Below are 57671 nucleotides of genomic sequence, written 5' to 3'. Positions count from 1 at the left end.
GCTTCGGCTGTGCTTCGATCATCAATGCCACAGACCTAGGTGTAAGCGGAACAGTCCAAGCGACTTCTGACACGACGGCCGAGTTCACGCTCGCTGAGCCGGGTACCTACACCTATCACTGCGCGATGGGTATGTACCAAGGATCGTTCGTGGCGATTGACCGCGTGAATGGCTAAAGACGCAGTGGCGGAATCGTTGAGATTCCGCCACCCTTTGGTAGGCCCACTGGGATTCGAACCCAGAACCAGCGGATTAAAAGTCCGATGCTCTAACCGTTGAGCTATAGGCCCATTGCAACGTGCACGGTGTGCACAACTAGCGATTATAGCCAATCAAGCGCGCGAACACCTATTCGGGAAGCCACTGGCAAACTGCCCATGTCAATACTGCCAAAGTGGGCAGCACATGGGCCACAATTGAGTAACGCACCGGTGCGCTCGGAAGGGAAGCCGAAGTGCTCCGGGTACAGACCAGGAGGTACATCCCATGAGCACTACGCCGCGGCGTCCAGCACAGTTGGACGCAGAACAGATCGAGTCGATTGAGGGCGAATCCGACGTTGCCTACAACTCGGAGTTGGCGCACACCTCGGCTCAGGCATTGATTCCAATGGGTCGTAACCACCTTGCTGAGGATTTAGAGGCCGTCAAGCGCATTATCGCTTTGGTCGACGACGAAGGTGTGGACGTCCTTGCTGAGGCATGGGTGAAGTCTCCGGAGAACACGCTCCCTGGCATTCTGTGGCGTGGCTACCTGCTTCGTGAGTGGATTCGCCGCGAAGGCAATGAGGTTCGCTCTCGCTACCTAGCTGCCGACTCCGCGTTGCGCGCCAAAGGTGAAGATGGGGTATTGAAGGCAAACATGACACCCAAGCCGGGAACTGTGCGTCAGGAATGGGATGCAGTACTCGCCGGCACATTCGAAGGTGACTTCACTGACGTGTTGGTGGATTCCGCGCGTCTGATGGACGTCCTTGCATCGGAACAATCGGGTTGGATTCTGAACGATTCACATCCCCTGGCACACGAAGTGACTCGTCGCAGCAAAGCACTGGCCCAAACCTCGGTCGAGTTCCGGGATGCAGCAGCGCTCGCGGCCGAAGGACTTCTCGAATAACCCGGGTGAGTGATTCTGGCAGTAATCCGGGTGAGTGATTCTGGCAGAAGGTGAACTTCTGGTGTATTCCACGAGGCTCACGAATGTCTGGAAACCAAACAAATCTCCACATGTGTCCGCGGCGGTTCGTGTGCGTGCAAACGGCACTCCTGAGTGCGAAAATCGACTTATGAATGAGGAGCCGGTAATGACCGAATCTACGTCTAAACACCAGTTTGTGGGCATAAGTGCTGAGGTCGGCTCTGAGGCATATAGTGGTGCCGCCTCCGAGGCACTGAGTGGTGCCAGCGTTGAAGCTCGCCATGACGCCAGCACCGAGGCAAACGACGGTGCCAGCGTTGAAGCTGGCCATGACGCCAGCACCGAGGCAAACGACGGTGCCAGCGTTGAAGAGCAAACGGCCCCTACAGAAGTTTCTGTTGTGCCTGAACAAGGATTCTTTGAAACGCTGGGTGAAGCGGGCGATTCGGTGGAGGAAGACGATCCGGGATTGGGCCTGACTCGTGTGGAGGACCCGGAGTTCTTCGACGAAGACCAGCGCGATTCGGCAGTTGATGAGGAAGAGCTGCTGGCTGAACGTGCCCGCAAGCGTGCGCGTATGCGACTCGGTTCGCCCATTTCCACTACGTCCCTCGTGGAAATGGCCAAGCGTGCAAACGAGGAGGCCAAGCGATCCCGCAAGGCGCTGGATGAATCGCCGTTGCCTGAGGGCCGGTTTGCCGACCGCGAGCTCTCATGGCTCTCATTCAATGAAAGAGTCCTCGAGCAAGCTGAGGACCAATCGCTTCCAATCTTGGAACGTGCGTGGTTTCTTGCGATCTTTGCATCGAATCTCGATGAGTTCGTAATGGTCCGGGTTGCGGGCCTCAAGCGCCGCATCGCTACCGGGATGGCCGTCACCTCGCCCTCTGGTTTGACGCCACGCCAAACACTGGACGGAATCGCAGATCGCGCTCAGGAACTGATGGCACGCCACGCTCGCGTGTTCGCTGAAGATGTGCAGCCCAAGCTGGCTGATGAAGGGATCGACATCCTACATTGGGAGGGCTTGAAGGAACCGGAGAAGGAACGGCTGCGCAAGTTCTTTAAGAAGCAGATCTTCCCAGTCCTCACCCCGCTAGCTGTGGATCCTGCCCACCCATTCCCGTATATCTCCGGCCTTTCCCTCAACCTCGCTGTGGTGCTGCGCAACCCCACTACCGGCAAGGATCTCTTTGCGCGAGTCAAGGTTCCGCCGCTTCTCCCACGCTTCATTGCCGTTGATTCTGAAGGCCGGGCCTATCGCCCAGAGGATGTCCCAACGGACCGCGAGGGCCGCACGAAGTACGTTCCGCTTGAAGAGCTCATCGGTGCACACTTGGACCAGTTGTTCCCCGGCATGGAGATTATTGAGCATTACACCTTCAGGGTCACCCGAAATGAGGACCTTGAGGTTGAAGAAGATGATGCTGAAAACCTCCTAACGGCAATGGAGAAGGAACTGCTGCGCAGGCGCTTCGGCCCAGCTGTTCGCCTCGAGGTGGAGTCCGGGATTGCTGAACATGTTCTCAAACTGTTGGTGCGCGAACTTGGTGTTCGCGATGAAGACGTCTTCCGGCTTCCTGCGCCGCTCGATCTGACGGGCCTGAACGTCATTCACGATCTGGATCGGCCCAACCTCAAGTACTCGAACTACGTTCCGGTCACGCCATACGGTTTGGCTGAGGTGGAGTCCGCCAAGCCGCGCAACTTCTTTGAGGCGATTCGGCGTCATGACATTCTCTTGCACCATCCCTATGATTCGTTCTCAACTTCGGTTCAGCAGTTCGTGGCGCAAGCTGCCGCGGACCCGCGCGTTCTTGCGATCAAACAGACTCTGTACCGGACGTCGTCGGACTCACCGATCATTGACTCCCTCATTAGAGCGGCTCAATCAGGCAAGCAGGTCTTGGCCGTTGTTGAGATCAAGGCCCGTTTCGACGAAGAGGCTAACATTGAATGGGCGGGCAAGCTCGAACAGGCTGGCGTACACGTGGTGTACGGAATTGTGGGCTTGAAGACGCACTGCAAGCTCTGCCTCGTGGTGCGTCAAGAAGAGGACGGCTTGCGCCGTTACTGCCACGTCGGAACGGGAAACTACAACCCGAAGACGGCGCGAGGGTATGAGGATCTAGGAATCCTTACGTGTGACCGCGATGTAGGCCAGGACCTGACTCGGTTGTTCAATCAGCTTTCGGGTTACGCCCCGCAGGCCAAGTTCCATCGTCTTCTCGTGGCACCCACCGGAATTCGGACTGGGCTTATCGCTCGCATCGACCGCGAGGTGGCCAACAAAAAGGCCGGCAAGGACGCTTGGATCAAGATAAAGACGAACTCGCTGGTGGATGAGGCAACTATTGACGCACTCTATCGTGCCAGTCAGGCTGGAGTGCCAATCGATATTCAGGTGCGTGGCATCTGTGCGCTGCGTGCCGGTATCCCTGGCCTGTCCGATAAGATCAGGGTTCGTTCAATCTTGGGTAGATTCCTCGAGCACTCGCGGATATTTGCGTTCCGTAACGACGGCGACGTGGACGTGTTCATTGGGTCCGCGGACCTCATGCATCGCAACCTTGATCGGCGTATCGAAGCACTTATCAAGATCACCGACCCCGCGATGATCGACGATTTGGTAGAGCTCATTGACGTCTCGTGTGCGGATACCACTAGCTCGTGGCATTTGGAACCGGACGGTTGGGTGCGTCACGCTCTCAGCCCCAAGGGTCGTAAACTGCAGGATGTGCAGGACCTCCTGATGAGGCAAGCTCGGTCTAGAGTTGCAAGCAAGTGATCTTGGGCCGCGCGGCCAGCTGAGCACTCTTCACTAAGTCAACAGTTCGGGGACGAGCGCAAGGACACACCATGGCTTCTCTAATCAGCACCGGCGACGAAGTCTTCCTCATGAAGAAGGGCGGCGCGAGCGTGCGTAGGCGCTCATATTCACGCACTATCGATGTGCGGGCCGCCGGTGGAGTGATATGGCGGCGATCGAAGAAGAGCATTGAAGTAGTCCTGATTCACAGGCCTCGATACGACGATTGGTCATTCCCTAAAGGCAAGCTCAAGCAGGGGGAGGATCTGCGCTCCTGTGCCATTCGCGAGATCTTCGAGGAGACTCGGCTGCACGTGGCGCTTGGCCAACCGGCAGGTGTGATTCGTTATCGCTTGGGAAATGGTCAACGTAAGGAAGTTACGTACTGGATGGCCCAAGAGCTTCCGAGCGATCATCCTGCGATTGTGGCTCGTCCTTCATACAGCAAGGCGTCAAAGAACGAGATTGATGGGCTGGTGTGGCTCCCATTGGAGCAGGCCATTGAGAAGTTGACATCAGAGTTGGACCGGGCGATCCTTCGAAGATTGCGGTCGATGAAGGAATCCGGCACACTCGAGACCTCCGCCGTGCTATTGGTTCGTCATGCGAGGGCCGTTAAGCGATCCAATTGGAAAAAGGGCAACGGGAGTGAAGTTACCCGCCCGCTCACACCCCGCGGTGTCAAGCAGAGCAAGGTCATCGCCGCGCAATTGGCTAATTATGGGGTAACCCAGCTTCATTCCTCCCCATGGAAACGCTGCATGGATACGTTGCGACCATTCGAACAAGCGGCCCGCATCAGAATCGTTGAGCATCCCGAACTGACCGAACAGGCTTTCCGTGATTCGCCCGAGCCGCTCAAGCAAACTATGAGGCAACTTCTGTGCGGAAACACGCCATCCATCGCGGTGTGCCTTCACCGGCCCACACTGGAGAGCGTCTTCCGGAGGATTGCGCACCGGACCACTGCCGACGTCGTCGCCAAAATACCGCGAGAAGATCCATATTTGAAGCCGGGAGAGATCCTCGTGGCACATGTGGCACGGGTTGACTCCGACAGTGGAAAAACCCGCGTGGTAGCCGTGGAGAAGTTCCGGCCCACTACGCTGGCAGTGGTCTGAGAGCTTCTTGTTGCTTCAAGCTTCAAGCCTCAGGCTTCGCGGAAGAATGACCTTCTGCTTCAGAAGCCGGATTCTCGGCTTGTGGCGTTGGCTTCGAAAGAGCCCGAGCTTCAGTAAGGACACGCCGTGACCTGCGGATCTGACCAATCCAGTCCACGCTCAGTGCAACAAGAGCGAGCCAAATGACTGCGGTGCCCACCCATCGCACGGGTTCCATCTCCTCATGAAACACAAGAATGCCGATCGCCATTTGCATCACGGGCGTGACGTACTGGATGAGGCCCAACACGCCCAGAGGTAGTCCTTGTGCAGCTTTCGCAAAGAGCACGAGTGGAATAACTGTCAGGATGCCAGCACCCACGAGCAGGGCAGCATGCCAACCCCAGGCGATCGGATGTTCCCCGGCGGCTTGATGTGCAGCTAACGTGTTGAACGATGTTGTGCCCTGAATCGCCAGCCACACATAGTAGAAGATGAGGAAAGGCGTAACAGCGGCGGTTTCCACCACGAGGCCCTCGAGAGGTGGAACAGAACCGGAGATGGTCTTCTTCACCAAGCTGTACAAGCCAAATGACAACGCTAGGGCGAGCGAAATCCACGGTAGGCGGCCCATGCCAATCACCAGAATCACAACCGCCAAACATCCCAAGAAGATTGCTACCTTCTGGGCTCGGGTGAGCGCTTCATGGAGCACAAATCGTGCCAACGCCACAGTGACCAGTGGATTGATGAAGTACCCGAGTGCGGCATCAATTGTGTGCCCTGATTGGACCGCATACACGTACACCGTCCAGTTCACCACAATGAGCCACCCCGCAGCTGACAGGCGAAGGACGGCACCCCTGTCACGGATGGTTGCCTGGAGTTGACGTCCGCGCCGCATCACGAACACTGCGAGCAACGCCGTGAGAAGACCCCAGATTGCGCGGTGAACAATCACCTCAATTGAACCGGCTGGGGCAAGCGTATGAAAGTAGAGCGGAAAGAAGCCCCACATGAGGTAGCAGCTCAGGCCGAGGGACAAGGAGCGTAGATCGAGTGCACCGGAATCAGAAGTGGATGGCACCGCCGAGGCTCCCTTCGAGGAAAGTGGTGCACCGCAGTGGCGGTGCTAGAAGTCTCAAGCATAAGAAACCGGGTAAGTGAGCTAATTGGGTGCCCACGTAATCTCGAGAAGGCCGACCACCCAAAGGGCATTTTTCCTTGAAAACTAGCGGTTGATTCCCGGTATGTGATTCACCTCGCAGGACCGTTAACCCTCTGTTCACCACTCATAACCGCTGCGGTTACTGGGCGCTCCTAACGTAATGGTTGAACGCACGGTGCGTTCCAGAACTCTTTGAGTTTCCACCATCTGAAGGACGTAACGCAGTGAAGATTGCACGCACTCACACGGTCGCCACAGTTGCTCTCGCCGGCGCCTTGGCGTTGACCCTTTCCGCCTGCCAGTCAGGCGATTCCGAATCTGATAGCACTACTGACTCCGGCAGCGCGACCACATCCGAATCAGGAGCCTCCCAAGGTGACCTTTCGGGCACCATCAACGGCTCTGGCGCTTCTTCCCAGTCCAACGCGCAGCAGGCATGGCGCGACAACTTCGCATCGGTCCAGTCGGGCGTGACCATCAACTACGAAGCAACTGGTTCTGGCACCGGCCGCGAACAGTTCATCGGCGGTCAGGTTGACTTCGCTGGCTCCGATGCCGCTCTTTCGAGCGATGAGCTTACGTCGGCCACCAACACGTGTGGCGGCGTCGGGGTTGTGGAACTCCCTGTCTACATTTCCCCCATCGCGGTTGCTTACAACCTGCCCGGTGTTGATGACCTGAACCTCTCCGCTGAAAACGTTGCGGACATCTTCTCAGGTGCAGTCACCAACTGGAGCGACGATTCGATCGCCGCCAACAACCCTGATGCTGACCTTCCTGATCTGGCAATCATCCCAGTGAACCGCGCGGACAAGTCAGGTACAACTGAGAACTTCACGCAGTACCTTGCAGATGCCGCTGGCGATGCATGGAGCTACGATCCGGCAGAAGTGTGGCCCGTGGATGGCACGCAGTCGGCAGAGAAGACCTCTGGCGTTGTGCAGCTGACCCAGTCCGTTGAAGGAGCTGTGACGTATGCCGACGCTTCGCAGATCGGATCGCTCAGCCACGCCAACATTGAAGTCGATGGCTCATTCCTCGCCTACAGCCCCGAGGCTGCCGCTGCGATCGTTGACGGCTCCCCAGCCGCTGCGGACGCTTCGGATACTGTCCTCACCTTCGATCTAGTCCGCGATGGCTCTATTGCTGACGCTTACCCGATCGTCATGGTCTCCTACCTCATTGGCTGCCAGTCCTACGACGACGCCGCCACCGCCGCCAACGTCAAGGCCTACTTCAGCTACATTGCTTCTGCTGAAGGCCAGCAGGTTGCAACCGACGCCGGTGCAGGCAACGCCCCCATCTCAGACGACCTGCGCGCTAAGGTCGAAGCTGCGATCGAAACGATCGGCTGAGACCTCCGCTAGGTGATGCGGGTTGGTTCCTGTGCCAACCCGCATCACTGCGCTAGGAAAGGCTAACCGTGAGTGAGAAACGAATGAGCGACCGCAAGGAGGAATCTATGGCGATTGGTCTGGAAGAGGCCCCTGAGGCTGAACGCACGACGTCGTCGAAAACCGTTGCGCCGAAAGTGGTTTCACCGGAGATTGCACCGCGGAATCCTAAGAAGCGGCGCGGTGATTCCGTGTTCGCCGGATTCGCACAAGGTGCAGGAATCATCATTATTCTCCTGCTTGGAGCTGTTGCATTCTTTCTGGTATCGCAGTCATATCCGGCCTTCGTCGCTTCAAAGGAGACGATCCAGACCGAGATTGGCTTCTCAAAGGGCATGTCTTTCTGGCAGTTCGCTGGCGCGGCGCTCTTTGGCACAGTGCTTTCGGCAGTTATCGCACTTGTGGTAGCAGTTCCGTTTTCGATCGCTATTGCACTTTTCATCTCGCATTACGCTCCACGGAAGTTCGCGAGTGGACTCGGCTACGTGATCGACCTGCTCGCGGCCATTCCTTCTGTGGTGTTCGGCTTGTGGGGAATGAAGACCTTAGAGCCGATCATCCGGCCCATCTTTACCTGGATTTCAGACATTCTTACCCCCGCCCTCCAGTGGTGGGTCGATTCTGTTCCCGGCATGGGCTACATGGCCGAACATTTTGAATGGTGGCCTCTGACCCCTCAGCTGGTTCAGTTCGTGCCCCCGGCTAGGAACATCCTGATGGGTGGCCTAGTGCTTGCAATCATGATCCTGCCCATCATTACCTCTCTATGCCGCGAGGTATTCCTCCAGACTCCGCGCCTGCAAGAGGAAGCTGCGCTGGGATTGGGCGCCACGCGCTGGGAAATGATCAAGATGACCGTGCTTCCCATTGGGCGCTCTGGCATTGTTTCAGCCTCAATGCTTGGTTTGGGCCGCGCACTCGGGGAGACCATGGCCCTGCTGATGGTTCTTTCGGCCGGGCTGAAGGTCAACTTCTTCATCATGTCGCCGGGCCAGCATTCGACCATCGCATCGCAGATTGCTCTCAACTGGCCTGAAGCCCAGGCAGGCCTTGAACGTCAGTTCCTCGTGGGGCTCGGTTTGCTCTTGTTCGTGCTGACCTTCGTAGTCAACTTCATCGCCCGCCGCATCATAGCCCGGTACGCAGAGTTTTCAGGAGCCAACGGATGAGTATCAACGAAAGTGCTACCGACGCCGTCGCGCCAGTTGTTGCCACGCCAAAAGTAGTCTTCACCCATTCGGGGCGTCGCCTCCCAAATTGGGTTTCATGGACTGTACTGCTGGCAAGTGCTTTGGGTTCTGTGCTGGTATTCCGGCTCATGGATGCTGGTTCCATCTTTGTTGAACTCTCCGTGGCCTTGATCGTGTATGTAGCGGCAATGTTTGTGCTTTCACGCTACGTGGAAGGCGGCCGGGCTAGCACTGATCGCATGGCCACAACACTGATCTCAGGGTCATTCCTTCTGGCGCTTGTTCCTCTTGCTTCGCTCCTTGTGACTGTTGTGGTCAATGGCATGGAGCTCATGTCGCCCGCATTCTTCACGCACACTACGCAGGGCATGACCCTGACGGGTGCTGTTCCGGGTGCTGGCCATGCCATCATGGGCACGCTGCAGGTCACTCTCTCCACAGCCATCATCGCTATTCCACTGGGCATTCTCACTGCTATCTACTTAGTGGAGTACAACGGTGGCTGGCTCTCCCGCGTTATCACCTTCTTAGTGGACATCATGACGGGTATCCCGTCGATCGTCGCTGGCCTCTTTGCTGCGGCTGCTCTTCCAGTGATCGTGGGTAATCCGGGATACCGTTCCGGTTTCATGGGTGCCGTGGCGCTGGTGGTCCTTATGACGCCAATCGTTGTGCGCAACACAGAGGAGATGCTTCGGCTGGTCTCCAACGAACTGCGCGAAGCTGCCTATGCACTCGGCGTTACGAAATCGCGGACAATCGTTCATGTTGTGCTTCGCACCTCGTTGCCGGGCATTGTCTCTGGATGTGTGATCGCCACAGCGCGCATTATTGGCGAGTCGGCACCGCTACTCATTACGGCTGGCGCGACAGACTATTACAACTTCTCGATGTTCAATGATCGGGTGATGACCTTGCCGGTGTTCGTGTACAACCAGTACGTAGCAGGCAACTTCTCTATGGCTTGGGCAGGCGCTCTTGTCCTCGTTCTCATCGTTCTTCTGCTCAACCTCTTCGCGCGAATCATTGCGCGCGTCTTTGCCCCCAAGGGCCAATAGTTCGCATGCATACCGCGATTCAGCTGCTGCACACTTCCAAACGAAAGGATTCTCGTGATTCAGGGAATTGACGTCACTGGCGAGAACATCTATTACGGCGAGATGAAGGCTGTTGAGGACGTTAATGTTCACATCAAGCCACGCTCGGTCACCGCGCTTATTGGACCTTCCGGTTGTGGAAAGTCCACATTCCTACGCTCGCTCAATCGCATGCACGAGGTTATCCCTGGCGCACGTGTGGAGGGCGAAGTAATGATCGATGGTCAAAATATCTACGCTCCGGGCATTGATCCGGTGGACGTGCGCGGGCGAGTGGGAATGGTGTTCCAGCGGCCAAATCCTTTTCCCACGATGTCGATCGGGGATAACGTGCTGGCAGGCTTCCGCCTCAACAACCGCAAGGTAAAGAATGCTGAGGCCGAAGAGATCATCGAGGCTTCGTTGCGCGGTGCAAACCTGTGGGAAGAGGTCAAGGATCGCCTAGATCGTCCGGGTTCATCGCTCTCCGGCGGCCAGCAACAGCGTCTGTGTATTGCACGGGCCATCGCGGTGAAACCTGAGGTGTTGCTGATGGACGAACCTTGTTCAGCACTGGACCCGATCTCCACCTTGGCCATCGAAGACCTCATGAATGAGCTCAAGAGTGACTACACGATTGTGATCGTCACGCACAACATGCAGCAGGCCGCTCGTGTTTCTGAGATGACGGGTTTCTTCAATATTGAGGGCACGGGCAAGCCTGGCCACCTAGTTGAGTTCGACCAGACCGAAACAATTTTCTCGAATCCCGCCGAAAAGGCAACTGAGGATTACGTATCCGGGCGTTTTGGCTGATTTTTTCACCCTTTTCACAACTGAACGCATCTCTTCCTGCAATGGTGGCGTTTCCGACACGCGGAAACGCCACCATTTTTGCAACTATTTGCAACATTCTGTCATTGACTGCCCTAAGTGTGAGCGCTAACATCACAACTATGGCTCAGACCACCGTTTGATGCCAAGGAACACCGATTGCGCAGTGAAGCGCGCCATCTCTGCAGCGTTGCAGAAGAAGAAAACTGCATTTGAAAGCCCTAGACACGAGGACGTGTACATGGAGAACTCCCAACCCTCACTCTTGCCGGTACGGCAAGACCGCCATCATCGTGGAGGTCCGGCTCGTGGCGGAAGCCGGCGGATCAAGGCGACGGCAACCTTTGGAATCGGAGCACTCTGCCTTTCCCTGATGTCACCGATCGCGGCGATTGCAGCTGAATCGGACGTACAGACGGTTTCGGCCGAGTCGCCCTCGCCCACCGCCCACTACGACATGTCGCACAGTGGAACAACCCTCACAGATGTCTCAGGGAACTCGCGCAACGCGACTCTCGTGAACCTCAACGATTCCAGCTTTGGAACATATGGGGGCGACGACGTTCTCTCATTCAAGGCCAGTGGTTACGCCGCCTTGCCTCAAGGACTTGTGACGGCAGCTGACAATGACTTCACCGTTGAGATGACGCTTCAATCAACCACGGCTTCGGCCACCATGGGTTGGGTCATCGGCGACGGCGTCGGTTCGTGGAATACCACGCAACTTGGCAACCACGTATTCATGGCACCAGTCTCCAATCAGAGCGGCTACTCGAACGGAATCCTCACAGCGATTCGTGTGAAGTCTGGAACCGCCAACGGTGAGACGCGAGTACCTTCGGGAGGCGCAAAACTCAACTCGGGCTTCAGTACGGTGACGGTGACGTCGTCGGGAAACACAGTCTCTGTGTACGTGGACGGAGTCCTTGCCACGTCTGGTACACATACGTATTCGTTGAGCAGCATAATCCCGTCAGGGGACATCCTTGGTTACATCGGAAGGTCCCTCTACAGCGGTGATGCCTTGCTCACTGCAGATGTCACCGATATGAAGTTCTGGGACGAGGCGCTTACCAGTACCCAAGTCGCAGAATCGATGCCAACGAGCGCTGAAAAGGCGCAACTGACCACCGACTTCATTTCGGCTGGAATCCTTGCAAAGACTCTTGGGAAGAATGCTTCGGCGAATGCTGTGACAAGTGACCTCACTTTCCCAAGTTCCGTTAATGGCGTTGCGCTCACGTGGTCAGTTCCAACCGATCAGAATGCGCTAGCGGCAGATGGAACGGTTACCCGGCCCGCAGTTGGCCAATCTGACGCGACAGTGACAGTCACGGCGACAGACGCAAACAACAACAAGTATCCGTTGAACTACACGATCAAGGCCATCAAGGAGTCCGAGATTTCGGATGATGTTCAGGCCGACGTCGACGCAGCGATCGCGGCGTTGGGTACCAGCACCACCGAGAATCTTTCGATGGTTGCCACAGGCGAAAACGGATCGGCGATCACGTGGACCAGCTCAGATACATCCCTCGTCACCGAAACGGATGCCAACTATGCGGCTCCTTCCGTGGGTGCGGCAGATCCATACGAGGGTGCTGGTCAGGTCACCCGCAACGCATACGGCGATGGTGACCAGACAGTTACGGTGACTGCGACTGCATCTATCGGTAGCATCACTGCTCAGAAGTCTGTGGAGATCACAATCAAGGAGAAGACCCGCACAGCTCCGGATACCGGGTACGCTGCGGCGACCTTCGAGAGCGATGGTTCGACCGGTGAGCGCATTTGGATGGCTTCCACCACTGAGAACAACTTCTTCACGTTCGTAACTCGCAACAACGGCCAGCCGGCGATCACGTCAACTACTGACACCGGTGGTCTGCGCGATCCATACATTCTCAAGTCGCATGATGGCGATAAGTACTACATGATCGCAACAGATCTGAAGGTTGCCGACATGGGCTGGGGTGACAATCAGCGGATTGGATCCCTCAAGGTTGAGGTGTGGGAATCCACGGACCTCGTTAACTGGGAGCGAACCAACGATGAGAACACCGGCATCACGGTCAACTCTGATGATGCTGGGATGACCTGGGCGCCGGAGGCCTACTGGGACGATTCACTCGATGCCTACGTAGTCTTCTTCTCCTCGCGTATGTACACCGATTCCGACCATAACAACGCGGTCAAAGGTAAGAACGGCGGTGCGTACAACATTGTCCGTTACGTCATCACACGTGATTTCAAGACGTTCTCCGACCCTGTGGATTGGCAGGACACTGGCTACTCGCGTATCGATTCAACCGTGTTCAAGATTGGCGAGTACTACTACCGCCTGACCAAGAACGAGGAGTCCGGTGCGGCAGGCACATTCATTACCACAGGTAAGACGGGCTTCCTCGAGCGCTCTAAGGTCCTGACGGCAACCACAACGGAAGCCTCTCCAAGTAACGATCCAGAGACCTCATGGCAGCTCTTGGACCAGAATCTCCTTCCTTTTGAGGGCTTCGAGTCCATCAAGCTCAACGCGGACGATCCGAACAATAACGCGGCCGGCGACGGCTACCTACTTCTCGCAGATTCGGGCGGCTACAAGGTATTCATGACTAGCGAGAGCGCGTTGACTACGGCTTCGTGGACCAACCGTCTCTCTCTTACCTCCAACTGGTTCACCGAGAAGACTCCTGGTTCTGGAGTGACTGGCCGCGTGACCTCGAACGGCATGCCCAACAAGACGCGTCACGGTGCATTCGTCAACGTTCCACAGACGGTTCTAGACGCAATGGAATCTTGGACAACCATCGAGGCTGTTGATTCGACGACGACGGCGGACTATGACTCCGATTCGCGCGAAGTTCAGATCAGTGTTGCTGCAAGCGACAAGGGAACACTGGCAGGAAGCGTGGTGCTCACCTCCGGAACATGGACCAAGACTGTAAAACTTGCGGCTGACGGTACGGCAACAATCACGCTGCCTAACGACGTTGAGGGTGATGTCACTGTTGCCTACGACGGCTACACCGATGGACTCGTGAACCCTTCGAACACAACGGTCACTGGTGTTACCGCTGTTGATCCGGAGCCGACGCCGGAACCGACGACGGAGCCGACGACGGAGCCGACGACTGGGCCGTCTGGTGTGGTTCCTGTGGTGGATGGTTCTGTGGGTGTGAATGTGTTTTTCCAGGATTCGTTGGTTCGGACTGTGACGGAGTTTGCCGCGAAGATTGCTTCTGCTGATGAGGTGTTGTCGGGTGATTTTGATGGGGATGGGGTAGATACTCTGGTTCTTCGTACTGGTCGCACGTATACGTTCTTGGATGCGAACCGGTCGGGTGCGTCCAGTTATTCGATTGTGTATGGTCCGGCGGGCAGTATCCCTGTCGTGGGTGACTTTAATGGGGATGGGTCTGATGATGTGGCGGTCAAGGCTGCCTCATCGAACAGGTTTTATGTTCGCTATAGCGTGGATGGTCGTGTGCGTGGTGGGTCTGCTGATCTGAGTGTGGCCTACGGCAAGGCGTCTGATGTTCCTGTTGCGGGTGATTGGGATGGTGATGGTGTTGCGGGCCTGGGTGTGCAGCGTGGGTCGCGGTTCTTGGTGAAGCAGGTTGCTTCTGGTGGGTCTGCTGATGTGGTGTTTACGTTTGGTCGGGTATCGGATCGTGCGGTTGTGGGTGATTTTGATGGTGATGGGGCTGATTCGGTTTCGGTTGTTCGTGGGACGCGTGTGTTTGTGAATGATCGGTTGGCTGGTGGGTCTCGTCCAGGCTTTGTGTTTGGGCGTTCTTCTGACCAGCTTGTTGCTGGTGACTGGTTTGGTTCTGGTAGTGACACGTTAGCCGCCTACCGCAAGTAGGTATGCAGGTCAGGTGTGGTGCACTCAACGCACCACACCTGACCCCCTCCCTGTTACGGAAAAACCTGGAACCGCTGTTGGGTAGCGGTTCCTCTTTCAACGCATATGTGCGTCAAACCACGAGTACAAGGAGATCACGTGAGTCACACTTTGATTCGCAGGGTCACGAGCGTTCTTGCAGGATGCGCAACTGTGGCCGCTGGCCTAGTAGCACTTCCGGCAGCTTCGATGGCCGAAGATTCAACCACATTGGACGACTACAAGGCTGCCTCCACGGTGCTGGCAGACTTCGACTTCAACAATCTGGCTGCTAGCCAGACAGGCAGCCTGACCGATGCTACGGGTAATGCCAAGGCAACTATCAGCGGCACGGCCAAAGTTGGCACGGGAAGTGACGGCACCACCGCTGCCCAGATGGACGGCGGAACATCGAAGTTCTGGCTGGACCTCAAAAAGGCTGATGGATCGTCGATACTAGGGGAGAACCCTCATGCGATCACGATTTCCTACGATTCCAAAGCTGCCGGAACCACCTATCCCTGGGCCTTCTACGCTGCACCGAGCACAGCCACTCAGACGTACCAGTATGAGCATTACGTCGGCGCGCTTGACCTCACCAACAAGTTGACCATTGAGCGCTACAACAACTCAGGATCTCGCGTCTCAACGGCAAATGTGGCGGCGACGTCGTCGTCGAATTGGAAGCACGTGGACCTCGTACTAACCGATGAAGCCACGACTCTGTACATCGACGGAACGCAGGTTCAAACGAGTCCCGCAACGTCAGTACACTCTCTGTCTAAGATCATGGGTTCATCGAGTATCTTCCAGATTGGCAAGGCTAACTGGGGATCTGGCGAGTATTTCAGTGGTCTGATCGACAACTTTGAGATTTACGATAGTTCCGCTCCCGCTGCTGAGGCGGCATTTGAGGCGATTTCGGTGGCAAGCACCGCTACAGCAGACTTCGCACTTACTACTGCATCAAACGGAAAGACGATTGAGTGGACGTCGTCGAACTCCGATGTGATCAGGATCGATGCGGCGCAATCGACTGCCGTGGTCACTCAGCCTGGCGCCGGTGAATCCGATGCAGAAGTGACACTAACCGCCAAGCTTGACGGAGCAACACGAACATTCACTGTTACGGTAGCGCGGTTGCTCTCTGCTCAGGAACAGGTTGATGCGGATCTGGCAGCAATCGATGTGTGGAGCGCCGAAGATACGCGAAGCAACTTCATCGTGCCAGCGGTTGGCTCGGAGTACTCATCAGATATCGCGTGGACTGTGAAGTCAGATGGTGGAAGCAACGCTGAAATATCTGACGGCTATTCCGCCGACAATCAGAAGGTGAGCGTTTCGCGGCCCGCAGCGGGTACAGATGACGCCACGCTGGTGCTTACTGCCACGGTCACGAAGGACGGTGTTTCGGCCTCAAAGGACTTCAAGGTGACGATCGCAGCGATGCCATCTACTGAGAATGTCGGAGAAGCATATGTGTGGGCGTTCTTTACTGGTGAAGGCGTTGGCGGCGAGAAGATCAGCTTGGCCGCGTCGAAGGGAAATGACGCTTTAAGCTGGAACACGCTCAATAATGGAACACCGTTGTTTACCTCGACCGAAGGTGAAGAAGGTCTGCGCGATCCTTTCATCATTGAGTCGAAGGACGGCGATAAGTTCTACATGCTCGCCACAGACCTCAAGATCTCTGGCCGTTCGACAGTAAATGGCTTGTCTGGCTTTGCTGGAGCACAGGCCAATGGCTCCCTCTATATTGAGGTATGGGAATCTAACGATCTGGTCAACTGGTCCAACCAACGCCACATCAAGGTCAATACCGACTATGCAGGTAATACGTGGGCTCCCGAAGCATATTGGGACAGCGAGCTGAATACCTACGTGGTGTACTGGGCGTCGAACATCTACACGGACGATACGCCGCTTGCTCGCAAGGCGCTGACGTACAACCGGATGATGTACGTGACCACCGATGACTTCATTACGTTCACGGATCCTCAGGTCTGGATCGACGTCGATCGTCGCGGGCAGGCAGGCGCGGGCTCTATTGACGTCACGGTTCAAGAAGTCAACGGCGTGTACTACCGCATTTACAAGGACGAAAACTCGATGACATTGCGTCAGGAGGAGTCCACAAACCTGCTTTCTACCGTGACTACCGCCTACCCCACCACTGCGGGTGCGGAGGATGTGTGGACCACTGTTGGTGAGAAGATCGGTTACGGCCAGAGCAATGGCTATGGCGGATCTTTCACAGCGGGTGAAGGCCCGTCGCTCTTCAAAGCGAACGACGACGACGTAAACGGATACCAGTATTACCTCTTTGCGGATCAGCCGAACTATCATGGCGGACCCAACCACTATGTGCCTCTGGCAACTACAGATATCACCGATGCATCAAAGTGGAAGGTCATTGGCAACGAGATGCCTGCGGCCAACTTCCCGAAGAATTCGGATGGTGGACTGCCACGTCATGGCACGGTCATTTCGGTGACTCGGGCGCAGTACCAAGCAGTGCTTGAAGCTTATGCTCCAAATATCGCTGTCTCCTCCGTGGATGCGCTCAGCACTGAAACGAAGGTGGACGTTGCGCCAACCCTTCCGGAGACTGCCCATCTGACGATGGCCGACGGCACCGAGCAGGACGCCGAGGTTGTCTGGGACGAGGTTGCCGAGGATTCATACGCCACGGCAGGAACCTTCACAGTTCAGGGAACCGCTCAGAACGATTCTCGTGAGCCGGTCGAGATTGTGGTCACGGTCAAGTCGGATTCGCCTGAGCCGACGACTGAGCCGACGACTGAGCCAACAACTGAACCGACAACTGAACCGACAACTGAACCAACAACGGAGCCAACAGCGGAACCAACGACTGGGCCGTCTGGTGTGGTTCCTGTGGTGGATGGTTCTGTGGGTGTGAATGTGTTTTTCCAGGATTCGTTGGTTCGGACTGTGACGGAGTTTGCCGCGAAGATTGCCTCTGCTGATGAGGTGTTGTCGGGTGATTTTGATGGGGATGGGGTAGATACTCTGGTTCTTCGTACTGGTCGCACGTATACGTTTGTGGATGCGAACCGGTCGGGTGCGTCCAGTTATTCGATTGTGTATGGTCCGGCGGGCAGTATCCCTGTTGTGGGTGACTTTAATGGGGATGGGTCTGATGATGTGGCGGTCAAGGCTGCCTCATCGAACAGGTTCTATGTTCGCTTCAGCGTGGATGGTCGTGTGCGTGGTGGGTCTGCTGATCTGAGTGTGGCTTACGGCAAGGCGTCTGATGTTCCGCTTGCGGGTGATTGGGATGGTGATGGTGTTGCAGGCCTGGGTGTGCAGCGTGGGTCGCGGTTCTTGGTGAAGCAGGTTGCTTCTGGTGGGTCTGCTGATGTGGTGTTTACGTTTGGTCGGGTATCGGATCGTGCGGTTGTGGGTGATTTTGATGGTGATGGGGCTGATTCGGTTTCGGTTGTTCGTGGGACGCGTGTGTTTGTGAATGATCGGTTGGCTGGTGGGTCTCGTCCAGGCTTTGTGTTTGGGCGTTCTTCTGATCAGCTTGTTGCTGGTGATTGGTTTGGTTCTGGTAGTGACACGTTAGCCGCCTACCGCAAGTAGGTATGCAGGTCAGGTGTGGTGGGTGCACCCCCACCACACCTGACCCCCACCACACCTGACCCCCACCACACCTGACCCCCACCCACACCTGACCCCCCACCACACTGACCCTTCACATCTCATCTTTGAATGAACTCCGCCTGCACCGAACAGAGCGGGCTCTACGAAGTGTCGGAGCATCTTTCGCATCGATACCTACGGGGGCGTCCGAACACCCCGATTTACCCAAGCATTCACGACTAAGTACAACGACAACATCACAAGACAGGTTTTGGGCAGGCTAGGATCCTTGCGCCCGAAACCAACGATGCGCCCGCAAAGCGGCAGGCGCAGATCAGGATCTATCAGCTTTCATACATCGAAGCTGACTGGCCCATCGTAGGGCCACAGGTTTCAGATGCATGAGGGAATCACACATGGGAACGACGGTGTTACCTGCCCTATGAGGGCTGTGTGCCGAGTTCTGTTTGCGAGAACGGGAAAGAACATGAAGATCTGGAGACGGGCAACGGCCATTATGGCCGCATTGCCGGTGGCGTTGACGGGTATGGTTGCCGGTACAACGGCGGCCACCGCAGCAGAGGAATCAAGCGGCCTTGTGGCTGAATACCTCTTTACAAGCAAACCCACGGATGGGACGACCGTAGCGAACACGGCAGAAGGTTCAAGCCTTGGTAGCGCTGTGGTTCAGAATGCTTCAGACGGGCTGTGGGCTGACAGCGCTTTGACGCTTTCGGGTGGTGCAAAGACCTCCACAGGTGACTGGGTGAGGCTGCCAGATAACATCCTGAAAGGCAAAACGTCTGCCACCGTGCAGACCGAGGTCAAGATGGATTCCACAATGCTTTCGGCATTTCACTTCCTGTGGAACGTCGGAAACTCGTCATCCAACACTGAGTACATGTTTGCGGCACTCAAGTGTGCAGATAACCGCACACCTCTCGTCGGCATCAAGTCTTCGGGCAGCGAAACCTTGGTGCAGTCCGGGTCGTGCGGAGTAAGCGCCGGCCGTTGGATGTCAGTAACTGCCGTTATTGACGGTGGAACTTCACCTGCCACAGCAAAGCTATACATTGATGGCGTTGAAGTCTCCAGCGGATCGGTCAGTTCGACTCCGGCGGACATCGTTGATCAGTCGCTGAACACCATTGGTCGCTCACCATGGCCAGACGCGCTGTTCAAGGGCAATATCTCCACCTTCCGCGTGTATGACGAGGCCCTTTCCGGTCAGGAAATCGCGGACCTTTCAACTGCTGACGCCCAGATTCACGCCTCCGCGTTGACCACCACTGCTCAGGGCATTATCTCCGGCTTGAATGTGACGAGCCAAACCATAGACTCGAACTACGTTGCGTTGCCGACCGCTAACGGTGCGGTCACATGGACCTCATCCAATCCTGATGTAGTTGCCGTCAATGGCACAGTGAATCAGCCGGCCAAGGGATCCAGTCCAGCTATTGTCACGGTTACCGCCAAGGCTTCCGTGCGCGGTATCTCCGTGTCACAGGATTACACGTTTACGGTTAATCCCACTTCGCGTGAAAGTCAGGCGATAGTCGACGACGCCGCAGCCGCTTACGTTGTACCGCCAGTTGTCATGAACGGTAGCACCCTTCCTGAACCCGCCTCCGGAACGGCTGTAACTGTGACAGCCACAAGCGGTCTCACAGTGAAGGACAAGACGATCTCCGCTGAGGGTGGCAACACGAGCGGAACGATCACCGTTACTGTTAGCAAACCAACTTTGCCTGGCGTCACGGCTACGAAGACCTTTGACGTGAAGGTTCTATCTGCAGAGACCTCATCGTATGTTGCTTCGTACGATCGGGTCGCGACGTCGTCGTCGCAAGCGAACAATGGAGACATCTCGAACTCCATGCACCTCGCACTGGCTGGCGCGGATGCCTCAGCTTGGACCCCGCTTAATGAGAACTACGGTGTGTTCTTCGCTCGCAGTGCCACTCCTCAGCCAACGAACCTCAATATCAGTACCTCGATTCTGCGGAGCCTGAAGGACCCTGCGGCGTTCTACATGGCTGATGGCACCTTTGGAGTGGTTGCCGTTCGGACGGCCCGTGGTACGGCCACCGCAGACAGCACTGGAAAGTCTTCGATTCTTTTCGCAACGTCTACTGATCTTCTCTCATACAACGAAGCGGAGAACTCAAAGGGAATCATCAATGTTGGCGAAACGAATGGCGTCAACAACCCGCGCGCCGTTTACGATACGGCTTCGGATCAGTACCTCGTCTCATGGACTGATGACAATGGAACGGCCAAGTACACGACATTTGACGAACTAAAGGACTCTACGTCCACGCACGGTGACCTGATTGTCGGTACGGCACCAACGACCGGTGCGATGGCATCGACGGCGGGTATTGACAACTTCTCCTCGGGAACCATGATTCCAATCGACAAGGAGACTGCTGAAGCACTAACGGTACGGCTTGGAACCACCAAGAACACTGGATACACGGCATTCAATGACATTACGGTGAAAGCCGGTGACGATCTGGACGCTTCCAAGCTTCCGGATACCGTTGAGCTCACGTATTCCGATGGCTCAACTGGAACGCTGCCTATTTCCGAATGGGACACTTCGTCTATCGATACATCGAAGGCCGGAACCTACGAGATTATGGGTACCGTCAAGCAGACGGAGTACCCACTTCCATTCGCGGAAGAACGCGCCGATCCTTCGGTATACAAGTGGGAGTGGACCCATGGTGGCACCACCGAAACGAAGTACCTGATGATTGCCACCAACGATATCTACGGCGACAACGTGGGGCAGCATGGTACTCCGCACATGCCAGTGCGAATGGCAGATACCATCAAGGGCCTCGCCGATGTTGCCGGCGATTCCAACTTCCTTATCGATTCCAATGGCTACCAAGCACAAGAGAGCATATTGCTGACGAAGGGCGACAAGAACACCGATGGCCAAGCAATAACCGGTAGCTTCTGGGCGCCGGAGTTCCACGAGATTGATGGCAAACTGACAATCCTCTTCATGCCGAGCTACAACAATGTGTGGACAGACGGCGCCTCAGCATTCATGCAGCTCAAACAGGATGAAAACGGAGAAGATCTCGATCCGACCGTGGCCGCGAATTGGACCACACCTCAGACAGTGCTTCGCAAGGACGGCACCACGGCCTTGGCCAAGGATGCCAACGGAAACCGGGGAATGTCATTGGACATGACCTATTTCCAGGATGAGCAGGGTCAGTCCTACTACGCATGGCAGCAGCTCGGTGCTGTGTACATCGCCAAGATGGACCCATCGAATCCGGGTCTGCTCACAACGGATCCTGTACGGATCGTTGCTCCCGAATATGCGTGGGATAACGCGATTGCTGAGGGGCCGAATGTGGTGACACATAACGGAAAGCTCTACCTCATCTACTCCGGATCTGGTGTTGGAGTTACCTACACGACCGGTCTGGCTATGGCCGATGCTTCAGGTAACGCTGATCTGACAGATCCAACATCTTGGACCAAGCTCAATTACCCAATCCAGAAGTCTGGAATCTTCAACGGGCAGTGGCAGCTTGGAACGGGCCATGGCATGTGGTCTGAAGATGAGGATGGTAACCAGATTTACGTGTTCCATGCTTACGCCAACGCGACGAATGGTTACTCAAACTACTCCGGGCGCGACATGTTTGTTCGTCGCGTTCACTGGGCATCTGACGGTCTGCCGATCTTCGATATGGACTCCGATCAAGAGCTTGCTTCGGACACCGTTTCATTGAAGGTGACTGTTGAGCCGACGACGGAGCCGACGACGGAGCCGACAACGGAGCCGACAACGGAGCCGACAACGGAGCCGACGACGGAGCCGACTGCTGGGCCGTCTGGTGTGGTTCCTGTGGTGGATGGTTCTGTGGGTGTGAATGTGTTTTTCCAGGATTCGTTGGTTCGGACTGTGACGGAGTTTGCCGCGAAGATTGCTTCTGCTGATGAGGTGTTGTCGGGTGATTTTGATGGGGATGGGGTAGATACTCTGGTTCTTCGTACTGGTCGCACGTATACGTTTGTGGATGCGAACCGGTCGGGTGCGTCCAGTTATTCGATTGTGTATGGTCCGGCGGGCAGTGTCCCTGTTGTGGGTGACTTTAATGGGGATGGGTGTGATGATGTGGCGGTCAAGGCTGCCTCGTCGAACAGGTTTTATGTTCGCTTCAGCGTGGATGGTCGTGTGCGTGGTGGGTCTGCTGATCTGAGTGTGGCCTACGGCAAGGCGTCTGATGTTCCGCTTGCCGGTGATTGGGATGGTGATGGTGTTGCAGGCTTGGGTGTGCAGCGTGGGTCGCGGTTCTTGGTGAAGCAGGTTGCTTCTGGTGGGTCTGCTGATGTGGTGTTTACGTTTGGTCGGGTATCGGATCGTGCGGTTGTGGGTGATTTTGATGGTGATGGGGCTGATTCGGTTTCGGTTGTTCGTGGGACGCGTGTGTTTGTGAATGATCGGTTGGCTGGTGGGTCTCGTCCAGGCTTTGTGTTTGGGCGTTCTTCTGATCAGCTTGTTGCTGGTGATTGGTTTGGTTCTGGTAGTGACACGTTAGCCGCCTACCGCAAGTAGATGTGTAGGTCAGGTGTGGCGCACTCAACGCACCACACCTGACCCCCACCATACTGACCCCACCCGTGGTGCCAGTGCCAAGTATGACGGAAGAGGTTGCCGGCCACCCACAACCGACAACCTCCCACCACACCCACCAATGGCCACGTACCCAATGTGAATACGCAGTGCCCACCCATGAGTTATATGGGCCGCAATCTCAATGCTCCGCAACATTTGTACAAGAGGTATTGCATATGGGGGCTCAGCGCTGAGCCCCCACCGTCTGGGGCTATTTGTTCCGACATAGAACAAGAAAGCTCTGATCAGCCCTTGGCTTACAGCACTAATGAAGGGAAACATAGTGCACCGCTTCAGAAAGATCGCCGCATTAGCTGCGGCTTTACCCTTGGCTTTGACAATCACCTCCGGTGCTGTTGCTAATCCGGCGTCATCTGATGCCACGCAAGCAACCGCATCAACTCAGCGTGCCGATGCTGTTGGTGAGAATGGCTACTTCTGGCTCCACTTCGGGGCTACAGACTACGAGAAGATCTACTACGGATACTCAGATGATGGATTGAGCTGGGAGAAGCTCAATAACAACAATCCTGTGATCAGTTCAAACGCCGGTACGAAAGGCATTCGCGACCCGCACGTGGTGCGCCTGCAGCAACCCGACGCGAATGGAAACAAGTACGTCATGCTCGGAACCGATCTGCATGCCGAAGGCACGGCAGGTGGGCGTACGTGGGATCAGGTCAACGCAAGCCAGAACATCGTCGTCGCATATTCGAAAGATCTCGTAGAGTGGACGGAACCAACGCTCGTCCACTCCGGATTCTCTGACGCAGGTTGCGTATGGGCCCCTGAAGCAATCTGGGATCCGGAAACCAACGATTACCTTGTCTACTATTCGGCACGGGACAAGACGCAGAACGGCACGTCGGACTGGAATCTGCGCGTGTACAAGACCCACACCAGTGACTTCACAACCTTCAGTACGCCTGAAGTCTGGCTAGATGAAAGTGCACTGGGTACTGACACGGCCGGGAACATCATCGACACCACGATCGTCCAAGGCGACGACGGCGACTACTACCGTTTCTCAACTTCAGACTGGTACACGACCGTAGACGTTTCAGACTCGCTGGAGGGTGACTGGACTCGGCTGGTGGAGCGCGATTCAGGTGTGACTGCAAGCGGCACGTCGAAGATTCCTGAGTTCGCTGACGATCACGTCATCTCAACTTCGGCTTCTGGCCTGAGCACCCGAATCGAAGGTCTGACCGTATACCAAGCTCCCAACGGTCAATGGATCGCTATGGGAGACAACGGTGGATACTCCGCCTACACTATCGCGAACCTATCTGATCTAAAGACGGGCGGAACGTTCAAGGCGGCGACGTCGTCGTTCTCCGCACGATTCCGGCACGGAAGCGTCATTGAACTAACTGCGGCTGAGCGGGCCGCGATTCTCAAAGCTTATAGTGACGAAGCTGTGCCTGTAGACCCGGATCCGGTTGGTTCCGATCCGATCGCTTCGTATGACTTCTCCGATGGGACCGCGCGAGATACCTCCGGAAACGGAAACGATCTGACCCTCTACAATGGCGCTGCAATCGAAGCATATGGCGACCGCGACAACAACAAGGCACTTTCTGTGCGTGGAGGTTCGCAGTATGCGGCATTCCCACAGGGCTTGTTCGATGGTCGCAACGAACTTACGATCGAATACACGGCCAAATCTAGACTTAGTTCTGGGAACTTCTTTTCCTTTGCCATGGGTCAGAACGATCAAAAGTATCTCTTCACACGGCTTCGGGCAAACGACGTCAATACAGCAATGACAGCCTCATCGTGGCAGGGTGAACAGAAGACTGCCGCCTCAACCGATACCTTGGCGTGGCACACTTACACACTTGTTCTCAAGCCCGGCGTGATGACTATGTATATCGATGGGCAGAAGGCTGCAACGAATACAGCGGTGACTTTGACGGTAGCGGACCTAGGAAAGAACCTTCTCGGCTACCTTGGACGGTCCTTCTACTCAAGTGACGCCTACTTCAACGGAGCATTTGACGATATCTCAATTTGGAACTACGCGAAGTCAGAGGGAGAAATCGATCCTTCGGCAGCTCTGTCGGTCACTGATACTGAACAGATCCTCTCGCAGAAGTCCACACTCCAAAAGGATGGCTCCTACGTCAAGACAATCGTTCTGGACTACTGGGCTGATGCCAAAACGGGTGAGCTCTCAGATAAACGGGATGTTCAGTTCTCCTACGCTCTTGCAGAAGGAGCTCAGCTGTATCGCAATGGCGATCCGATAACCGTTTCGGATCTTAATGCCATCACAGACTACAGTCAGCCAGTTAAGGTAACCGTAGTTGTCGGTGGTCAGGAACTGACCTACACGATAGGTGCCGAAGTTCTGGTGACACCTCTCCGGATCTCCGCAGACGCCGCAGCTTCAACCATCGGATCAACCGATCAGACGGGTGAGACCGGGTGGAAGTACTTCGCAGATCCGCAGGTGGTAGCTGCCGATGGAAAGTACTATATTTTCCCAACTACGGACGGCTTTTCAGGATGGAGTGGATATCAGATCCATGCATTCGAATCAACAGATCTGGTTACGTGGTCAGACAAAGGTGTTGTAGTCGATCTGAAGGATCAGAATCTCGACGGCGTGGCTGACTCTGGCATTCTTCCCGGCCGCACCTCGCGGGCCTGGGCGCCAGGATTTGCTGAGCGAGACGGAAAGTATTATCTCTATTTCTCTGGAGATTCCCAAGTCAATGTGGCAATTTCGGACACCTCCAAGGGCGGTAATGTCTTTAGCGGATACCAACTCCAATCGGTGAAGGTTGAGTCGAGTATCGATCCAGCTGTGTTCGAAGATCCCCAGACGGGCAAGTGGTACCTAACGTGGGGACAAGGCCCAGGCAAGTATGCCGAGTTGAATGACGATATGGTCTCCATCAAACAGGGGACTACCGTCACAACAACAGCCACAAAGAACATTCGCGAAGGCTCATACATAACCGCGCGTGAATGGAACGGTGAGTGGACTTATTACTACAGCTACTCAATTGACGATACAAACGCTTCCACATATCGAGTCGCATACGCCACGGCCAGCTCGATGGAAGGCGACGGAACTCAGTGGACCTATCGCGGCGAGATTCTCACTAAGGATGATGGAAAGGGAGTTCTTGGCACGGGACATCACTCGCTGCTCCAAGTCCCGGGAACCGATGACTGGTACATGGTCTACCACGCATTCCTGACCGACGAAATGCGTCCGCGCGGCATCGACAAGACCACTGGAGCGCAGATCGCGACTGGCAACAAGCGAGAGACGCGAATTGCGCGCCTCACCTACACGGAGCCGACGCTTGAACAAACTCAAGCGGGTGAAGTGCCTCTGATGAATGTTGTTGATGTGACATATGAAGGGGTTGATCCTGAAACCACGCCCGAAGTGACGATCACAGCCGCAGCCAATGCCGAAGTCGGCACAGATCTGATCGCTGCTTTCAACGACGGTTGGACGGTTAGGGATGTCCAATGGTTGCGCGATGGAGAGCCGATCGAAGGCGCCACCGCCGCAACGTACACGTTGACGAAGGCAGACGCTGGCCACCAGATCTCAGCGAAGGCAGTTGGCGAGTCAACTACTGAAGTGTTGGACAATGCCGGAAGTGCTTTGACGCGTACGGACTCATTGGAGTCCAACAGCATTGAAGCGGTGCCGGGTAATCCTGAGCCGACGCCGGAACCAACAATTGAGCCGACGCCGGAACCAACAATTGAGCCGACGCCGGAGCCGACGCCGGAGCCGACGCCGGAACCAACAACTGAACCAACAACGGAGCCGACGACTGAGCCGACTGCTGGGCCGTCTGGTGTGGTTCCTGTGGTGGATGGTTCTGTGGGTGTGAATGTGTTTTTCCAGGATTCGTTGGTTCGGACTGTGACGGAGTTTGCCGCGAAGGTTGCTTCTGCTGATGAGGTGTTGTCGGGTGATTTTGATGGGGATGGGGTAGATACTCTGGTTCTTCGTACTGGTCGCACGTATACGTTTGTGGATGCGAACCGGTCGGGTGCGTCCAGTTATTCGATTGTGTATGGTCCGGCGGGCAGTGTCCCTGTTGTGGGTGACTTTGATGGGGATGGGTCTGATGATGTGGCGGTCAAGGCTGCCTCGTCGAACAGGTTTTATGTGCGCTTCAGCGTGGATGGTCGTGTGCGTGGTGGGTCTGCTGATCTGAGTGTGGCCTACGGCAAGGCGTCTGATGTTCCGCTTGCGGGTGATTGGGATGGTGATGGTGTTGCAGGCCTGGGTGTGCAGCGTGGGTCGCGGTTCTTGGTGAAGCAGGTTGCTTCTGGTGGGTCTGCTGATGTGGTGTTTACGTTTGGTCGGGTATCGGATCGTGCGGTTGTGGGTGATTTTGATGGTGATGGGGCTGATTCGGTTTCGGTTGTTCGTGGGACGCGTGTGTTTGTGAATGATCGGTTGGCTGGTGGGTCTCGTCCAGGCTTTGTGTTTGGGCGTTCTTCTGATCAGCTTGTTGCTGGTGATTGGTTTGGTTCTGGTAGTGACACGTTAGCCGCCTACCGCAAGTAGATGTGTAGGTCAGGTGTGGCGCACTCAACGCACCACACCTGACCCCCACCATACTGACCCCACCCGTGGTGCCAGTGCCAAGTATGACGGAAGAGGTTACCGGCCACATGAACTGGTCCTTGGAAGATGGGTTGGTGAGTTCAGCTCGGATTCTCAGGGGCAGCTCAAGGCCGACGGCTTTGACAATCTGAATGTGACTCCATCCGGTGCAGGGACGAAGGCGAGGTACTTCTAGATCGTGGTTCTAGAACTACCCACTTCCTGCCCGGTGGGCGATGGGAAGTTGCGGGCCGCGCCCGCAACCACCCACCGCACAATGGAATGCTCTCTACCTGTGTTTAGCCTTTGGCGGCTCTTCACTTTGCTAGCTGATTACTCCGGCTGCGGAATGGCGACCTAGGTAGATAGCGTGCCGCAGGCTCATCGTGATGTGTGTGGTCATCGAGTGAGCATATGAGAAAAGAGGGACCCTCGGACACCCGTCCGAGGGTCCCTTTCCGCACTAACGGAGAGGACACGCTAATCCTCGCTGCGTAGCCACCACCACGCCTTACCTCGTCGTCGTCAAAACCTTCGTAACCACCAAGCCCTCCGTAGCCGCACCAAGGACCCAAGGTGTGGGCCGGAACAGGGTTGTCGCTGCGCGTGGCCCGATGTCTGAAAAGGTGGACAATGGGCCATTGACTCCGTTTCTCCTTCAGCGAAGATTGTCCGCAACGCATGGACTGTTAGGAAGTTCGGCAGGAAAAGCGAAATGATGTTACGAAAGCGACAGTGGAGGTACCTGTGGAAACCGTTATTGCTCTCGGGCTTATCGCGATTTGCTTCAGTTCGGTTCTTGGACCTCGGCTCAACGTGGCTGCGCCGCTGATACTGGTGGTGGTTGGCGCCGCCGTCGGCTTCCTGCCGGGAGTACCCCTCATCCATATCGAACCCGAGCTGGTACTCGAAGTACTGCTTCCACCGCTCCTGTACGCCACCGCGGTATCGATGCCGGTCATGGACTTTCGGCGCGAATTCTCGCCGATTGCTGGTCTCTCCGTCGTGCTCGTTATCCTCAGCTCCGTGGCCTTGGGATTCTTGCTGTGGTGGCTGATTCCCGATCTGGACATCGCGTGGGCGATCGCGCTGGGCGCCGTGCTGAGTCCAACTGACGCCGTAGCCACGTCCATCGTGAAATCAACTGGCGTCTCTCCCCGAATCGTGGCGATTCTCGAAGGGGAGGGCCTTCTCAACGACGCCACCGCCCTGGTCATGCTCAGAACCTCTATCGCCGCTGCTGCGGCCTCGTTCAGCGTGATGGGGGTAGCAGGGTTGGTTCTCTACTCGGTCGCGATTGCCGCAATCATTGGTTTTGCCGTTGGAAAGCTCAATCTCTGGGTTCGTTCCAAGATTACGAACACAGTGGCGACGACGACGCTATCGCTCGCAGTTCCGTTTGTTGCGATGATTCCGGCGGAGGAACTGGGTGCTTCCGGTTTGGTGGCTGCGGTGGTGGCAGGCTTGGTAACCGGGCAGGGAGCCGCCAAACACTTCTCGCCGCAGCAACGCACATCCGATTACCAGACATGGCAGACAGTGGAGTTTGTGCTTGAGGGAATCGTATTCCTGACTATGGGTCTGCAGTTTCACACCCTCATCGACGATCTGCCTGATCACGCGGCGAGTGTTGTGGCTCAAGCCGCGGGAATAGCTGGCATTGCCCTAGTGGGAAGTGTGCTTGTGCGGGCGATTTTCGTGGCGCCGTTGCTTGGAGTCTTACATCGGCGTTCAGTTCGCCGTTCCAGGATGAAGCCACGACTAGAACGCTTCCAAGAGGTCCTTTCGGGAGATCATGTTGAAGCAATCTTTGAGGAAGTTAGGGAGACCGGCGAAGTTCCTGACCACATCGGAACGGAAGAGCAGCGCGCCCAGATCGAGGCACGCCTTGCAGATCCTCAGGTTCGGCGGCGCTGGTACAGGCGCACCCGGAGAGGCACGATGAGTCTCGCGGAGCTGCGCAGCAAACTGTCTCGGACCTTGGCGGATATCGACTATTTCGTGAGTTCCCCGCTCACGTGGCGTGACGGCACGGTGGTTGTGTGGGCGGGTATGCGCGGCGCCATCACTGTGGCGGCGGCACAGACCTTGCCTTTGGATGCCCCGCAGCGATCATATCTAGTACTCATCGCATTCTTTGTCGCAGGTTTCTCTTTGCTTATTCAGGGTGGAACTCTGCGGCGGTTTGTTGCGATCGTGAAGCCAACTCCTGGACCAACCGAGGAACAGATTCAGGCGGATGCGCAAGAACTGAGTAGGTTGCTCGATTCGGCGGCGGAAGAGTACCTTTCACAGTCAAAGCCGAACGACGACACTGAGCTTGGGGCGATTGTGGCACGGAGGGATGAGCTTCTCCGGGTGCGCGATGAGCACACTTTTGACGCGGCGTTGCTCTCCAGCGCGCTAGAGAGCCTCGATGTGGAGCAACTCCTCGTGGAGATGAGGAGGGCCAAGCCCTTCTGAGCGGGGTAGTGAAGGCCACCAAATCGAGCTCAGCTCGAACCAGATCTGTTGCTTCTGATCGGTTCAGTTACAGCGGCACAACTTGAAGGAGTAGCCACGTAGCCGCAGCAGAAACCAACGCTGAGGCTGGAAGAGTGAACACCCATGCCGTGACGATGTTGCCTGCAATGCCCCAACGGACTGCTGACTTGCGCTTGGTAGCACCCACACCCATGATGGCGCACGTGATGGTGTGCGTGGTGGAAATGGGAGCTGCCCATAGGTATGCAGTTGAATAGAGGACAGTAGCACCTACGGCTTCGGCCACGAATCCGCGGGCCGGATCGAGGTCGATGATCTTCTGACCCAAGGTCTTCATAATGCGGCCACCACCGGAGTAGGTTCCGAGTGAGATCGCCAAGGCCGCGCCGATCTTGACCCACAGTGGGATATCGGTGACATCTTCGTGGAATCCGCCGGCCACCAACGCTAGGGTAACCACGCCCATAGTCTTTTGAGCATCCTGCAGGCCGTGACCCAATGCGAGCGCCGCAGCTGAGACGGTTTGGGCGTGCCGGAATCTGCGCATCGTCGGCTTGTACGAAGCGTTGGCAAGAAGTCGCAGGACGATCTTCATAAGAACAAACGCAGCGATGAAGCCCACGGTTGGAGAGAGGATCATCGGGACGATGACCTTCTCTAGAATGACAGTCCAATGCACGGTGATGGATGCAGCGAGGCCCGCGCCGGCCAATCCACCGATCAGAGCGTGAGAAGAAGAAGAGGGCAGGCCGAAGTACCACGTAATGAGGTTCCACGTGATGGCACCGATTAGTGCGCCCAAAACGATAACTAAGCCCTCGTGGGCTGTGCCAGCATCCCCGATGTGGATGATTCCACCGCCAATGGTGGAAGCAACTTCGGTTCCGAGCATGGCGCCGACGAAGTTCATGCATGCAGCCATCGTCAGAGCGGCCTTGGGGCTCAATGCTCGAGTTGCTACCGAAGTAGCGATTGCGTTCGCGGCGTCATGGAAGCCATTCGTGAAGTCGAATATAAACGCGACTCCGACGATGAAGATGACGAGCAGGAGCGTTTCGCTCAAGGTCAGGACTCCTTGATCGCGATCGACTCGACAGTGCCGCTGAGGCGTTCGAAGCCATCGATCGCGTTCTCAATGGCATCTAGGACGAGTTTTACTCGGAGTACTTCAAGGGCATCTGTGGCGCCATCGAAGAGTTCGGAGACCATAGCGCGGTAGACCTGATCACCTTGATTCTCCAGCTGATTGATCTCAATCCAATAGTCCCGCGTGCCCGAATCGATGACAGCGAGGCGCCCCATGATGTCGTGGGTCAACTTGGCGCAGTTGCGCAGGATCTCCACTTGGGTCAGGACGCCGTCGGGAAGCGATCCCGGCTTGTACAGAACGATGTTGTCACCAGCTTCGTCCATGAAGTCCACACAGTCATCCATAACAATTGACAGCGTGTAGAGATCCTCACGATCAAAGGGAAGCACGAATGACTGATTGATCTTGTGAAGCACAGCGTGGCACGCTTCGTCTGCCCCGTGTTCAGCCTTATGTAGCTTGTCGTTGAGCTCTATCCGGCTCTGCGGATCGGCACCGATGACTTGACCAAGGAGGTCAGCGGACTTGATGAGGAACTGTGACTGAGTGGTCAACAGTTCGAAGAGCGAGTCAGATTTTTGGAACTTCTTGCGAGCCACATGATCTCCCAGAACGAAAGGTTGCCATCAGGTTAATGACACTCCACATAGCAGAATAAGGCATGAATCAAGCCTTGGTCCGCCACATGGTGTGATCTTTCCCTTAGTGCTGAACTGAAAGGGCGGGCAAATGCCGTTTTCTGGCAACGGTCACCCGTAAATGGAACTGTTCCGGATATCCGTCACAGGTTGGATGGCGCTCCTCGTGCGCAGCGCTGCGCACTGGTATGTAGGAGCTGGAGAACCGAGAGAACAATGATCGGAGGGTCACATCCTTGGATATGACCCTCCGAATGACACCGAACCCGATAGCGCCAGTCGGCGCGTAGGCCGCTCGTAGCGGCAATAGTTGGAGCCCGGGGCTTTCGCGATCCGATGTCGTACTAACAGCATAACAGCATCATGTGTGCGTGTGACATGGGATTGCGAATTATGCATCAAATCTGTAGCCGACGTTTCGAACCGTGGAGATGACGGAGTCGAACTCAGGACTCAGCTTCGCCCGCAGCCGGCGGATATGTACGTCCACAGTGCGTGAGCCGCCGTAGTAGTTGTAGCCCCACACCTCTTGGAGGAGGGTTTCGCGGGAGATGACCTGACCGGGATGCGCTGCCAAGAATCGCAACAACTCGAACTCCTTGTATGTCAGGTCTAGGAGCCGTCCGCCAGCCTTCACTGTGAAGGCGTTGGCATCGATAGAGATCCCTGCGGCTTCGACCACGACCTCGGACGTTTGTGAGACTTGCGCGTTGGCCCTGTCACACATCATGCGAATGCGGGCCTGAATCTCAGCGGGGGGAGCCGAGTGCAGAACGGTGTCTGCGGCACCCCACGATACAGCCACCACTGCGAAGCCACCTTCTTCCAAGACAAGGAGGATTGGGGGTGCTTCCATCGCGCCAGTTGCCGCCCGGCACAATGCGCGCGCGGAGACCAGATCGCGCCGCCCATCAAGGATGATCGCCTGCATCTCCAGATTTGCTGCCAGCGCAGAGGTTGTCAGTGGTGCCGTCTCAACATCAAGTGTGAGAAGTGTGAGGCCGGGCAATACGGCAGCAGCGCCGTCGTGCTCAGAAGTCATCAACACTAAGTCGGCCACAGGTTTCTCCTTCCCCAATGAAGCGAAGATCCTGTGAGACCTTGGCGACCATTGGTAGGTGCGTTGTTGATCATCCTAAATGTGTTGAGCCATCATGTCCGGCAAGTGAGACACGGTGAGACGGCCCTGTGTGAGAAGATTCGAATGTGACCACTTCGCATCCGTCCCACCACTTCTCGTTGGATAAGCCGTTGCTCTTAGCCGCAACCCTTCTAGGGGTGGTGCTGCTGGCAACGGGAATGTTCGCCGCTAGGGGTGCTCAGAGTGGGATAGATGCTCCCATCGTTCCCGCCGGTGAACTGCAACTGCTTGGCTTTGTGGAACTGGCACCCCTTGCCATTGGGATCTTGATGATAATGGTAGTCATTTCCTTGGGGTGGCCAACCTTGGTGGAGGTACCCAATGTACTGATCTCGAGGTTGGGGGTGCTATCCGCGGGAGTGGCGTCCGTCGTCGCCGGAGCTTTTGGGCAACCAATTCACCTGGCATACATAGCGGCGCTGATGATCCCGGTAACCTTCCTCTCCGAGATGCTGCGTAGGGATGGTAGATCACAACTCCTGCTGCAGATTTCGGGTACGTATTCTGGATCAATCGTGGTCTTAGCTTCCGCGATGTGGCTATTCGTGGCCCGCGCGCATGGCGGCCCGGACATTGCGCTTGTTGGAATCGCCGTGATTCTAGGCGGAGTATGTGCCCACTACGTCACGCCAAGTCGCATGCGTGGTTTGGGGTCACTCATTGGTACTGCGGTGACTGGGATAGTGGCCACGCTGGCTCTCGGAGCAACATGGTGGGCCACGGCTGCCTTCATCGTGGCATTCGCACTCTTGGGGTGGGCTCTTGACAAGGTAGCGCGCGTGACGCCCCAAGTTGTCTATGAATGGTCCGGGGCAACGTTTGTGCTCATCAACCATTGTGCTCTTGGCGTTGTGGGGTATGTTCTGGTGCTCCTCGTGCTTTAGCCTGTTCGTATGGTCTTCCAGATTCCAGAGAACATTGCGCCCGAATGCTATCCGATGGCGTGGCTCGTTGACACGTGGCAGGGCGCTGGAGTACTTGAATACGAGAGCATTCCAGCCGCTGGCTACCTCCACGAACTCATCATTGATAACGATCTTGGTGGTCCCTATTTGAGAGTCCGATCGGACATCTGGATTGCCGAGGAACCAGCCGGTGCCGTGGATAAAGAGATTCCAGGTGGCATCATGTTCGATCAACTGACAAAAGGCCAGCTCTGGAGCTCCATGTCAGGTTACTTGCGAGCGACTCCCGGATCGGAGGCACGTGACGGTGTCACAATGATTGAAGCCACCTCAGCATCACCCGCTGGTCACGCAATGACGTGGGCTGGCCTTATTAAGGGTCCTCAGCTTCAACTCCAAGCCGATGCCATCGCTGCCACACCCACCGCCAGCGACTTTGGCGGAGCCCGCATCATGGGCGGTTTAGTCAACTCTGACCTCTTCATGGCATATGACATGGCTGCTTTTGGTTTGGAGATGGCCAGCTACATGGCGGGAAGGCTTTCACGCGCATGAGCGATTCGCAGCCAACTCGCCGAGTGAGCCCGCTGCTCCAACTGGAGGGCGCTGTGGCGAACGAGGATGAGTCCAGCCCCGATTACGGCACGGCTCTGCACTACTCCAGCCCCTCACGTGAAGAACGGGCGCTGCTGGCGGGTCAGGCATTCACGGACCTCTCTCACTGTGAAGTCCTCCAGCTCACTGGTCCGGACAGGATCTCGTGGCTCAACTCTCTGACCACGCAAAAGATCGATCAGATTCACGCGGGCGAATCAACTGAACTGCTGCTGCTCGATCCCAACGGCCATCTCCAGAATGCCGTAGGAGTATTCGAGGATGGCGTTACCACCTGGCTTATTGCAGATTCGGGTTGGGGCCAGCCGATGGCGGACTTCCTCACGTCGATGAAGTTCATGATGCGGGTTGAGGTGAGTGTGCGAGAAGACCTCGCAATCCTTGGCGCGCTTGGAACGGCGGCAGATTCCCTGCATGACGTTGCGGCAACGGCACAGAGCCTCGGATCCGAAGGTGAACTCCCAGTATTGTGGCGCGATCCGTGGCCAGGCACAGGCCCGGGGAGTGCCACCTATGGCCCATCGGATGCCGAGCATCCGGCGCGTGAGCGCGCGGTGTATCTGGCCATCGTGGAGCGAAAGGAACTGCTGGCTGCAGCTGAGCAGCTCATCACCATGGGACTCCAACCTGCAGGAACGCAGGCATGGGAGGCAGTACGCGTGACGAGCTGGCGCCCGCGCCCCGCTATGGAGATCGTTGAACGCGCACTTCCTCATGAACTCGACTGGCTCCGCACGGCCGTCCACCTTGAGAAAGGCTGCTACCGCGGCCAAGAAACGGTGGCTAAGCTCATCAACCTTGGGCGCCCACCGCGGCGCCTAGTCATGTTGTACCTCGAAGGCCCGGTTGACGAACTCCCGAATCATGGCGACGACGTCGTCGTCGACGAACGCGTGGTTGGAACCATTACGAGCGCGGTTCGCGACAGCGAGGATGGTCCGGTGGCGTTGGCCTTGGTGCGGCGCAACGTTCCAGTGGATCGCGTGCTGGAGGTAGGCAACTTCCGCGGGGGGCAACAAGTGATCGTTGATCCGGGTGGCAAGTCAAGTGTTTCGCCTTCAAGCCGCCCGGGTGCGGAGTTTCGGGGAAGGCGATGATCATGACTCAGCTTTTATTGGGCTACATCGTGCCCTTAGCACTGTTGTTATTCGTTGGGTGGGCGTTCTTCGAATGCCTACGCAGGAACTCCGAGCAGTACACGCTGGCTCGGCTCAGCAAGAACTGGTGGATCGGGATTCTCCTGTTGGCATTGCTCGTGCAAGGCAACCGATTCGTGTGGTGGGTTCCGTTGCCATCCAGTTGGTTGCTTTCACTTGCTGCGCTCTTTGCTGCGGTGTACTTCTTGGGCCCCGAATGCCAGCGAATGGGACCACGTGGGCGGCGGCAAAGCCGCGGTCAACGCGGAGGATGGTGACATGCGGGCAGTAGTCCAACGCGTCAAACGCGCGAGTGTGACTGTTGGTGACGAAGTAGTTGGGAAGATCGACGCCGGATTGTGCGTGCTTCTGGGAGTGACCCACACAGATGGGGCTAACGAAGTTGCAAAGACCGCCCGCAAAATCGCCCAGCTGTGCCTTCTTCGAGATTCCGATGGGGTCGACGACGCAAGCAAGAGGATATCCGCTCAAGAGGCGGGCGCTCCTGTTCTTCTGGTTTCTCAGTTCACCCTCTATGCCGACGTTCGGAAGGGCCGCAAGCCCTCGTGGTCGCATGCCGCGCCGGGTGCGATGGCTGAGCCCGTGGTGGAGGCCGTGGCGGCGGAGCTCCGCGATGTGTGGGGATTGCGCGTCGAGCAAGGCATTTTCGGTGAGATGATGGACGTTGAACTGACTAACGATGGGCCGTTCACCATTCTGATTGAGGTCTAGCGAACGGGTAGAGGCGTCGCCGTCTTCGGCAAAGTGCATAGGCTACCAAACGAATCCTTAAGGAAAGCCAAGGACGGGTAAAGGCCTTGTTCTTCCTACTCACGCCTGTGGCGAACAGTTGGCTGTTTCAGGCGTCATTGTCGTTATTGTTGAGTGAACTCGTCAAGGGACGAGCTGTCCAATCAAGGAGTGCCCATGTTCGAAAGGTTTACCGACCGCGCTCGCCGAGTCATCGTGCTCGCGCAGGAGGAGGCCCGCAACCTCAAGCACAACTACCTCGGCACAGAACATATTCTTCTGGGACTCATTCGTGAGGGCGAGGGAGTAGCTGCCAAGGCGCTTGAAGCGCTGGGCATCACGCTTGACGATGTGCGGGCACAGGTCATTGACATTATTGGTGAAGGTCAGGAGCCCCCTTCGGGCCATATTCCCTTCACACCCCGGGCCAAGAAGGTCATCGAATACGCAATGCGCGAAGGGCTCCAGTTGGGCCACTCCTACATTGGTACCGAACACTTGCTCCTTGGCCTGACCCGCGAACCCGACGGTGTCGCGGCGCAGGTTCTGGTGAAACTCGGGGCGGATATGCCACGAGTCCGTAACCAGGTCAACCAGCTGATTTCCGGTTTCCAGGGCAAGGAGCCTGTGGGTGTTGGCAACGGCGCTCGCGAAGGCCAAAAGGCCGGCTCTACAGTGCTCGACCAGTTCGGCCGCAACCTGACGCAGTCGGCTCGTGAACACAAGCTCGATCCAGTCATTGGCCGTCACGTTGAGACCGAACGCGTCATGCAGGTTCTTTCGCGGCGCACCAAGAATAACCCTGTCCTCATTGGAGAACCTGGCGTGGGCAAGACTGCTGTGGTTGAGGGACTCGCGCAGGCCATCGCTTCGGGCGATGTCCCCGAGACCCTTAAGGACAAGCAGTTGTACTCGCTGGACATGGGATCACTGGTGGCCGGTTCGCGCTACCGCGGTGATTTCGAAGAGCGAATGAAGAAGATCCTCAAGGAGATCAACACTCGCGGCGACATCATCCTGTTCATTGATGAGATCCACACCTTGGTGGGAGCGGGAGCTGCGGAAGGCGCGCTGGACGCGGCGTCCTTGCTCAAGCCCATGATGGCTCGTGGTGAGCTTCAGGTAATTGGTGCGACCACCCTAGATGAGTACCGCAAGCACATTGAGAAGGATGCGGCCCTCGAACGCCGGTTCCAGCCGATTCAGGTGGACCAACCCACCATTGCGCAGGCAGTTGAGATCCTCAAGGGCCTTCGTGATCGGTACGAATCATTCCACCGTGTGACTATCACGGATGAGGCGCTTGAAGCTGCAGTGACCCTCTCGGATCGCTACGTCAATGATCGATTCCTGCCTGACAAGGCGATCGATCTGATTGACGAAGCCGGTGCACGCCTTGCCATTCGCAAGATGACTGCTCCTCCCGAACTGCGTGAACTGGATGAGAACATCGCTTCAGTTCGGCGGCAGAAGGAAGCTGCTATCGACGGCCAAGACTTCGAGAAAGCTGCGTCACTTCGTGACGAAGAACAGCGCTTGACTGGTCAGCGCGAAGAGCGTGAACAGGCTTGGAAAGATGGCGATATGGATGTGGTATCCGTGGTTGATGAGGACCTCATCAACGAGGTGCTCTCCATGTCTACCGGTATCCCTGTATTCCGCCTGACGGAAGCAGAATCCGCCAAGCTGCTGCGCATGGAAGACGAACTGCACAAGCGCGTCATTGGTCAGGACGAAGCCGTAACGGCTCTGTCTCAGGCTATTCGACGTACTCGTGCAGGCCTGAAGGACCCGAACCGGCCAGGTGGCTCGTTCATCTTTGCCGGTCCTACTGGCGTTGGTAAGACGGAGCTAGCCAAGGCTCTTGCCGAGTTCCTGTTCGGTGACGAATCAGCTCTGGTCACGCTCGACATGTCTGAATACTCTGAGAAGCACACGGTTTCACGCCTATTCGGTGCACCTCCTGGGTATGTGGGATACGAAGAGGGTGGCCAGCTAACTGAGAAGGTCCGCCGTAAGCCATTCTCGGTGGTGCTGTTCGATGAAATCGAAAAGGCTCATCCGGATCTGTTCAACTCGCTTCTCCAGATTCTGGAGGAGGGACGCCTAACCGATTCGCAGGGCCGGGTTGTTGACTTCAAGAACACGATCATCATCATGACCACCAACCTTGGAACAAAGGACATCGCCAAGGGTGTGAGCACTGGTTTCCAGTTCGATCAGGACACAACCACCTCATACGAGCGCATGAAGCGCCGCGTGACCGAGGAGCTGAAGGATCACTTCCGCCCCGAGTTCCTCAACCGTGTGGATGACACGATCGTGTTCCCGCAGCTCAAGCAGTCCGAGATCCTTGAGATCGTCGATCTGATGGTTGGCAAGCTGGACAAGCGCTTGGCGCAGCAGGAACTCCGCATCGTCGTTACCAGCGAGGCGAAGAACCTGCTGGCCGAACGCGGCTACGATCCGGTGTTGGGCGCACGCCCACTCCGCCGCGCGATTCAGCGCGACATCGAGGATGTGCTCTCCGAGAAGCTCCTGTTTGGCGAGTTCACTCGCGGGCAAGTGATTGTGGTGGACGTCGATAAGGACAACATCCCGATGAGCTTCACATTCAAGGGGCAGGACGCAGATGCGCCACTTCCTGATGATGTGGAGCAGATCCCGGCTCCTGCCGAGATCAACGGTTTGACTGCAGGTGTGGACTCGACCCGTGTTGGGGAAGGCGCTCAGCCAAGCGGACTTTCTGCAGCTAACTGACAAGTTGCTAAGGGTGTGCGGGGCGAGCCAAGATTTTGGCTCGCCCCGCACACCCTTGTTTACGCTGAGATTGGTGCATAGTCCGGGTGGGGACTTGGGCCGGTCACTTGGGTCAGGAGACTTGGGTCAGGGGCCGGGCTGGAGTCTGGTCCTAGAGTCTGGTTTGGTTACGGCCATGGGGATAGGTCAAGCTAGGGCACCGACCTTGCGATGTTCAGAGAAGCTGGTTCACAATGCGCGTGGCAACAGCGGACACGTGGTCAGCAGTGAAACCTGCATCGGCGAGTTGAACGGCGCCGTCGCCGGATTGCCCGAACTGCTCGACGCTAACACACGCGCCGTCGAGTCCCACGTATGCGCCCCACGGTGCACCAATTCCTGCTTCCACGCTGACTCGGGCGCGCAACAACGGAGGCAACACGGAATCCCGATACTTCTGATTCTGCGCCTCGAACCACTCCACGCAGGGCATGGAGACTACCCGGGCGCTGATACCACTGTGTGCGAGTCGCTCCCGAGCTTTCAGAGCAACGTGAACCTCTGAGCCCGTGGCTATGAGTATCACCTGTGGTTGTGAATCACTGGGGAAGTCCGCGAGCACGTAGCCTCCCCGCTGAGCTCCTTGGGCTACGATGTCCCGATACTCGTGGAGTACAGGAAGATTCTGACGTGAGAGAACTAGGCCAACGGGACCGTCCCTCCGAGAAACAATCCGCGTCCACACTGCTCGAGTTTCCCACGCGTCTCCCGGTCGTATGACACTGAATCCGGGAACGGCACGAAGAGTCGCAATCTGTTCCACAGGCTGATGAGTGGGGCCGTCTTCACCAACTGCAAGGGAGTCATGCGTCCAGATGAAGATCGATGGCAGCTTCATGATGCTGGCAAGCCGAATGGCTGGTTTCTGATAATCCGAGAAGGCGAGGTAAGTGGAACCGAACGGCCGGGTCAGTCCTGAGAGGCACATTCCAGAAAGCGTTGCGGCCTGAGCGTGCTCGCGAATCCCAAAGTAAACCGAACGCCCAGCGTGTACGCGTGTGAATGGTTCAAGTACGCCGCCACAATCGGTCGAAGTTGAGCCGCTGAGATCACATGAGCCTCCCCAGATCTCCGGAATTGCAGTGACAAGCGAGGTGAGCACCTGCCCGCTGGCGACCCGCGTGGCAAGGGTCTGCTCAGTGAAGTCAGGGAGTTCGGCATCCCACTCCTTAGGGAGCGCCTGAGATGCGAGGCGATCGAACAACTTGGCGCCAGCGGCGTTGTTCGATCGCCATGTGGCATACCCCTGCTCCCACTTCTTCTCTAACTCAGCCCCTCGGCGCCGCGCCCATTCGCGCGATGCCTCAAGAAGCGGTTGCGGCATAGAACACGACTCATGTGGATCAAGACCAAGGATCTGCTTAGTGGCTGCGATCTCATCGGCCCCTACTGCTCCTGCGTGTGCTTTGGACGTTCCGCCGACCGTGGGCATAGGGTTTCCGATTCGAGTGCGCACCCGAATGAAGGTCGGACGAGCCTGCGAGTCCGGCTCACAGGCGGCATCAAGCGCTTGGGAGATAGCCGCAGTGTTTTCGGCGTCGCCAATCTCCAACACGCGCCATCCGGCGCTCGCGAAGCGCCCTGCTACATCTTCTTGCGTTGAAATTGATGTTGGCCCGTCAATACTGATTCCGTTGTCGTCCCACAACACGATCAGCCCGGGTAGTCCCACGGTTCCCGCTAGTGCCGCGGCTTCAGAAGAAATGCCTTCGAACATGTCACCATCGGAGGCCAAACACCACGTCCGATATCCGAATGGGCTTTCGTCCAGCGACTGACCGGGGGTAAGCATCTCACGGACACGGCGCTCGGCCATGGCTACTCCAACGGCCGCGCAGAGTCCTTGCCCGAGCGGACCAGTGGACATCTCGACGCCTGCCGTGACTCCACGTTCAGGGTGGCCGGGCGTGATGGAGCCGAGTTTGCGGGCAGCTTGGAGATCACTCATCTCCAGTCCGTAGCCGGATAGGAAGAGTTGAAGGTAGAGCGAGAGCGATGTGTGGCCACACGAAAGGATGAACCGATCTCGCGCCACCCAGTCAGGATGGGCTGGGTTGTGCCGAAGGTGATGGTTGTACAGCGTGGTTGAGAGCGGAGTCAATCCAACTGCCGTTCCGGCATGTCCGTTTCCTTTTGCTTGCACCACGTCAAGAGGGATAACCCTAGCGTGGCGAATAATGTCTGATTCGACGCTCGCAGGCAGAGAGAATTGAACGGCTGTCATGGTCATGCTCCTTTGCACGAGGTGGAGGACACTGACTGTTCCCTTTTGTATAAGACTATGCGAAAGCCGCGAGTGATGTAACCACTCAGCGCACAGTGGCGTCGTTCTCCAGTGAAGCAGCGTCAGAATCTTCGGCATCGTCATCGGAACTGTCATCGCGCGTAGAACGGGAGCCGCGGGCGCCGTCGTCGGAACCACCATTGCCTGCGATAGCGGTTGCGAGACTATCGGAGGAAAGAACCGAATCCAGCGCAACAAGTGAGGCGCCAATCAAGCCGCCCTGCGTGCCCAGCTTGGCGGGGACTATCTGGACGGCATCGCGCACCACCTGCGCCGTGCCAAGCAGCGCGGACTCACGGAACCCTTGCGAGACCAGATCGGAGTAGGCAGTAAGGTTTCCTCCCACCACGATTACGCCAGGGTTAAGCATGTTGATCAGTGGAGCTGCCGCTTCGCCAACTTTTCTTCCGGTGGCATACAGTTCATCGCGCACAAGCGTGTTTCCGGCCACCGCCAGATTCATGATTTCGGTTGAGGAGGTAGCTGAAATACCTTCCCACATCAGCGATGATGCGATAGCACGCCCGCCGGCAACTGACTCGAGGCAATCGTCGTGACCGCGGGGGCATCTCACGCGCCCAGCACCGCGCGAGTGCACGTGCGTGCCTTGCATGTGGCCGATCTCGAAAGCTCCACCGGTTTCGCCGACTATCGGTTCACCTCGGTAGATCACCGAACACCCGATGCCCATGCCCACCTTAATCAGCATGAGCACTGAGGTATCAGGCCGAACAGTTCGCTGCTCCGCGAGTGCCATAAGGTCAACATCGTGGGCCACGAGAAACGGCCCGTCACAGAAGCCCGCCAGCTTCTCGGGGAGCTCTTGTGAACGCCATTGCGAGTGGCGCGCCGATACCTGTGGCCGGCCCGTATGCGGGTTCACGGGCACGGGAATCCCCACTGATATGGCACGAATCGGGATTGAGTCCATGGCGCGCATTCTGGCGAACGCGTCAAACAACTCGCGGAGAGCTTCGTCCGGATTCTCGAATGCGGGTATTTGTGCCGACGACGACGCCAGCAAACTCCCGTCTATGGAGGCCACGCCCGTGCGCACCACTGAGGTTCCAATGTCCGCTACCAACACGCGGCCGTATGAAGGATCCAGTTTGTACCTGCGAGCTGGACGCCCGCCGGTCTCGACAGTTCGCGGTCCTTGGCACACCACGCCGGCCTCTTCGAGGGCCCCTAGCTGTCCATGTATCGTCACGCGCGAGAGCCCCGTGGCTTCCATGATTTCGGCCTGCGTGGATTGTCTGCGCCTGAGCACTTCGACGATTGCCGAGGCCGGTGAGGCTGATTCAGTCATAACCACAGGGATTCAATCCTTCGAATGCGGGTGTCTTGCCCCCACGGTGTGGGGTGGAAATGGTGTATCCGGGCTCATCTTCCCGTCTGGAAGAGCTGCACTTTCTATTGTGCCGCGAAATAACCTTTAGCGAAACTCATCAATTTTGGAAATTGATATACAAAAGTAGTCTCAAGTGAGGCAAGATAGGAACTGCTCAAGCAGTGCGGCCCAAGTGACGTTGCGTCTTCCGAGTAATCGTTCTGGGGAATCACGCGAGAGATCTGCACATACACACGAGAAGAGAGGCAAAGATGCCTAGTTCGAGTTCGCTGTTGGAACTCCTGCCATCCGAGTCCACCGTGACGTTGGTTGACGCCTCAAGTTGGGAGGGTGCTATCCGCGCCGCAGGCGAGGCGTTGGTAGCAGGGGGGATTACAGAGCCTCCTTACACCGAGGAGATGATTGAGACGGTGAAGAATCTGGGGCCATACATCGTGATCGCCCCAGGACTTGCGCTGGCACACTCACGTCCGTCACCATCCGTTCTTCGCACGGGTCTTTCATGGGTCGGTTTACTCCATCCAGTTGAATTCGGTTCCTCTCGCAACGATCCCGTGCGGCTGGTCATTGGACTTGCTGCACGCGACCACAATGAGCACCTGACGGCCATGGCACAGCTTGCCGCTTTGGTTTCGGACAAGGATCGCTTGGAGCAACTCGCTTCCCTGGATTCGCCAGAAGCGGTACGGCAAGCAATTTCAGATTTTGAAAGGACCACACGATGAAGATTCTCGTGGTGTGTGGGATGGGGATTGGCACATCAATCATCCTGAAGATGAACACAGACAACGCGCTGCAGCAGCTCGGAGTCTACGCAGAAACTGAGGCCTCCGATATTTCGGCGGCCCGCGGAGCTGCGTCCATGGCTGACCTCGTTTTGACCTCAGAAGAACTGGTGGAGCAGCTCTCTTCGGTCGATACGCCGGTGGAAGTGATTCACAACTTCACCGACGTCGACGAGATCAAGACCGTCCTCGAACGATATGTATAAGGAGTCATAGTGAATGTCGTAGTTGATATCGCGAACTTCCTTGTCAACCAGATTCTTGCAGTCCCTGCATTCCTTGTTGGCATCATTGTGGCCGTGGGCTTGGCGGCACTCAAGCGTCCTGTTGGTCAGGTTGTTGGTGGCGCACTCAAAGCCATTATGGGCTTCTTCATTCTCTCTGCAGGTGCTGCGGTCGTGACAACCTCGCTCGATCCGCTGGGAACAATGATTCTCGGCGCAACGGGCGCGCAGGGTGTGGTTCCCACGAACGAAGCGATCGTTTCAATCGCGCAGGAACAGTTTGGTGGCACCACTGCTTACGTCATGATTCTGGGCTTCGTGGTTGCGCTGCTCTTGGCACGCTTCACCCCGCTTAAGTACGTGTTCCTTACTGGGCATCACATCTTCTTCATGGCAACAATGCTCACGGTTGTGCTTGCGACTGCTTCCGTGGATGAGGCGCTGATTGTGATCGTGGGCGCCATTCTGCTTGGCGTCATCATGGTAATCATGCCTGCGTTCGCTCATCCATTCACCAAGAAGATCACCGGTAACAACTCCGTGGCCATCGGTCACTTCGGAACTCTGGGTTACATAACCTCTGGTGCTGTTGGTGCAGCTGTAGGCAAGAGGTCGAAGTCCACTGAGGATCTCAAGCTTCCTCAAGGATTGAACTTCTTGCGCGATTCGATGGTGGCAACGGCACTCTCTATGGTGCTCTTCTATGCCGTCTTCTCAGTGTGGTACCTGATTGCAGTGGGATCAGATGAGGCATTTGCGCTGTTCGGCTCCTCGGATACTGGCGCGTACATCATGTCATCCTTGACTAGTGGACTGACGTTTGGCGTGGGCGTGGCCATCATCCTCTACGGTGTCCGAATCATCCTTGGTGAGATCGTCCCCGCTTTCCAAGGTATTGCTGCGAAGGTTGTTCCGGGTGCAGTGCCCGCTCTTGATTGCCCGATTGTTTTCCCGTACGCACCCAATGCAGTGTTGGTGGGCTTTGTGTTCTCCTTCACCGGCGGAGTTGTTTCGCTCGCGCTGCTTGCCACCGTGTTTGGTCCGGCATTTGGCCTAGCACTCATCTTGCCTGGCATGGTTCCTCACTTCTTCACGGGTGGTGCAGCTGGCGTGTTTGGAAACGCGACGGGCGGCCGCCGTGGTGCGATGCTTGGCGCATTCGCTAACGGCGTGCTCATTACGTTCCTTCCCGCGATGCTTCTGAAGGTGCTCGGTTCGCTCGGATTTGCTAATACAACATTTGGCGACGCCGACTTCGGTTGGTACGGCTTCCTCATTGGAAACGGCATCAAGCCCGGAGGCGTTCTGGGTATCGGCATCGTGCTGGTCATTGGCATTGTTCTGGTGCTGCTTGCCTCGGTGTGGCAGCGCCGTGTGGTGGACAAGGGCTGGGAGCCCGCTCTGGGCCATTCGGAGTTCATTGCCGAAGTTAAGGCGGAGGAGAAGGCTGCCGCGGAAGCTGCCAAGGAGGCACGCCGAAAGTAACGTTACTCTGCGCAACGGAGTGTCCCCCGAGGGTGTGCCTTCGGGGGACACTCCGTTGATAAGGGGTTTCCTATGAAAGTGCCGGGTACGAGCGCCTGCAGTCTCGCGTACCACCTAGCCGGTAGCTGGAGGGCAGTTACTTGACTCGGAGATGCCAGGTTCCCAGCTCATACATGTGAGTGAGTCACATGTGAACTGACCACAACGCCGCGTGGCCTTGACGCATACTTGAGCGGCCTGCCGCTGACGGGCGAAACACGGTGGTTCCGAGTGGACCATTCGTCAATGGCAATTGGACGAGGTTGGATTCACCTCGACCTGACCGCTCGGCTACAAGAAGACGGGATCTCACACACCGGGACGAGAAGTGCGACGTTAACTTGAGATATCGATGCGGTGCGTTTGGTGGCGTGCGACTGATGAGCTCTCCAAGGCAAGAGTCTATGGGAACTCCCAATACAGATCTTTATAAGACCGACCCAGCGTGATGCGTGTCACATTCGACCAAATTTGATTTAGAAGATCCTATAGGATCTATGATTAAGGTACGCAATGGAGCGAACAAGGAGGACTCATGTATACAGCCGAGGGATGGCCTATCGCTGCGAAGATGAGCTGGGGGCCAGTCACAGACGATGGTGCCCCAATTGCCGATGCGCCAGCCGAGGTGTGGCGGGAACAGTTGATTCAGGTGGCAGAGTTGGGATTCACCTGCTTTGACCCGATGGATGACTGGGTGCCGGTCGCAGACTTGAGTGCCAGCCGGTATGGGGAATTCAAGGGTTTGCTCAAGGAGACTGGCCTCTCAGTAACTGCAATATCTATCGGCCGTAACTCTGTGGTTGATGCGCAGAACGGCGACGAGAACCTAGCGCGTATCCACAGAACTATTGAGAGGGCGTCTGACCTAGGGGCCGGGTTTGTGAACATCGGTTTTCTAGAGGACTTGGTGCCGGCCCAGAAGAAGGCACTGTGGTTTTGGCTCGAAGATGGATTCAAGTCGAATCCCGATGACAAGATGAGAGCGGCCGAACGCACTCGGGAACTCGCGGACCATGCTCAGTCATTGGGGTTGCAGATCAGCCTTGAGATGTACGAGGACACATTCTGTGGAACTGCGGATGATGCCATTGACTTCTACAAGACTGTGGATCATCCGGCTGTCGGCATCAACCCTGATATTGGCAACTTGATTCGGCTACATCGCCCGATGCCTCCTTACCAGGAGATGTTTGAGAAGGTGCTTCCTTACGCGAATTATTGGCACATCAAGAACTATATCCGCGACGAGGATCCCGCTACGGGCTCGTTTATGTCGGCTCCAGTTCCTTTGAAGTATGGCACGATCAATTACCGTGCCATCATTCGTCGCGCTCTGCAGCTTGGCTATGAGGGACCTTTCATGGTCGAACATTATGGATCGGATTGGCTCGGTGTCGGAGCCGAAAACGCTGAGTACATTCGCCAAATCCTCAAGTCAGCGCTTCGCTGATCGTTAGATCCTTGGAGGCTCGCCCTCTGTATCAGGTCTACCAGTGGTCTATTTGCCGCTGGTCAACACGTTCAATTCGTACAAACGCGTGATCTCAACGAAGAGAAAGCGTTCGTGCTGAACACTCGTTTCCGCATATGGCAGGGTTGTCATGTGCCAAGTGACAAGGAGGTCACTAGTGAAGACTCGTGAAGAAACACTGCAGACCGTCACATCTCCCGATAGAGAGATCGTAGCGGCTGCTTTGAAGAAGGTGACGAAGCACCTCATCCCATTCCTGCTCCTCATGTACGTGATTGCGTTCATTGATCGTACGAACTTGGGATGGGCACAGCAGGAGTGGGAAGCCGATTATGGTATCTCAACGATGGCATATACGTTCGGTGCCACCCTCTTCTTCATTGGCTATGCGATCTTTGAGGTGCCGTCAAACCTCATCATGCACAAGGTGGGCGCCCGCTGGTGGATGACTCGCATCATGATTACATGGGGCATCGTTGCTGCTTGCTTCATGTTTGTCCAAGGGCCAACGAGCTTCTATGCACTACGGTTCCTTCTCGGTGTTGCAGAGGCAGGATTCTTCCCGGGCGTCATGCTATATCTGACTTACTGGTATCCAGCCGCCCGACGAGCATGGGCAACGGGCCTCTTCTACATGGGCCTGCCAATCGCGAACATAATTGGTAATCCCCTCTCCGGTGGTCTTCTCGAGTTGCATGGCGTGTTGGGTATGGATGGCATCCATTGGATGTTCATGGTTGAGGGCGGTCTCGCAATCATAGTTGGAATCATCTGTCCGTTCGTCCTAGTAGATCGCCCGGTGCACGCCAAGTGGCTGACGTCTGAAGAACGGTCCCACTTGAGTGCCCAGATTGAGATCGAGGAAGCTGCCAAAGAGAAGGCAAGGCCAATCACTTGGGTTCAAGCGCTCGTCAATCCGAGAATCTTGTACTTCTGCCTCATCTATTTGTGCATTCAAGCATCCGTGTATGGTCTGACGTTCTTCCTGCCAAAGCAGGTGACCACCATGACCGGCCAGTCGGCTGGCTTCCAAGCAGCGTTGATCACCGCAATTCCTTGGACGGTCGCGCTTGTTGGTGTGTTGATCATCCCCAAGATAGCGGACCGAAAGCAGAATCATGGATTCCTTGCTGGAGTCATGTTGGCGTTCTCTGGTGTGGGTATCGCAGGCTCGGCCTTCTTCCTCCATGCACCGGTACCAGCTTTGAGCCTGCTTTCGATTGCTGCTGTCGGATTCGTGTGTGCCCAGCCAATCTTTTGGCAATTGCCGACGCGATACTTGTCGGGAGCGGCTTTGGCCGGCGCCACGGGGCTCATCAATGCAGTCGGTAACTTGGGTGGCTGGCTGGCACCACTCATGCGCACGTGGGCTTCCCAATCAGTATGGGGAACGCCTGACGCTCCAAACGAGTCGGCGGGCCTAATCGTGTTGGGCATGATGGGATGCATTGGTGTCGTTCTCGTGGCAGCCATGAAGCTCTTCAAGCAGTCAGATGAGGAACGCGCAGCACTGGAGATCCAGAGTCAGCGAATCGAAGGCTAATCAACAGGATTCGGTTTCGGGACAAAGTAGACCCGACGCCAAGTGATGAAAAGGATTGAGAAATGATTGATTTCAAGACACCAGAGTTCCCGGAACGTTACACCGCAGTGGTCACGGGGTGCGGCGCACCGCGCGGCATCGGCCGGGTCTGTGCAAAGAAGCTCGCTTCTGAAGGGTTCAATATTGTCGCAGTGGATATCGCCGATTCCGTCGTGGAGTTCGGTACGGAACTTCGATCAGATTTTCCGAATCTAGAGATCCTCCCGATCGTTCTCGACATCTCGGACGAAGAGAATGTGGCGGCTGCCTTTGCCCAGATCGCTGAGAAGATGCCGCCGGTCGTTGCGTTGGCAAATGTCGCAGGTATCGCTTGCCCTGTTCCATTGGAAGAGATGGAAGCGGCTCTTTTCGACAAGGTCATGGCGGTGAACTGTAGAGGCACGATGTTGATGATGAAGCATGCTTCGGTTGAGATGAAGAAGGTCGGGATCGGACGTATTGTCAACTTCTCCTCAATTACGGCGCTCGATGGCGGCGGTACATTCTCCAAGTTTGCCTATGCCGCAGCAAAGGCAGGAGTCCTCGGCATCACCAAGGGTGGGGCACGTGAGTTGGGAATTCATGGGATTACAACCAACGCAATTCTTCCGGGTCCGATAGATACAGACATCATGGGAGGAAAGCTCACTGATGAGCGCAAGGCACAGATGTCATCAAACATCCCCGTCGGGCGAGTTGGTCAACCTTCGGAGATCGCTGAAGCGGTGGCATTCTTGCTCTCCCCAGGAGCGTCATTTGTGAACGGCGTTTCACTCAACGTTGATGGTGGAAAGCACATGCACTGATATTGGAAATCCACATGGTAATGCCTGCCAGACGATCGCTTTCACGCACGTGTGGCAGGCATTGCCATGTCAAGACCAACTGACAGGGGAGCTTGAGTCTCTAGGCTCCTGTGGATCGCATACGGACCTGATCTAGGTGCGCCCGCATCTCTGAGACCGCCCGCGAAACCTCACCAGAACGGACTGCATCGAGGATCGCTTGGTGTTCAGCAAGTGCAAATGGCGCATCGGTAATGCCTTGTTGATTCGTCTGGCGCATTCGATGATTTGAAAAGGAAAGTGAGTTCACGCAGCGGCTGATGTAACGATTGCCGCAGTGATCGAGTATGACCTGGTGGAAAAGCCAATCTGCATCGAAGTACTCGTGGACCTTCTTAGGATCTTGGACAGCGCGAGGAGAAGTCAGCTTTTCGGCGGCACGTTCGTGTTCATGAAACGCCGACTCAAGCCCCCGTAGGAGCGCAACAGGGTTCTGCATGGCACGCTCCATCGCAGCCACTTCAAGAATCTCACGCGCATCGACCAGTTCGAGCAGTTCCTCGCGAGGCATCGGCGGTGCGACACGATACCCGCGATGTGCCGCACGCATCACAAGTCCCGTATGCTCGAGCCTCGCAAGCGCTTCCCGTACCGGCGTAGGCGACACGGAAAGAGACTTCGCCAGCCGGTCGATTGCAAGTGGGGTATCAGGCTCAAGATCTCCGGATGTCAACATTTCAAGCAGTACATCATAGACATCGTCGCCCAATCCCCTCGAAGGAATTGGGTCGAGTCTCGAGGTGGCGAAGTAAGCGGAAGTCATATCATAGATTCTAACGGTGAGTTGTCTGAGTCAGGAGAGTGATGGGTTCGGCTTGGGTCACCAGATGAATACTTCGTGGTTGGGTTTTGTCTCGATGACCGATGTGGAACTAAGGCATGTGGGCTCCGCGAATGAGGATACTCTTCCTCATGTGGTCGACATCATATGGGATGTGGCAGCTAAGAGCATATTTGTCTCATGTTGAAGACTCAGTTGGGAGATTCTGAGGTGAGTGTTTCATATGAGAAACACAAGAGAATCAGTGGAGTGCGTAGCGGCTTGCAGTCAGAGAGCCGATGGGCGGGGCGATTGTTGGATGAGACTCGGTTTCAGACGAGGTATCTGAGGTTAAATCGAGATGACAGTCGCACTTCTTTTCAAACTTGGTCAACCGGTTGATCAATGCCAAGGGAACTGGCCGACCCTCTCAATGAAGACATCAGAAGGTCCTTTCGCTGATACATCGCTCGGAGACCTACGCGCTCTTCGTTTTCGACGATCGCCCAACGGATGCCTCTGGCTCAACTCTGAAGAGAAGGATTGGCCAACTTCGACTCCGAAGTTCGAAGTAGCGGCAACTGAGAATGTAAATAGAGTTGGGTCGCGTCAGACTCTTATGAATGGTCAAGTTTGGGCACTCTCCTTGGTTCACTTCGGCTTCATCTAGGGCTCGTTACAGGCTCCTCTGAATTTGTGTTGCGAAAGTACATCGCGTTTGGTCCCATATGGTGCAACGCTCTGAGCTGATGATTTTGCGCAATGTGTTCCCAGCGCTCGCTGGTGCAATCGCCATTCTCACGCCACTTCATTTTCGGGGCAATCGATTCTTGAGTATGGTGTTAGTGGCGGGCGCGGCATGCTCAATCTTCGCGATGCTGCCGAACTCGGGACGCACCCCACCTAGTTCCTCACGGGAGCATCAGCAGTCGCGGGAACGGCGCTGATCAATACCGCGAGCAACAACGCCGGCTCTTCCGCCCGCTATGACACTGGTTGGTTAAGAGAGGTCACTGGTGGAAATCAGGTGCCGGGGTTGGTTATGAGTGTCCTCATGACATTCCTCGGTGTGATTCCTATTCTGCTGGCGGCTTAGGGAACGGAACATCCAAGAGTGGTGGCCGATGCGTACGTGGAAGCAGTTAAATAAGCTCCGCAGAGGATGATGTGTCAACGCCGAATACTCAGCCACGTATTGGTCTGGGTGCACACTCTCTTTTGGGTAATCTCGGAACGGTCACCGAAACCAATGTCTTTTGACGAGGTGATTGAGTGTACGACTTCAGAAGGGTACGCGAGGTGTCGAATCCGGTCTCTGACGCGTGTCTTCTTGTCATGGACTACGGACGCGAAGATGTCATCATGGATGACTGGTAGCGCATTTTCAACGACGGGGACCTTGACATCGTGCTCGCCAGGATGTTGGAACTCGAGAAGATCGAGCGTCGATTCGCACATGTGCTGGCTAACTCGGCTTCATGATCTCCGAATCAACCACCACATTGGCGACAAGGATGCCGCGGCATTCGAGTGGGTAGAAGGACTTCATCATGTTTCTTCCCCACAACAACTCTATATCATATAGTATTTGTGCTAAGACATCGACGACTCAATGGAGCAGAACAATGACGTATCTGGTCAATGACCCGAAGAAGTTCGGGAATGACAGCCTTTCAGGTTTGGTTGCCGCGCATGGAGACTACCTGCAGCAGGTCCACGGCGGCGTGGTCCGGTCAACTGCCAGCCCTGATGGCGAGGTTGCGCTCGTCATCGGCGGCGGCTCCGGTCATTACCCGGCATTTGCGGGCTGGGTCGGCCCCGGCATGGCTCATGGTGCGGTCTGTGGAAACATTTTCGCCTCGCCGTCGGCTTCCCAAGTGAAGGCAGTTTCGAAAGCTTCCGACAATGGTGGTGGTGTGATCCTCATGTTCGGCAACTACGCCGGGGATTGCCTCCATTTCGGCGAGGCACGTGACGAACTGGTGGCGGACGGCCATGATGTCAGGATCGTAACGATCTCTGATGACATAGCGTCGAATACCCCGGAAAACCATCTCGATCGCCGTGGCATCGCAGGGGATCTTCCTGTCGTTAAGGTGACAGGTGCTGCCATCGCCGAGGGAGCGGACATCAATGCCGCCGAGGCCGTGGCTCGCAAGGCAAATGACAGAACTCGTTCCTTGGGCGTCGCGTTCACAGGTTGCACGCTACCGGGCGCTGACGAACCGTTGTTTACTGTTCCGGAAGGCAAGTTCGCGCTGGGGCTAGGAATTCATGGTGAACCGGGGATTTCAACTCACGACATGTGTTCAGCTGAGGAGCTCGGCGCCTTGCTCGTTGACGGAATACTGGCTGAAGAACCCGAGCGAGGTCAGGACGGATATGAAGGCCGGGTCGCAGTCCTGCTCAATGGTTTGGGAGCCACCAAGTATGAGGAACTCTTCGTTCTGTATGGTTCGGTAGCGGCCGATCTGGAGGCGCGCGGACTGACGATTGTCAGCCCCGTCGTCGGCGAACAAGTGACATCGCTCGATATGGCGGGCGTTTCGCTCACGCTTATGTTCCTCGATTCGCAACTCGAGCGGTTGTGGTTGGCGGGTTCAGATACGCCGGCATTCCGTACAGGAAATGTTGAACACCAAGAGCATCGCACCGACGTATTTGACGACGACGAAGCGAAAGTCACGTTCACGGTTGGGTCACCTGAGTCAGCGGCGCAGGGGCGTGTAATTGCTTCGATTTTTGGCGTTGTGGAGCGTGAATGCATAGCGGCAGAACCCAGCTTGGGCAAGCTCGACTCGATTGCCGGCGATGGGGACCACGGTCAGGGAATGGTGCTTGGCGCTGTTGCTGCAGGCAAAGCCGCGCGCGATGCACAAGCCGAGGGAGCTGGTGCCAAGAGCCTCTTGGATGAAGCCGGAAAGGCATGGTCGGAAGGTGCTGGGGGCACCTCCGGTGCGTTGTGGGGGAGTGCGTTGCGCACGGTGGCTGCGCAGCTCAGCAATGAGGATGCTGTGGAGTCAACGCGGGTAGGCTTGGCCGTCGTGGCAGGTGCACGCAACATTGCGCAGTTCGGCGGCGCCAAGCCCGGCGACAAGACGATGGTTGATGCAACCGAACCCTTTGCCACCGAGCTTGAGAGCCAGCTGGCGAATGGAAGTGACCTTGCAACCGCTTGGACCGCAGCAGCCGCAGTGGCGACCAAGGCCGCAGAGGAAACTGCTGATCTGGCGGCTCGAAAGGGACGCGCTCGCACACACGGCGATGCTTCGCTCGGTCATCCGGATCCGGGTGCCGTCTCATTTGCACTGCTGATGTCCAAGATTGCCGAAGTCCTCTGAGGGCCACGCGGTAGTCTGACAGCATTTTTGTGAAAGGCGTTGGTGGCAACGCCGCAAGGATCTACGCAAGGGGAGTGTTTTCGTGCTCTGGGTTGGCACTAGCTGGAAAATGAACGGTACGCGGGCGTTCGCTCGCGAGTATGCACATGAGTTGGCCGAGGCCGGTATCAGCTCCGCCGATGGTGTACAGCCATTCGTGATTCCGTCGTTCACGGCGATCGACGCCGTCGCAGATATTCTGGATGGATCGGATGTGATTGTCGGCGCGCAGAATGCGCATTGGGAGAATTCGGGAGCGTGGACAGGCGAAGTCTCTATGCTTCAAGCCAAGGATGCCGGTGCCACAATCATTGAGATGGGCCATTCTGAACGGCGCCAGTACTTTGGCGAGACAGACCAAACAGTCAATGCGAAAGTGAAAGCGGCACTGGCACATGACCTGATCCCGCTCGTTTGCTTTGGTGAGTCCGCAGAAGTGTTTGAGTCTGACAAGTCCATTGACTTCATTGTTGGGCAGATTGATGCGGCTCTTGAAGGCGTTGAGGATACGTCACGGGTACTGCTCGCATACGAACCGATCTGGGCCATTGGTGAGAACGGGCGTCCTCCACGCCGCGAAGACCTGGTTGCTGCTTTCGACGTGCTCAATGAGCGCTACGGCTCCCGGGTGGAAGCGATTCTCTACGGTGGATCTGTCAACTTCGACAACAACCAAGAGTTGCTGGGGATTCCCGGGGTTGGCGGACTGTTCATTGGCAGATCAGCCTGGACCGGGAAGGGCTACCTGACGAATCTCAGACTTGCGGCGCAGACGCTACAGTAACGGCTGGATGTGCGAGCACTGAACTGACAACTCGCGGCGCAGGCGTTCACAAAGACGCTCAACAGTGCGCTGCCAGTTGGCGAAAGATCTCTACATGGGGTGGGGAGATGGATAATGAACTGCTCCTCGGGTACTGGGCCACTGGTTGGCCGTCAACTCACGAGGAGCAGTTCATTTCTTATGTAGATGCTGTGCTTGGAGGTTCGCACGCAAGGAACGGGGATTCACGCGCGCGAGTAACGCGGTGTCTGTAAAGGCTCCAGTCTCTGCAGAGCTATTGACGATCCATTTTGTTTCGGGATAAAACATAAGTACCACCCTTCGCTAATTGCTCGGGGAACACACTTTGCTTTCGCGTTCTTGTCAATACTCTGGTGGACTTAAGACGTATATCCGGACGCGATTGCGTCCAAGCTTTCGAAGAAGGGGCCAAAATGTCTGCGTTTGAACCATTGCCCGCACGGCTCGCGTCAATTGGCGCTGCTGTTCTTCCGGATGAGCCATCAACCGCTCCGTCCCTAAACTGGGCGATCATTGGCGCTGGCTACATTGCCGGACTGTTCGCCGCCGATCTGCAGTGTACACAGAGTGCGGCAGTTGCTGTGGGAAGCCGGGACCTCACGAAGGGCCAAGCGTTCGCAGATCAGTTCGGCATCCCCTTCGTTGGTTCATATGAGGAAGCCATGTCACGCCCTGACGTGGATGCGGTCTATATCGCCACACCTCACACGTTCCACAAAGAGCAGGCACTCCTCGCAATTGATGCCGGCAAATCGGTCATGATTGAGAAGCCGCTTGCTGTCAATGCTGGCGAGGCAGCCGAGATTCGCGCGGCCGCCGAGGCCAAGGGCGTACTGGTCATGGAGGCAATGTGGTCACGCTTTTTGCCGCATTATGCCTTGCTTCGGGCAATCGTCGAGTCTGGTGAACTTGGCGAGATCAAATATGTTCGCGCTGAACACTTCCAGACTCTACGGGGTACTGAGCGTATGGAGCGCCCTGATCTAGCTGGTGGCGCGCTACTGGACTTGGGTGTTTATCCGGCGTCGTTCATCGAGATGCTCCTGGGTGCACCCAAGTCGATTCATGCCTCGGGGCATCTGACTGAGGCGGGTGTGGACGAGGACTCAATTGCAGTTCTTGATTATCCCGCTGCCACCGCGGTTCTTGCCGCGCACATGGGCGCATCTTCTCAAGTCGCGGCCGAAGTGGCGTTCACCCGCGGCCAGGTCGTTCTTGAGCGTCAGTTCTACCGGCCTACGGAGATCAAAGTTGTATGGAACGGCGTAGCGGACGGACCCCAAAACGCGGATTCCGCCGAACCATACACAGAGGTGTGGTCCGACGTCGCCGTCGACCCCCGAGGCGGTGGGCTTGAGTACGAGGCCGCAGCGTTCGCGCGGGCAGTGAAGGCAGGATTGACGGAGCTTCCGGAGCACGGGTGGTCGAGCGTTACCAATGTTCTTGAGATAATGGATGAAGTCCGGCATCAGGTCGGGGTTGTGTATCCGTTCGAGTAGCGGAGGAACGTGCCCGCTGGGCACGGAAAAGCGCGCGTGGGCAAGGTAGCTCACACCATAACGAAGAGGTTGAACAGTGGGTCCCAACGGCAAAGTAGTCAGACTGACCGCAGGAGAATACGAGGCCAGTGTTGCGAGTTCAGGAGCCATGCTCGCAACTCTTACGAAGAGCGGCCGCAACATCGTGGTGCCGGTAGACGTGGATCACGATCTTCCCGTTGCATATCAGGGCAAGTCGCTTATCCCGTGGCCCAACCGGATCACCGGTGGCACGTACACATTTGCTGGCCGTACGCTGCAGGTGCCGATCAACGAATCGGCAACTAGCGCAGCTCTGCATGGCTTGGGGTGTTGGAGTGACTGGGCAATCGTCAGTAGGTCTGAGGATGCTGTCACGTTCGCAACCGACGTTCTTCCTTCATACGGATATCCGTTCGCCTTGCATGTGACGTGCACGTATAAGGTCAGCGCAGGGACTGGACTTAGCGTACATATTTCGGCTCAGAACACCGGTGCAAACAGCGCTCCCTACGGAGTCTCATCTCACCCGTACCTCGCTAATGGTGACGGCATCGACGAATGCGAACTGACGGTACCCGCATCTCTCATGCTTCAGGTAGACGAGCGGCTAGCGCCCGACCACCTTGATCCGGTCGAAGATGCTGGTACCGACTTCCGTGAGGGGCGCATAATCGGCACCCAACAGGTAGACAACGCTTTCACTGGACTTCCAGACGGAGAGTGGGAGGTACGGCTCTCGCGCACAGGCGCAGGAACCGTGGTCATGGCCTCTTCCGATCCGTGGGTGCAGGTGTACACGGGCGAACTCGTGGGGCGGCGTGGGGTCGCTATTGAGCCCATGACCTGTGCGCCTAACGCATTCAACTCGGGCGATGGACTCATTGTCCTAGCGCCGGGGCAGAGCCACGAGTTCAGTTGGACGCTTCGTTTTGACGATTAAAGGCGGCCCAATGACTCTCTCCTGGTTTCGCCCACTTTGCTATGCCGTGGCCAGCGCGCATATTTTGCCGGGTGGGGCCGCGCCGCTATCAACCGTGCCGGAGGCGCGAGTGAAATGAAGAAGTTCGTAGATTCAAGAACAACAAGGCCAGTGGTGCCAGTGACGAATCGCGTCGCGGTCAATCATTCGGCCATCCGTGAATCAAACCTTGCCTTAGTGGCGGGGGTGTTGTTCTCTGACGGTAGTGGGCTCACGCGTGCCGATCTGGCGCAACGCACAGGGTTAACTCGGGCCACAATATCGCGGCTCGTGAAGGATCTCATCTCGCTGGATATGGTGGTTGAAGGGCCGGCTTCGGACAGTCAGGGTGCTGGGCGTCCGGGCACGCCCTTGTTCCCCGCCTCTCGAACCATGGTTGGGATCGGTTTGGAAGTGAACGCGGATAAGGTTTCCGGTGTGGCAATTGATCTCACGGGTGCAACTGTTGATTCATTTGCTATCGAAATCGACCTTGTTGGATCAGATCCAGAGCCGGTCATGGCGCTGTTGCATAGCCACACTGAAGCATTGGTTGAACGTCTCGAAGGGGCAGGTATTCGCGACATCGTCGGTGTGTATGTGGGTGTTCCGGGGATTGTCGACGCTGCAACCAATCGTGTGGTGTTTGCACCGAACCTTGGTTGGCGAGATTTGTTCCCGGCTGCATATCTTCAGGATATCTTTGGCCCGGATACTCTGATTCACGTAGACAACGATGCGAATCTTCAAGGGGTTGCTGCGGCCTCGCACCAAGACCAAACTGAGCGGTGGCCGAGCTCTTTCATCTATCTGACAGGAGATGTGGGTATAGGCGGATGCATCGTCACCGATAATATTTCAATGGCGGGATTACATGGTTGGGCTGGCGAGGTTGGACACCTGACCATTGAACCCGACGGTCCGGCATGTCATTGCGGCTCGGCTGGCTGCCTAGAGCGTTATGCCGGGCGCCAGGCGATTTTGGCAAACGCAGGGCTTCCCACTACAGCTACCACCAGTGATCTTGTGAAACGGATCGAATCCAACGATCCGCAAGTCATCGAAGCGATTCGAGTTGCTGGTTGGGCGCTTGGCATTGCGATTTCGAACGTTGTCAATCTCATTGATATGACTCATGTTGTCTTGGGTACCTCACTGGGGGCAGTTCTGCCTTGGATGCGTCCG

At 56.5% G+C, this 57671-nt stretch carries 37 protein-coding genes and 1 tRNA gene (2 of these 38 cut by a window edge); 30 read left to right on the top strand and 8 right to left on the bottom strand.

The window, feature by feature from the left end; translation table 11 throughout:
• On the top strand, positions 1-176 hold the 3' portion of the coding sequence (locus H2O17_RS10420; RefSeq protein WP_182049608.1) for an urease accessory protein UreH domain-containing protein. 1231 nt of this gene lie to the left of the window's left edge; the window shows 176 of its 1407 coding nt (coding positions 1232-1407); its start codon lies off the left edge, out of view; the stop codon is at positions 174-176.
• A gap of 38 nt (positions 177-214) precedes the next feature.
• Here H2O17_RS10420 and H2O17_RS10415 read toward each other — a convergent pair.
• Positions 215-290 (bottom strand) — tRNA-Lys (locus H2O17_RS10415).
• A 196-nt stretch (positions 291-486) separates the two neighbouring features.
• Between H2O17_RS10415 and H2O17_RS10410 the strand changes: the two genes are divergently transcribed.
• The 3 genes from H2O17_RS10410 to H2O17_RS10400 all read left to right on the top strand — a co-directional run bounded on the left by H2O17_RS10410 (position 487) and on the right by H2O17_RS10400 (position 5067).
• Entirely contained in the window at positions 487-1116 is a 630-nt protein-coding gene (locus H2O17_RS10410; protein WP_182049607.1) for a hypothetical protein, read from the top strand.
• A 187-nt stretch (positions 1117-1303) separates the two neighbouring features.
• A complete protein-coding gene (locus H2O17_RS10405) occupies positions 1304-3925 on the top strand; it encodes an RNA degradosome polyphosphate kinase (RefSeq protein WP_182049606.1) in 2622 nt (873 codons plus the stop codon).
• A gap of 71 nt (positions 3926-3996) precedes the next feature.
• The gene (locus tag H2O17_RS10400; RefSeq protein WP_182049605.1) at positions 3997-5067 is read left to right on the top strand and encodes an NUDIX hydrolase; all 1071 of its coding nucleotides are present in this window, start codon (positions 3997-3999) and stop codon (positions 5065-5067) included.
• Positions 5068-5089: 22 nt separating this feature from the next.
• Here the strand turns inward: H2O17_RS10400 and rarD are convergent, their stop codons facing one another.
• A complete protein-coding gene (rarD, locus tag H2O17_RS10395; RefSeq protein WP_246311242.1) occupies positions 5090-6133 on the bottom strand; it encodes an EamA family transporter RarD in 1044 nt (347 codons plus the stop codon).
• 305 nt (positions 6134-6438) lie between these two features.
• Here rarD and pstS point away from each other — a divergent pair, with 305 nt between their 5' ends.
• From pstS to H2O17_RS10350, 9 genes are all read left to right on the top strand, one after another.
• The gene (gene pstS / locus H2O17_RS10390; protein ID WP_246311241.1) at positions 6439-7569 is read left to right on the top strand and encodes a phosphate ABC transporter substrate-binding protein PstS; all 1131 of its coding nucleotides are present in this window, start codon (positions 6439-6441) and stop codon (positions 7567-7569) included.
• Between the two features lie 68 nt (positions 7570-7637).
• Positions 7638-8777 (top strand): phosphate ABC transporter permease subunit PstC, encoded by a 1140-nt coding sequence (gene pstC / locus H2O17_RS10385; protein WP_246311240.1) that lies wholly within the window; start codon positions 7638-7640, stop codon positions 8775-8777.
• Positions 8774-9856, top strand: coding sequence for a phosphate ABC transporter permease PstA (pstA, locus tag H2O17_RS10380; protein WP_182049604.1), 1083 nt, complete (start codon positions 8774-8776; stop codon positions 9854-9856). The genes pstC and pstA overlap by 4 nt, the downstream gene beginning before the upstream one ends.
• A gap of 54 nt (positions 9857-9910) precedes the next feature.
• Positions 9911-10690 (top strand): phosphate ABC transporter ATP-binding protein PstB, encoded by a 780-nt coding sequence (pstB, locus tag H2O17_RS10375; RefSeq protein WP_182049603.1) that lies wholly within the window; start codon positions 9911-9913, stop codon positions 10688-10690.
• Between the two features lie 259 nt (positions 10691-10949).
• Positions 10950-14573 carry an immunoglobulin-like domain-containing protein gene (locus H2O17_RS10370; protein ID WP_182049602.1) on the top strand — a complete coding sequence of 1208 codons (3624 nt, stop codon included), beginning with the start codon at positions 10950-10952 and terminating at the stop codon, positions 14571-14573.
• Positions 14574-14711: 138 nt separating this feature from the next.
• Positions 14712-18197, top strand: coding sequence for an immunoglobulin-like domain-containing protein (locus H2O17_RS10365; protein ID WP_182049601.1), 3486 nt, complete (start codon positions 14712-14714; stop codon positions 18195-18197).
• 487 nt (positions 18198-18684) lie between these two features.
• Complete coding sequence (locus H2O17_RS10360; RefSeq protein ID WP_182049600.1) at positions 18685-22785, top strand: family 43 glycosylhydrolase; 4101 nt, start codon at positions 18685-18687, stop codon at positions 22783-22785.
• Between the two features lie 343 nt (positions 22786-23128).
• On the top strand, positions 23129-27397 hold the full coding sequence (locus H2O17_RS10355) for a family 43 glycosylhydrolase (protein WP_182049599.1): 4269 nt from the start codon (positions 23129-23131) through the stop codon (positions 27395-27397).
• Between the two features lie 786 nt (positions 27398-28183).
• Positions 28184-29899, top strand: a complete 1716-nt coding sequence (locus H2O17_RS10350) for a cation:proton antiporter (protein WP_182049598.1) — start codon at positions 28184-28186, stop codon at positions 29897-29899.
• A 67-nt stretch (positions 29900-29966) separates the two neighbouring features.
• Here H2O17_RS10350 and H2O17_RS10345 read toward each other — a convergent pair whose 3' ends face one another.
• The 3 genes from H2O17_RS10345 to H2O17_RS10335 all read right to left on the bottom strand — a co-directional run bounded on the left by H2O17_RS10345 (position 29967) and on the right by H2O17_RS10335 (position 32708).
• Positions 29967-30983 (bottom strand): inorganic phosphate transporter, encoded by a 1017-nt coding sequence (locus H2O17_RS10345; RefSeq protein ID WP_182049597.1) that lies wholly within the window; start codon positions 30981-30983, stop codon positions 29967-29969.
• A gap of 2 nt (positions 30984-30985) precedes the next feature.
• A complete protein-coding gene (locus tag H2O17_RS10340) occupies positions 30986-31609 on the bottom strand; it encodes a DUF47 domain-containing protein (protein ID WP_246311239.1) in 624 nt (207 codons plus the stop codon).
• Positions 31610-32039: 430 nt separating this feature from the next.
• Positions 32040-32708 (bottom strand): winged helix-turn-helix transcriptional regulator, encoded by a 669-nt coding sequence (locus H2O17_RS10335; RefSeq protein WP_182049596.1) that lies wholly within the window; start codon positions 32706-32708, stop codon positions 32040-32042.
• Between the two features lie 146 nt (positions 32709-32854).
• On the opposite strand from H2O17_RS10335, the gene H2O17_RS10330 reads away from it, so the two are divergent.
• The 6 genes from H2O17_RS10330 (at position 32855) to H2O17_RS10305 (ending at position 38955) form a co-directional block, all read left to right on the top strand.
• Positions 32855-33673: a hypothetical protein gene (locus H2O17_RS10330; RefSeq protein ID WP_182049595.1), complete on the top strand. Its 819-nt coding sequence runs from the start codon at positions 32855-32857 to the stop codon at positions 33671-33673.
• A gap of 9 nt (positions 33674-33682) precedes the next feature.
• Positions 33683-34249 carry a heme-binding beta-barrel domain-containing protein gene (locus H2O17_RS10325; protein WP_182049594.1) on the top strand — a complete coding sequence of 189 codons (567 nt, stop codon included), beginning with the start codon at positions 33683-33685 and terminating at the stop codon, positions 34247-34249.
• Positions 34246-35406 carry a CAF17-like 4Fe-4S cluster assembly/insertion protein YgfZ gene (ygfZ, locus tag H2O17_RS10320; protein WP_182049593.1) on the top strand — a complete coding sequence of 387 codons (1161 nt, stop codon included), beginning with the start codon at positions 34246-34248 and terminating at the stop codon, positions 35404-35406. The genes H2O17_RS10325 and ygfZ overlap by 4 nt, the downstream gene beginning before the upstream one ends.
• A gap of 2 nt (positions 35407-35408) precedes the next feature.
• Positions 35409-35723, top strand: coding sequence for a DUF2516 family protein (locus H2O17_RS10315; protein ID WP_182049592.1), 315 nt, complete (start codon positions 35409-35411; stop codon positions 35721-35723).
• A 1-nt stretch (position 35724) separates the two neighbouring features.
• Positions 35725-36177, top strand: a complete 453-nt coding sequence (dtd, locus tag H2O17_RS10310; RefSeq protein ID WP_182049591.1) for a D-aminoacyl-tRNA deacylase — start codon at positions 35725-35727, stop codon at positions 36175-36177.
• Positions 36178-36372: 195 nt separating this feature from the next.
• Complete coding sequence (locus tag H2O17_RS10305; protein ID WP_182049590.1) at positions 36373-38955, top strand: ATP-dependent Clp protease ATP-binding subunit; 2583 nt, start codon at positions 36373-36375, stop codon at positions 38953-38955.
• Between the two features lie 214 nt (positions 38956-39169).
• Here the strand turns inward: H2O17_RS10305 and H2O17_RS10300 are convergent, their stop codons facing one another.
• A complete protein-coding gene (locus tag H2O17_RS10300; protein WP_182049589.1) occupies positions 39170-41218 on the bottom strand; it encodes a transketolase family protein in 2049 nt (682 codons plus the stop codon).
• Positions 41219-41303: 85 nt separating this feature from the next.
• Positions 41304-42587: an ROK family transcriptional regulator gene (locus H2O17_RS10295; RefSeq protein ID WP_182049588.1), complete on the bottom strand. Its 1284-nt coding sequence runs from the start codon at positions 42585-42587 to the stop codon at positions 41304-41306.
• A 293-nt stretch (positions 42588-42880) separates the two neighbouring features.
• On the opposite strand from H2O17_RS10295, the gene H2O17_RS10290 reads away from it, so the two are divergent.
• The 6 genes from H2O17_RS10290 to H2O17_RS10265 all read left to right on the top strand — a co-directional run bounded on the left by H2O17_RS10290 (position 42881) and on the right by H2O17_RS10265 (position 49024).
• Entirely contained in the window at positions 42881-43354 is a 474-nt protein-coding gene (locus H2O17_RS10290; protein WP_182049587.1) for a PTS sugar transporter subunit IIA, read from the top strand.
• Positions 43351-43620: a PTS sugar transporter subunit IIB gene (locus H2O17_RS10285; protein ID WP_182049586.1), complete on the top strand. Its 270-nt coding sequence runs from the start codon at positions 43351-43353 to the stop codon at positions 43618-43620. Before H2O17_RS10290 ends, H2O17_RS10285 begins: the two co-directional genes overlap by 4 nt.
• Before the next feature lie 9 nt (positions 43621-43629).
• Positions 43630-45123 carry a PTS ascorbate transporter subunit IIC gene (gene ulaA, locus H2O17_RS10280; RefSeq protein WP_182049585.1) on the top strand — a complete coding sequence of 498 codons (1494 nt, stop codon included), beginning with the start codon at positions 43630-43632 and terminating at the stop codon, positions 45121-45123.
• 574 nt (positions 45124-45697) lie between these two features.
• Entirely contained in the window at positions 45698-46615 is a 918-nt protein-coding gene (locus tag H2O17_RS10275; RefSeq protein ID WP_182049584.1) for a sugar phosphate isomerase/epimerase family protein, read from the top strand.
• A 178-nt stretch (positions 46616-46793) separates the two neighbouring features.
• The gene (locus H2O17_RS10270) at positions 46794-48179 is read left to right on the top strand and encodes an MFS transporter (protein WP_220456766.1); all 1386 of its coding nucleotides are present in this window, start codon (positions 46794-46796) and stop codon (positions 48177-48179) included.
• A 62-nt stretch (positions 48180-48241) separates the two neighbouring features.
• Positions 48242-49024, top strand: coding sequence for an SDR family NAD(P)-dependent oxidoreductase (locus H2O17_RS10265; RefSeq protein ID WP_182049582.1), 783 nt, complete (start codon positions 48242-48244; stop codon positions 49022-49024).
• Positions 49025-49124: 100 nt separating this feature from the next.
• Here H2O17_RS10265 and H2O17_RS10260 read toward each other — a convergent pair whose 3' ends face one another.
• Positions 49125-49826 (bottom strand): GntR family transcriptional regulator, encoded by a 702-nt coding sequence (locus H2O17_RS10260; RefSeq protein WP_182049581.1) that lies wholly within the window; start codon positions 49824-49826, stop codon positions 49125-49127.
• Positions 49827-51448: 1622 nt separating this feature from the next.
• Here H2O17_RS10260 and H2O17_RS10255 point away from each other — a divergent pair.
• The 5 genes from H2O17_RS10255 to H2O17_RS10235 form a co-directional block, all read left to right on the top strand.
• The gene (locus H2O17_RS10255) at positions 51449-53164 is read left to right on the top strand and encodes a dihydroxyacetone kinase family protein (protein WP_182049580.1); all 1716 of its coding nucleotides are present in this window, start codon (positions 51449-51451) and stop codon (positions 53162-53164) included.
• 82 nt (positions 53165-53246) lie between these two features.
• Positions 53247-53987: a triose-phosphate isomerase gene (locus tag H2O17_RS10250; RefSeq protein ID WP_182049579.1), complete on the top strand. Its 741-nt coding sequence runs from the start codon at positions 53247-53249 to the stop codon at positions 53985-53987.
• A gap of 434 nt (positions 53988-54421) precedes the next feature.
• Positions 54422-55507, top strand: a complete 1086-nt coding sequence (locus H2O17_RS10245) for a Gfo/Idh/MocA family protein (protein ID WP_182049578.1) — start codon at positions 54422-54424, stop codon at positions 55505-55507.
• 76 nt (positions 55508-55583) lie between these two features.
• On the top strand, positions 55584-56468 hold the full coding sequence (locus H2O17_RS10240; RefSeq protein ID WP_182049577.1) for an aldose-1-epimerase: 885 nt from the start codon (positions 55584-55586) through the stop codon (positions 56466-56468).
• 114 nt (positions 56469-56582) lie between these two features.
• On the top strand, positions 56583-57671 hold the 5' portion of the coding sequence (locus tag H2O17_RS10235; RefSeq protein WP_182049576.1) for an ROK family transcriptional regulator. 144 nt of this gene lie beyond the right edge of the window; the window shows 1089 of its 1233 coding nt (coding positions 1-1089); its start codon is at positions 56583-56585; its stop codon lies beyond the right edge, outside the window.

The organism is Changpingibacter yushuensis, from assembly GCF_014041995.1.
Classification (GTDB): Bacteria; Actinomycetota; Actinomycetes; order Actinomycetales; family Actinomycetaceae; genus Changpingibacter; species Changpingibacter yushuensis.
Note: the sequence above shows the minus strand (reverse complement) of the source record. Positions and strands in the feature narration are given on the sequence as shown.

Coding starts and splice junctions, on each gene's coding strand:
- H2O17_RS10410 (WP_182049607.1), top strand. CDS start 487: ATGAGCACTACGCCGCGGCGTCCAGCACAGTTGGACGCAGAACAGATC.
- H2O17_RS10405 (WP_182049606.1), top strand. CDS start 1,304: ATGACCGAATCTACGTCTAAACACCAGTTTGTGGGCATAAGTGCTGAG.
- H2O17_RS10400 (WP_182049605.1), top strand. CDS start 3,997: ATGGCTTCTCTAATCAGCACCGGCGACGAAGTCTTCCTCATGAAGAAG.
- pstA (WP_182049604.1), top strand. CDS start 8,774: ATGAGTATCAACGAAAGTGCTACCGACGCCGTCGCGCCAGTTGTTGCC.
- H2O17_RS10370 (WP_182049602.1), top strand. CDS start 10,950: ATGGAGAACTCCCAACCCTCACTCTTGCCGGTACGGCAAGACCGCCAT.
- H2O17_RS10360 (WP_182049600.1), top strand. CDS start 18,685: ATGAAGATCTGGAGACGGGCAACGGCCATTATGGCCGCATTGCCGGTG.
- H2O17_RS10325 (WP_182049594.1), top strand. CDS start 33,683: ATGGTCTTCCAGATTCCAGAGAACATTGCGCCCGAATGCTATCCGATG.
- ygfZ (WP_182049593.1), top strand. CDS start 34,246: ATGAGCGATTCGCAGCCAACTCGCCGAGTGAGCCCGCTGCTCCAACTG.
- H2O17_RS10315 (WP_182049592.1), top strand. CDS start 35,409: ATGACTCAGCTTTTATTGGGCTACATCGTGCCCTTAGCACTGTTGTTA.
- dtd (WP_182049591.1), top strand. CDS start 35,725: ATGCGGGCAGTAGTCCAACGCGTCAAACGCGCGAGTGTGACTGTTGGT.
- H2O17_RS10305 (WP_182049590.1), top strand. CDS start 36,373: ATGTTCGAAAGGTTTACCGACCGCGCTCGCCGAGTCATCGTGCTCGCG.
- H2O17_RS10300 (WP_182049589.1), bottom strand. CDS start 41,218: ATGACAGCCGTTCAATTCTCTCTGCCTGCGAGCGTCGAATCAGACATT.
- H2O17_RS10295 (WP_182049588.1), bottom strand. CDS start 42,587: ATGACTGAATCAGCCTCACCGGCCTCGGCAATCGTCGAAGTGCTCAGG.
- H2O17_RS10290 (WP_182049587.1), top strand. CDS start 42,881: ATGCCTAGTTCGAGTTCGCTGTTGGAACTCCTGCCATCCGAGTCCACC.
- H2O17_RS10285 (WP_182049586.1), top strand. CDS start 43,351: ATGAAGATTCTCGTGGTGTGTGGGATGGGGATTGGCACATCAATCATC.
- H2O17_RS10275 (WP_182049584.1), top strand. CDS start 45,698: ATGTATACAGCCGAGGGATGGCCTATCGCTGCGAAGATGAGCTGGGGG.
- H2O17_RS10265 (WP_182049582.1), top strand. CDS start 48,242: ATGATTGATTTCAAGACACCAGAGTTCCCGGAACGTTACACCGCAGTG.
- H2O17_RS10260 (WP_182049581.1), bottom strand. CDS start 49,826: ATGACTTCCGCTTACTTCGCCACCTCGAGACTCGACCCAATTCCTTCG.
- H2O17_RS10255 (WP_182049580.1), top strand. CDS start 51,449: ATGACGTATCTGGTCAATGACCCGAAGAAGTTCGGGAATGACAGCCTT.
- H2O17_RS10245 (WP_182049578.1), top strand. CDS start 54,422: ATGTCTGCGTTTGAACCATTGCCCGCACGGCTCGCGTCAATTGGCGCT.